The sequence below is a fragment of the Ligilactobacillus agilis genome, assembly GCF_025311475.1.
GTDB classification, from domain to species: domain Bacteria; phylum Bacillota; class Bacilli; order Lactobacillales; family Lactobacillaceae; genus Ligilactobacillus; species Ligilactobacillus agilis.
Window position 1 is genome coordinate 297,501 of sequence record NZ_CP104397.1, and the last position, 56,125, is coordinate 353,625.

Below are 56,125 nucleotides of genomic sequence, written 5' to 3' on the forward strand. Positions count from 1 at the left end.
AAGGAAGTAAGACCCCTGAGAGATGATCAGGTAGATAGGATGGAAGTGGAAGTGCGGTGACGTATGAAGCGGACCATTACTAATCGGTCGAGGACTTAACCAAGTAAAAAAACGTAAGTTTTTTCGGAAAGTTCAAAGGAAAAGAATAAAATCTAGTTTTGAGAGAACAAGTTCTCTTAAAAAAATAGTGCGGTGACGATGGCATGAAGGCTACACCTGTTCCCATTCCGAACACAGAAGTTAAGCTTCATAGCGCCGAGAGTAGTTGGAGGAACGCCTCCTGTGAGGGTAGGACGTTGCCGTGCGATTTGGAGGATTAGCTCAGTTGGGAGAGCGTCTGCCTTACAAGCAGAGGGTCACAGGTTCGAGCCCTGTATCCTCCATCTTGAGTCGTTAGCTCAGTTGGTAGAGCATCTGACTTTTAATCAGAGGGTCGACAGTTCGAGCCTGTCACGACTCATAGTCATAGCTCTTATGAGATTTATGATGACTCAATAATCACCATAATGGTATGCCGACTTAGCTCAGTTGGTAGAGCATCTGATTTGTAATCAGAGGGTCGGGCGTTCGAATCGTCTAGTCGGCATATGCGGAAGTAGTTCAGTGGTAGAACATCACCTTGCCAAGGTGGGGGTCGCGGGTTCGAATCCCGTCTTCCGCTCTTACATTATGCCGGGGTGGCGGAACTGGCAGACGCACAGGACTTAAAATCCTGCGGTGAGTGATCACCGTACCGGTTCGATTCCGGTCCTCGGCATTTTGTTTTTTATATATGCACCCATAGCGCAACTGGATAGAGTGTCTGACTACGAATCAGAAGGTTGTAGGTTCGACTCCTACTGGGTGCATTTTTTTATTTCGGGAAGTAGCTCAGCTTGGTAGAGCACCTGGTTTGGGACCAGGGGGTCGCAGGTTCGAATCCTGTCTTCCCGATTTTTTATTGCCTTAAAGGATTTTCATGAATTTACTTCGTGGAAGTCCTTTTTTGTTATATTGGTGTATAATAACTAATATAGACGGGAAATAGCTCAGCTTGGTAGAGCGCCACGTTCGGGACGTGGAAGTCGCAGGTTCAAATCCTGTTTTCCCGATAATCAGGGTCTTAAGAGTACCGGGATGTGACTCAATTTTTTGCATTTTATAGACGCTATTGTTTATAATAAAAGTCAACAATAGTCAAACAAAGGAAGGTCTTTTTATGCAGAGTCGCAATATTTCTGATATTATCGAACAGTATTTAAAGGATATTTTAGCGGATTCTCAGCAAATTGAAATTAAGCGTTCCGAAGTAGCAGAGTTATTCAACTGCGTACCTTCACAGATAAACTACGTAATTAAGACGCGTTTTACGATTCCTAATGGTTACTTAGTTCAAAGTAAGCGAGGGGGTGGTGGCTACATCAGAATCGCCAAAGTTAATTTGATAGATGATACAGATATTCTTGATGAATTAACCGCTTATATTGGTACTAGTATCAATGCCAGCCGGGGCTTACAGGTAGTCCAAAGCCTCTATGAAGAAAAACTAATCAGTAGACGCGAGGCTAATTTGATTTTAGCAACCATTGAACGGTCGACTTTAGCTTTTGCTGATAAAAAATTAGAAGATGCAGTTCGCGCTAGAATTTTGGTTGGAATTTTAGAACGATTAAGATGCGCTGATTAATCTAAAGAAAGAAGGGATTATGATGGACGAACTATATACTCCGAGTGCTAACCGCGTCCTGATACTCGCCCAAGAACAGGCGAACTACTTTAAGCATCAAGCAATTGGGACAGAGCACCTCTTATTAGCACTGTCCCTCGAAGAAAATGGTATCGCCAATAAGGTTTTACGGCAAAATGTTATCACAGCAACCGATATTCGAGAAGAAATTGAACGGCTTACGGGCTATGGTAACTTAAGAAGACAGGCGCCTGATAATTACTTGCCATATTCGCCTAAGGCTAAGGCTGTATTAGAAAAGGCCAAAAACGAAGCAAGTATTCTAAATGCCGCTAAGGTAGGGACAGAACACATCCTTTTAGCCTTATTAGACGATGAAACGATTGTTTCTTCACGGATTTTAGCTAGTTTAAATGTTGATGTAAAAAGGATTAAGCAGTCCATTTATCATCAATTAGGGGTTAGTCCTGTCCAAGTTCGGAAAGCTACCCGGGCTAACAACATGAAAAACCAAGAAAAAACTCCAACTTTAGATGAATTAGCTAGGGACTTAACGGCGATGGCTGCCAATCAAGAGGTAGATCCAGTTGTTGGTAGGGACCAAGAAATTAAACGAGTTATTCAAGTGTTGAGTAGGCGGACTAAAAATAATCCAGTTTTACTTGGTGAACCTGGGGTTGGTAAGACCGCCGTGGCTGAAGGCTTAGCTCAAAAGATTGTGTTAGAACAAGTTCCAGATAACCTTTTGACCAAGCGGATTATGATGTTAGATATGGGTTCGTTGGTAGCCGGGACAAAGTTTAGGGGTGAGTTTGAAGACCGCCTTAAGAAGATTCTAGACGAAATCTACCAAGATGGGAATGTGATTTTATTTATTGATGAACTGCATACCTTAATTGGGGCCGGTGGTGCCGAGGGCGCAATTGATGCTTCCAATATTTTGAAACCAGCGTTAGCTCGCGGCGAAGTTCAAGTGATTGGGGCAACAACTTTAGATGAATATCAAAAGTATGTCGAATCAGATGCGGCCTTAGAACGACGCTTTGCCCGCGTCAACGTCGAAGAACCAACTAAGAAAGTTACGTTGGAAATTTTAACGGGGCTTAGACCACGGTATGAAAAGTTTCATAAGGTAAAATTGACCGACGAAGCGTTAAAAGCGGCGGTCGATTATAGTAGCCGTTATATCACCAACCGTTTCTTGCCAGATAAGGCGATTGATTTAATGGACGAATCGGCTGCCCGGGTTAGAATTGCTCATTCTGAAAAGAAGAGCAAACTTTCAGAAAGCAAGTTAAAACTAGACGAACTTTCCCATGCTAAAGATGAAGCTTTGCTGCGTGAAGACTTCGAAGAAGCTGCTAAGCTGCGGAACCAAGAGCTAAAATTGCGGCAAAAATTGGCAGAGATGAAGCGGCGTGAGGAAGAAAAAGCTAAGAAGTTAGAATTTAATATTAAAGTTACTGCGCAAGACGTGGCCGGGGTAGTTGCTGATTGGACCGGAGTGCCAGTAACTCAGATGACCAAGACTGAAAGTGAGCGCCTGATTAACTTGGAAAAGGTTCTTCACGAACGAGTGGTGGGACAAGCAGAGGCTGTCAGCGCTGTAGCTAAGGCAATTAGGCGGGCACGCAGTGGTTTAAGTGACCCAGGTCGTCCAATTGGTTCCTTCATGTTCTTAGGCCCAACTGGTGTGGGGAAGACAGAGTTAGCCAAGGCCTTAGCACAAGCAATGTTTGGCGACGAAGATTCAATGATTAGGATTGATATGAGTGAATACATGGAGAAATACTCCACTAGTCGCCTAGTCGGTTCTCCTCCAGGTTACGTTGGTTATGATGAAGGTGGCCAGTTAACGGAAAAGGTTAGAAATAAACCTTATTCCGTAGTGCTTTTAGACGAGGTTGAAAAGGCACACCCAGATGTGTTTAACATTTTATTACAAGTCCTAGACGATGGTTACTTGACTGACTCGAAGGGAAGACGGGTAGATTTTAGAAACACCATCATTATTATGACCTCTAACTTAGGGGCAACTGCCTTAAGGGATGATAAGGCAGTTGGTTTTGGGGTAGCTAAACCGAGCGATGAGTACGCGGCAATGTCGGCTAAGATTCGCGAAGCTTTAAAGAAGAGTTTCAGACCGGAATTCCTAAACCGAATTGATGAGATTGTCATCTTCCATTCTCTAGTTAAAGAGGAATTACATGAAATCGTTAAGAAGATGGCTAAGCAAATCGTGGACCGGTTAGCACAAAAAGATGTGAAATTAAAAATTACGCCGGCTGCTATTGATGTTATCGCTAAGGCGGGCTTTGATCCCGAATATGGTGCTAGACCAATTAGACGAGCCTTACAAAATAAGGTTGAAGATAAATTGAGTGATGCACTCTTGATGGGCCAAATTGTTCAAGGTGCTACCGTAACCTTGGGAGCTTCGAAGGGTAAGATAACGTTAAATGTTAAGGAAGCTAGCCCGGTTTCAACTAAATAGGATTAGTTTGAAAAAGACTTTCATTTTTTGATGAAAGTCTTTTTTTGTATTGACAAAAATCTTATTAGTGGCTATAATTATTAGATGCAAAAACTGTGAATTTAGATACTTATTATGATCTATTGTCCATAATAAGTGAATGAAGAAGCAAAAATAGTGAAGGGAAGCTAAGGCTACTGACTCTGTTTTTGGTTTTTTTTTGCCAAAATTCACTGAAAATTTGCGTGAAATTGTATTTGTAACATAAATGTAATATTTTCAGTCGTAAATTCGCAGAAATATTTTGAGAGGTGAACAACTTGGCAGGACACTTAGTAAAATACGGTAAGCACCGTGTACGTAGAAGTTATTCTCGCATTAAAGAAGTGCTCGATTTACCTAACTTGATTGAAATTCAAACTGACTCCTACAAATGGTTCTTAGATGAAGGTTTACGGGAAATGTTTGATGATATCATGCCTATCGAGGATTTCCAAGGTAACTTATCACTTGAATTTGTTGATTATCAATTATTAGAACCTAAGTATACAGTTGATGAAGCACGGGAACACGATGCAAACTACTCAGCACCATTGCATGTGACTCTACGTTTAATCAACCATGAAACAGACGAAATTAAATCTCAAGACGTCTTCTTTGGTGATTTCCCATTAATGACTAAGCAAGGGACATTTATTATCAACGGGGCAGAACGTGTTATTGTTTCCCAATTAGTTCGTTCACCAGGGGTTTATTTCAACTCTGAATTAGATAAGAATGGTCGGGAAAACTTTGGCACGACTGTTATTCCTAACCGGGGTGCTTGGTTAGAATATGAAACAGATGCTAAAAACGTGGCTTACGTTCGAATTGACCGGACCCGGAAGATTCCTTTGACCGAATTAGTTCGGGCTTTAGGGTATGAAACAGATAGCGACATCGTTCAAATCTTAGGGACTGAAAGCGACAGCTTAAACCTAACTTTGGAAAAGGATGTTCATAAAAATACTGAGGATTCCCGGGTAGAAGAAGCATTAAAGGACATCTACGAACGCTTACGTCCGGGTGAACCTAAGACTGCTGATTCATCACGGAGTTTATTAACAGCTCGTTTCTTTGATCCAAAACGTTATGACTTAGCACCAGTTGGTCGTTATAAGATTAACAAGAAGTTGGATTTAAAGACCCGGTTATTGAACCAACGGTTAGCAGAAACCTTAGTTGATCCTGAAACAGGGGAAATTATCGTTGCTAAAGATGAAGTAATTGATAAGCGCGTAATGGAAAAATTAGCTCCATACTTGGCTCGTGATGACTTCAAGATGGTTACATTCACCCCATCATCTGAAGGGGTTGTCCAAGAAGATATGACTTTACAAATCATCAAGGTTTACTCACAAGTAGACCCTGAACGAGTTGTAAACATGATTGGCAATGGTAACATCTCCATTGACTTTAAACACATTACCCCAGCAGATATCTTGGCATCAATGAACTACTTCTTTAACTTACAAGAAGGTATTGGTTCAACTGATGATATTGACCACTTGGGTAACCGGCGGATTCGTTCAGTTGGTGAATTACTGCAAAACCAATTCAGAATCGGTTTATCTCGGATGGAACGTGTTGTTCGTGAAAGAATGTCAATTCAAGATACAGCTACGGTAACCCCACAACAGTTAATCAACATTCGGCCAGTGGTAGCATCAATCAAAGAATTCTTTGGTTCTTCCCAGTTATCACAGTTCATGGATCAAACTAACCCATTGGGTGAATTGACCCACAAACGTCGTCTGTCAGCCTTAGGGCCTGGTGGTTTGACTCGTGACCGGGCTGGTTACGAAGTGCGGGACGTGCACTATACTCACTATGGCCGGATGTGTCCAATTGAAACCCCTGAAGGTCCTAACATCGGGTTGATTAACTCCTTGTCATCTTATGCACGGGTTAACCGTTACGGTTTCGTTGAATCTCCTTATCGGCGTGTTTCTTGGGAAACTCACAAGGTTACAGATAAGATTGATTATCTAACTGCCGATGAAGAAGATAACTACATCGTAGCCCAAGCCAACTCACCATTAAACGATGATGGTTCATTCGTTGACGACGTGGTTATGGCTCGGCACAAGGATGAAAACATCGAAGTTTCAATTGACAAAGTTGACTACATGGACGTTTCTCCTAAGCAAGTAGTTGCTGTTGCGACAGCATGTATTCCATTCTTGGAAAACGATGACTCCAACCGGGCCTTGATGGGGGCCAACATGCAACGGCAAGCTGTTCCTTTGATTCAACCACATGCACCACTTGTTGGGACTGGGATTGAATATAAGGCTGCCCACGACTCTGGTGATGCTTTAATTTCAGAACATGCCGGGGTAGTTGAATACGTTGATGCTCGTGAGGTTCGGGTTCGCCGTGACGATGGTTCTTTAGACAAGTACAAATTGATGAAGTTCCGTCGTTCCAACGGTGGTAAGAACTACAACCAAACACCAATCGTTAGAGTAGGTGACCGAGTTGATGCTGACGAAGTATTAGCTGACGGTCCATCAATGGAACAAGGTGAATTAGCCTTAGGTCAAAACCCATTGATTGCCTTCATGACTTGGGATGGTTACAACTTCGAAGATGCGATTGCCATCAACGAACGCCTAGTTAAAGAAGATGTTTACACTTCAATTCACATTGAAGAACATGAATCAGAAGCGCGTGACACTAAGTTAGGGCCTGAAGAAATCACTCGTGAAATCCCTAACGTCGGTGAAGATGCTTTGAAGAACCTCGATGAATTTGGGATTATCCGTATTGGGGCAGAAGTAAAAGACGGCGATATCTTAGTTGGTAAGGTTACTCCTAAGGGAATGACTGAATTATCAGCTGAAGAACGGCTCTTGCACGCTATCTTCGGAGAAAAGGCACGTGAAGTACGTGATACTTCTCTACGGGTACCTCACGGTGGTGGCGGTATCGTCCAAGATGTTAAGATCTTTACCCGCGAAGCAGGCGACGAATTGTCACCAGGTGTTAACCAAATGGTGCGGGTATACATCGCCCAAAAGCGGAAGTTACAAGTTGGGGATAAGATGGCCGGTCGTCACGGTAACAAGGGGACTGTGTCCGTTGTTATTCCAGAAGAAGATATGCCATTTATGCCTGATGGTACTCCAATCGATATCATGCTTTCACCAATGGGTGTGCCTTCACGTATGAACATTGGGCAAGTATTAGACTTGCACTTAGGGATGGCTGCTCGTAAATTAGGCATCCACGTTGCTTCTCCTGTTTTTGATGGGGCTCGTGATGAAGATATTTGGGGTGCCTTAAAGGAAGCTGGGTTACCAAGCGATGGTAAGACTGTCCTATACGATGGTCGGACTGGTGAAGCCTTCGATAACCGGATTGCCGTTGGGGTTATGTACTACATGAAATTAGCCCACATGGTTGATGATAAGATTCACGCTCGTTCAATTGGACCTTACTCATTGGTTACTCAACAACCACTTGGTGGTAAGGCTCAATTTGGGGGCCAACGTTTCGGGGAAATGGAAGTTTGGGCCCTAGAAGCTTACGGGGCTGCTTACACCCTACAAGAAATCTTGACATACAAGTCTGATGACGTTGTCGGACGGGTTAAGACTTACGAAGCAATCGTTAAGGGTGAACAAATTCCACAACCTGGTGTGCCAGAATCATTCCGTGTGTTAGTTAAAGAATTACAAGCCTTAGGGTTAGATATGAAAGTACTTGACGCTGACAAGAATGAAATCGAACTTCGTGATAAAGAAGACGAAGATGAAGAAGACGGCAACAAGGAAAAGGTTCTTAACTTAAGTAAGATTGAAAAGGCTAAGGCTGAAGAAACAAAGACGGCTGAAGCACAAAACGAAAAGTAGTTAGTAACAGAGCAATTAATAATAAGGGAGGTCGGTCCTTTGATCGATGTCAATAAATTCGATAGTATGCAAATCGGCCTAGCTTCATCCGATAAGATTCGTTCATGGTCTTATGGGGAAGTTAGAAAACCAGAAACTATCAACTACCGTACATTGAAACCAGAAAAAGATGGGCTATTTGATGAAAGAATTTTCGGACCTACAAAAGATTGGGAATGTGCCTGTGGTAGGTATAAGCGGATTCGTTACAAGGGCTTAATCTGTGATAAATGTCATGTCGAAGTTACTCGCTCTAAAGTTCGGCGTGAACGGATGGGTCACATCGAATTGGCTGCACCTGTAACCCACATTTGGTATTTCAAAGGAATTCCTAGCCGCATGGGTCTTGTTTTAGATATGAGTCCTCGTGCGTTAGAAGAAGTAATCTACTTTGCTTCTTACGTGGTAACAGACCCAGGTGATACTCCATTAGAAAAGAAACAGCTAATGACTGAACGCGAATACCGTGAAAAGTCAGCTGAATATCCTGGTAAGTTCAAGGCTGCGATGGGGGCTGAAGCAATTCGGACTTTATTAAATGACGTTGACCTTGAAAAAGAATGTGCTGAATTAAAAGAAGAATTAAAGGAAGCTACTGGTCAAAAGCGGACTCGGGCAGTGCGGCGCTTAGACATCTTAGAAGCCTTCTTAAAATCAGGTAATGATCCTGCTTGGATGGTTATGGATGCAGTGCCAGTTATCCCACCTGATTTACGCCCAATGGTTCAATTAGAAGGGGGCCGCTTCGCTACTTCTGACTTGAACGACTTATACCGGCGGGTTATCAACAGAAACAATCGGTTACAACGTTTGTTAGACCTACACGCACCTGGAATTATCGTTCAAAACGAAAAGCGGATGTTGCAAGAAGCTGTCGATGCCTTAGTGGATAACGGTCGTCGTGGTCGTCCTGTTGTGGGACCAGGTAACCGCCCACTTAAGTCACTTTCTCACATGCTTAAAGGTAAGCAAGGTCGTTTCCGGCAAAACTTACTTGGGAAGCGGGTTGACTACTCTGGTCGTTCCGTTATCGACGTTGGTCCTAAGTTAAAACTTAGTCAAATGGGGATTCCTCACGAAATGGCGCTTGAATTGTTCAAACCATTCATGATGAAAGAATTAGTTCAACGTGAAATGGCCTCAAACATCAAGAACGCTAAGCGTAAGATTGACCGCCGTGACGATGATATCTGGGATGTTTTAGAAGAAGTTATCAAGGAACACCCAGTGCTTTTAAACCGGGCCCCTACGCTTCACCGTTTAGGGATCCAAGCCTTCGAACCAACTTTGGTTGATGGGAAAGCAATGCGGCTTCACCCACTTGCCTGCGAAGCTTATAACGCCGACTTTGATGGGGACCAAATGGCCATCCACGTTCCATTGTCAGCAGAAGCTCAAGCAGAAGCAAGGTTATTAATGTTAGCTGCCCACCACATCTTGGCTCCAAAAGATGGGAAGCCAATCATCTCACCATCTCAAGATATGACCATCGGTAACTACTACATTACAATTGAAGAAGCTAACCGTGAAGGCGAAGGGATGATCTTCAAGGATGTTAACGAAGTGCGGACTGCTTACCAAAACAACTACGTGCACTTGCACACTCGGATTGGTTTGCAAACTGATAGCTTAGTTAAGGCAGGTAAGCCATTTACTCAATGGCAAAAAGACCGGATTTTAGTAACTACCGCTGGTAAAGCCATCTTTAACGAAATCTTACCAGCTGATTTCCCTTACTTGAACGAACCAACAAGTGAAAACTTGACAGGTAAAGTTCCAGACAAGTATTTCTTAGAACCAGGTCAAGACATTCATGAATACTTGGCGCAAGCACCATTGGTAGGACCATTTAAGTCAGGCTTCTTATCCGATATCATTGCCCAAGTTTACAAGGACTACAAGGTGACAGCAACTGCTGAATTGCTTGACCGCATGAAAGACCTTGGTTACTATGAATCAACTAAGTCTGGGTTGACAGTGGGGATTGCCGACGTTACTGATCTTAAGGAAAAACCAGCTATCGTTGAACAAGCCCACAAAGAAGTTGCTAACGTTGCTAAGCAATTCCGGCGTGGTTTGATTACCGAAGACGAACGTTACAACAACGTTATTGCTATTTGGAACAAGGCTAAAGATGACATCCAAAACAAGCTGGTTGAAAACATGGACCCATCTAACCCAATCCAAATGATGAGTGATTCAGGTGCTCGTGGTAACATCTCCAACTTTACTCAGTTAGCCGGGATGCGTGGTTTGATGGCCGCTCCTAACGGTAAGACAATGGAACTTCCAGTTATCGCCAACTTCCGTGAAGGACTTTCTGTTTTGGAAATGTTTATTTCTACTCACGGGGCACGTAAAGGGATGACTGATACGGCCTTGAAGACTGCCGACTCTGGTTACTTGACTCGTCGTTTAGTTGATGTTGCTCAAGATGTTATCATTCGTGAAAAGGATTGTGGGACAGACCGTGGTTTGGATGTCACAGCTATCCGTGAAGGTAACGAAATGATTGAACCACTTTATGACCGGATTTTAGGTCGTTACACTATGAAGACCGTTAAGAATCCAGCTACTGGTGAAGTGATTGTTCCAGCTAACGTAATGATTGACGAAGAAATGGCACAAGCAGTTGTTGATGCTGGCGTTGAAATGGTAACTATTCGCTCAGCCTTCACTTGCAACACGCGTCACGGTGTCTGTGAACACTGCTATGGTCGGAACATGGCTACTGGTGACGAAGTTGAAGTTGGTGAAGCAGTCGGAACTGTAGCCGCCCAATCAATCGGTGAACCTGGTACTCAGTTAACTATGCGTACCTTCCACACTGGGGGGGTTGCCGGTGACGATATTACTCAAGGGCTTCCTCGTGTTCAAGAAATTTTTGAAGCACGTAACCCTAAAGGGCGGGCTCAAATCACCGAAGTTACAGGGATTGTTGAAACTATCGAAGAAAACCCAGCAGAACGGACTAAGGAAGTTACTGTTAAGGGTGAAACAGACACCCGGGTTTACAGCTTACCATTCACTTCTGTATTGAAGGTTAAGGAAGGCGACGCTGTTCACCGTGGGGATGCCTTGACTGTAGGTTCAATCGATCCTAAGGAATTGATTTTAGTTCGGGATGTCTTATCAACTGAAAACTACATCTTGCGCGAAGTTCAAAAAGTTTACCGGATGCAAGGGGTAGAAATCTCAGATAAGCACGTTGAAGTTATGGCCCGCCAAATGTTGCGGAAGGTTCGGATTATGGATCCAGGTGACACCGACATGCTTCCAGGAACATTGATGGATATCAGTGACTTTAAGGATCGCAACACCGATACTTTAATTAGCGGTGGTATCCCAGCAACTGCTCGGCCAGTGCTTCTTGGGATTACTAAGGCTTCCTTGGAAACAAACAGTTTCTTATCAGCTGCTTCCTTCCAAGAAACAACGCGGGTTCTTACTGACGCTGCAATTCGTGGCAAGAATGACCCATTAGTTGGTTTGAAGGAAAATGTTATCATCGGTAAGATTATTCCTGCCGGTACAGGGATGAAGAAGTACCGTGATATTCAACCTGAAGAAGTGGGAACTGTTTCTAAGAGTGTTTATTCCATTTCAGACGTGGAAAAATCCCTCAAGGAAAAAGCAGAGTCAACTAGCTCTGAAGACTAATAACTAGATAAAATGCGAAGTCAGAAGTGAAAGCTTTTGGCTTCGCATTTTTTATTTAGAAAACAGCTAGTGAATAAGTGAGTCTAATGTGATGGTACCCAGGGCTATAGTAGAGTGATATAATACAAAAAGTAAATCAGAGAGTGGGTGTGTATATGAGTCGACACGTCGTTGTAGTAGATTATAATCCAATTTGGAAGAAAAAATATGAACAAGAAGCATTGTTAATCAAAGAGATTTTTGCAGATAACTTGATTGCAATTTATCATATTGGAAGTACTTCTGTGGATGGGTTAGCAGCCAAACCTATTATTGACATTATGGTTGTCGTAAGAAGTCTTGCAAAGGTAGATAATATTGCAAAAGACCTTTTAAAAATAGGCTATGAGTATCTAGGTGAGTTTGGTATAGCGGGTAGACGTTACCTTTGCAAAGGTAAAGATGAACAAACACATCATATTCATATTTTTCAAGCAGACGATTGGGATAATATTAGTCGGCACCTTGCGTTTAGTAATTATTTGCGGACACACGCACAGGAACGAGCTGAGTATGCACAAATTAAAACTGAACTTGCACATCGATTTTCTGATGATATTGATAGTTATTTCGAGGGTAAAGAGAGTTTTGTACGTAATATAGAAACACGTGCTCTTTTCCAATTTGATGGGACCTGGGACAAGATGTATGTTGCCGCACGGAATGTACAATTTGATAGGAAAATTTCTTCGTTAGTTGAAGCGGGTGGGGTTTCCGCTGCAATTCTAACTTCGAAGGGGACTATCTATACCGGTGTTTGCATTGATACTGCTTGTTCTTTAGGAATGTGTGCAGAAAGAAATGCCATCGCAAACATGATTACTAGCGGTGAGAGTGCTATTCGGCGTGTTATGGCTATTGGCCGAAATGGTAAAGCTATTCCGCCTTGTGGTGCTTGCCGGGAATTGATGACACAATTAATGCCTGATAATTATCTCGGTATTGAAATTATGCTAGATTATGAGGAAAAACAGGTCGTTACATTAGGAGATATTACTCCCAACTGGTGGCTGTGAAGAAAACGCTAAATTATACCCTTGTCGTAGGCTACTAAGAGATAAAATGATTGCTGAGGTATACGTTCTTATGAATGTATGCCTTTTATTTTAAAATCTAAGTAAGGTATTGAGACTTTAGAGCGCCTTTTATACTAAAAAGTAGAGCAGTATAAAGCTAGCAGTAGTCAAAAAGGGGATAAAGGCAAGTGAAGTTGGGCGGTCTTTTTTTAGGCTAAAGTAACATAAAGCAAGACAGGAGGCTAAGCAAGTGGTAGCGAGTAGAAACTGTATGCCAAAACTAGCCCATAAAAAGCCAAGGTAAATTAAATCCCCACTGCCTAAAAGTTGCAGGTAGGTTGCACCTACTAAAATAACTAAGAAACACAAGCTACAGCCCGGTTCAAGTGGGGGCCAACTTAGTTTTTGAGTTAATAAGACTAGGCCACCGAGGTAAAGTTCAAACGCGGGGACGCTTTGCGTTAAGTAGTCGCTGAGGGCGAGCAGTAGACTCCAGGCACAAAAAATTGAAAGGCTAGCCCAAAGGTGTGGCGCTTTAGAAGCGAAAAGGCTGAGCATATATAGGCCAAAAGTAAGTTCAACCAATGTCGAGTGCAAGGAAATTTTGTGGTGGCAGTAGTAACAGCGTCCCCGTTGTAAGCAAAAACCTAAGATGGGAATTAGTTGCCAAAAGTTAAGGGGATGGTGGCAGTAATCACAGTAGGAACCAGGGTAAAAAATTGATTCGCTATGAGCATAGCGATAAGCATAGCAGCTAGAAAATGAAGCCCAAACGGTGGCGTAACAAAAAACAGCAAATAAATACATGAAAATCCCTCCCTATATATAGATATACGCAAAAAAAGTGAAATTAATCTTTTTTTGTCAAAAATAAAATTAAAGTAAAATCGGGCGTTGACTTTAACGGGCTGATTGTGGTAACCTATTAAAGGTGCTTTATGTGAACAGTTCTCTTGGATGATTCCAAGATCGTGCTGGCTGTGAGCTTGGCACACATTTCAACATGCGTCTCGGACGTAATTTTTTTAAACCTAAAAAAGAAACTCCTGGATGTGTGGACTTAAATAATTAGGAAATAAGGAAGGAGGAAGCTTTAGATGCCTACAATCAACCAATTAGTTCGTAAGGGTCGTAAATCTAAAGGTTCAAAATCTAATGCCCCAGCTTTAAACTTTGGGTATAACTCATTTAAGAAAGTGCAAACTAACAACTCTGCACCACAAAAACGTGGGGTTGCTACTCGTGTCGGTACAATGACACCTAAGAAGCCTAACTCTGCTTTACGTAAGTATGCTCGTGTTCGTTTATCAAACTTAATCGAAGTTACAGCTTACATCCCAGGGATTGGCCACAACTTACAAGAACACAGTGTTGTACTTATCCGTGGTGGTCGTGTAAAAGACTTACCTGGGGTTCGTTACCACATCGTTCGTGGTGCCTTGGATACAGCCGGTGTTGACGGTCGTATGCAAAGCCGTTCTAAGTATGGTACAAAGAAACCTAAGAAATAATTTTAAAATAAGTAATTAAAAACGAAAAGTAACTAGTATTTGAGGAGGTCATTTTAGATGCCAAGAAAAGGTGCCGTAGCAAAACGCGAAGTACTCCCAGATCCAATTTATAACTCAAAATTGGTTACTCGCTTAATCAACCGTTTAATGTTAGATGGTAAGCGTGGGACTGCATCAAAAATTTTATACCAAGCATTTGATATTATTAAGGAACAAACAGGTAATGATCCATTAGAAGTCTTCGAAGAAGCAATGAAGAACATCATGCCTGTTCTTGAAGTTAAGGCTCGCCGTGTTGGTGGTTCTAACTACCAAGTTCCTATCGAAGTTCGTCCAGACCGTCGGACTACTTTAGGTTTACGTTGGTTAGTAAACTACTCACGTTTACGTGGTGAACACACAATGCCAGAACGTTTGGCAAAAGAAATCATGGACGCAGCTAACAACACTGGTGCTTCTGTTAAGAAACGTGAAGACACACATAAGATGGCTGACGCTAACCGTGCTTTTGCACACTACCGTTGGTAAGATTTTTCCAAATGGCTATTATACGATTGCTACAATCTATAGTAGTCATTTTTTTGAAAAAAGCGCCTAAAGCTTTATAATATAAGTGTATTACTTTTAACTATTTGATTTTTGGAAGGAGAGAGACTCTCACATGGCAAACAAACGTGAATTCCCATTGGAAAAAACACGTAACATCGGTATTGTTGCCCACATCGATGCTGGTAAGACAACTACTACCGAACGTATCTTGTACTACACAGGTAAGATTCACAAGATTGGTGAAACACACGATGGTGCTTCCCAAATGGACTGGATGGAACAAGAACAAGAACGTGGGATTACTATCACATCTGCCGCTACTACAGCGCAATGGAAAGACCACCGCATCAACATCATCGATACCCCAGGGCACGTTGACTTCACTGTCGAAGTTGAACGTTCATTACGTGTTCTTGATGGTGCCGTTGTTGTTTTGGATGCTCAATCAGGGGTAGAACCACAAACAGAAAACGTATGGCGTCAAGCTACTACATACGGTGTTCCACGTATTGTTTTCATTAACAAGATGGATAAGATTGGGGCTAACTTTGACTACTCAGTAAGCACAATCAAGGACCGTTTGCAAGCTAACCCATTACCAGTTCAAATGCCTATCGGTGCAGAAGATCAATTTGAAGGTGTTATCGACTTGATCGAAATGAAGGCCGATTTATACGATGAAGATGAACTTGGTTCAAAATGGGATGTTGTTGATGTTCCTGACGAATACAAGGAAGAAGCTGAATCACGTCGTGATGAAATGATTGAAGCTTTAGCTGATGTTAACGAAGACATCATGGAAAAATATCTTGATGGTCAAGAAATTTCCAACGATGAAATCCGGGCAGCGATTCGTCAAGCTACTTTGAACTTGGATGTTTACCCAGTCTTTGCTGGTTCTGCCTTCAAGAACAAAGGTGTGCAAATGATGCTTGATGGGGTTAACGACTACTTACCATCACCAGTTGATGTTAAGCCATACAAGGCAACTAACCCTGACACTGACGAAGAGGTTGAATTGATTGCTGACGATAACAAGCCATTTGCTGGTTTGGCCTTCAAGATTGCAACTGATCCATTCGTTGGTCGTTTAACTTTCTTCCGTGTTTACACTGGGACTTTAGAAGCTGGTTCATACGTCTTGAACGCAACTAAGGGCAAGCGTGAACGTGTAGGTCGTTTACTTCAAATGCACTCAAACAACCGGACTGAAATCCCTGAAGTATTCTCAGGTGATATCGCCGCTGCTATCGGTTTGAAGAACACTACTACTGGGGACTCATTAACTGATCCTAAGACTCCATTATTACTTGAATCAATGGAATTCCCAGAACCAGTTATCCAAGTTTCTGTTGAACCTAAGTCAAAAGCTGACCAAGATAAGATGGATGTTGCTTTACAAAAACTTGCTGAAGAAGATCCTACTTTCAAGGCAGAAACTAACCCAGAAACTGGTGAAACTTTAATCGCCGGGATGGGTGAATTGCACTTAGATATCATCGTTGACCGTATGAAGCGTGAATTTAACGTTGAAGCAACTGTTGGTGCTCCACAAGTTGCTTACCGTGAAACATTTACTAAGCAAGTTTCCGCTCAAGGTAAATTTGTTCGCCAATCTGGTGGTAAAGGTCAATACGGGGATGTTTGGGTTGAATTTACTCCTAACGAAGAAGGTAAAGGCTTCGAATTCGAAGATGCTATCGTCGGTGGGGTTGTTCCTCGTGAATACATTCCTTCAGTTGAACAAGGTTTGAAAGAAGCTATGCAAAACGGGGTCTTAGCAGGTTACCCATTAATCGATGTTAAGGCTAAGTTATATGATGGTAGCTACCACGATGTCGACTCTAGTGAAGCTGCCTTCAAGGTTGCTGCTTCCCTTGCATTACGTAACGCCGCTCCTAAGGCTGGTGCCGTAATCCTTGAACCAGTGATGAAGGTTGAAATCATTGCTCCTGAAGATAACTTGGGTGATGTTATGGGCCACGTTACAGCTCGTCGTGGTCGGGTTGAAGGTATGGAAGCTCGTGGTAATGCACAAGTTGTTAATGCCTTTGTACCATTGGCTGAAATGTTTGGTTACGCAACTACTTTACGTTCAGCAACTCAAGGTCGTGGTACATTCACAATGACTATGGACCACTACGAACCAGTGCCTAAGTCAATTCAAGATGAAATCATCAAGAAAAACGGTGGCAACGCTGAATAATTAAGTTAATAAAAAGAGGTTGAGTTTTGGCTCAACCTCTTTTTATTTAGATTAATTTAGCCCCTAAGCAAGTCTTGAAGTGGTTTAAGGCCCAGTCATGACCGTTTGCATCAAAGCTGGCAACAGCCTTTTTAGGGATAGTTAACTGGTAGTTTAAGTTATAGGCGCTGACTGCTGTATGTAAGACGCAAATGTCGGTGCAAACCCCGCTTAAGGTTAGGTCGGTAATTTGCCGACTGCGCAAGTAATTATCTAAGTTGGTATTTTGAAAACTAGAGTAGCGGTTCTTAGCAAATGCATAGACGTTTTCAGAATCTTGGTGGGCTTGATACCAGTCGTTTAAGGGTCCGTAAAATTCTTGCCCCCAAGTTCCTTCTATATTATGTGGGGGAAAGAGTTTGTTTTCAGGGTGGTAAGGATCGTTTAGGTGGTGGCAGTCAGTCGGAAGAATTACATAGTCGCCGGCAGCTAGGAAAGAGTCAGCCAGGTCAATGATAGTTGGGGCTAAATCCTGGGCAACTTGGCCACAGGTTAGGGCACCATTGGTAGCAACAAAGTCGTTAGTATAATCGATAATTAAAAGTGCTTTAGGCATAGGAAAACCTCCTTAGAAAAGTTATCTTTAATATAGAAGAAATTAGCTAGAAAAGCAAAAAAATATTTTTCAAAAAACGCTGAAAAGTTCTTGCAAAATATTTTTACTTGTAATATTATAGAAAGGTACTTGTGCAAGGGACAAGTATTATATTAGTTGTTACACATTTTTGAATAAGCTATGATGTAGAAGGTTGCGACACACCCGGATGCTTTGCCACGAGCGTGGCGGTAATTTCTACGGAGCTAGTCTTATTTTTAAAATAGACGAAGGAGGGAACACAATGGCAAAACAAAAAATTCGTATTCGTTTAAAAGCTTACGAACACAGAATTTTAGATCAATCTGCTGACAAGATTGTTGAAACAGCAAAGAGAACAGGTGCACAAATTTCTGGTCCGATTCCACTACCAACGGAACGTACATTATATACGGTTATTCGTTCACCACACAAATACAAGGATTCTCGTGAACAATTCGAAATGCGCACACACAAGCGTTTAATCGATATTGTTAACCCAACACCAAAGACTGTTGACTCATTAATGAAGCTTGACTTACCATCTGGTGTTGACATTGAAATTAAATTATAATTTACTGAATAAATAAAAAATTAATTGGAGGTGTACTCATGGCCACTAAAGGAATCTTAGGGAAAAAAGTAGGGATGACACAAGTTTTCACTGAAAACGGCGAATTAGTACCTGTAACTGTTGTTGAAGTTGGTACTAACGTTGTTTTACAAGTTAAGACAGTGGAAAATGATGGTTACGAAGCTATTCAATTAGGTTTCGATGACTTACGTGAAGTGTTATCAAACAAACCTGCTAAAGGTCATGCAGCAAAAGCAAATACTGCTCCTAAGCGCTTCGTTCGTGAAATCCGCGATGTTGAGCTTGGAGAATACAAAGTCGGTGACGAAGTTAAGGCAGACTTATTCGAAGCTGGCGACATCGTTGATGTAACAGGTACGTCTAAAGGACATGGTTTCCAAGGGGCAATCAAGTTCCACGGACAATCACGTGGTCCTATGGCTCACGGTTCACGTTACCACCGTCGACCTGGTTCAATGGGGGTTATCATCAACCGTGTTATGAAGGGTAAATTATTACCTGGACGTATGGGTGGTAACCGAGTAACGATCCAAAACTTGGAAATCGTTAAAGCTGATGTTGAAAATGGCGTTCTTATGATTAAGGGTAATGTCCCAGGGGCAAACAAGTCCTTAGTTGTTGTGAAGAGCGCAGTTAAATAATAGAGGAAGGGAGGAAATTTTAACATGCCAACAGTTGCATTATTCAAACAAGATGGTACTCAAAACGGTGAAGTTTCATTAAACGACGCAGTTTTCGGTATCGAACCAAACAACAACGTTGTCTTTGATGCAGTGCTTATGCAACGTGCTTCATTACGTCAAGGTACACACGCTGTTAAGAATCGTAGTGCTGTTCGCGGTGGTGGTAAGAAGCCATGGCGTCAAAAGGGTACAGGTCGTGCTCGTCAAGGTTCTATCCGCTCACCACAATGGGTTGGTGGTGGTACCGTATTTGGTCCTACACCACGTTCATACGCATACAAGCTTCCACGCAAAGTTCGTCGCTTAGCTATCAAGTCCGTCCTTTCTCAAAAGGTCTTAGACGAAAGCTTAGTTGTAGTTGATGCATTGAACTTCGATGCACCAAAGACAAAGGCATTTGCGGAAGTTTTAAATAACTTAGATGTTAAATCCAAGGTTTTAGTAGTTCTTGAAGATGACAACAAGCAAGCTGCTTTAGCTGCTCGTAACTTAGCTAACGTTACAGTTATCCCAGCTAAGGGCTTAAATGTTTTAGATGTTGTTAACAACGACAAGTTAGTCATCACTCAAGGAGCTCTTTCTCAAGTAGAGGAGGTTCTTGCATAATGGAAACACGCGATGTAATTTTACGTCCGGTCATCACAGAAGCTTCTATGGCTGACATGGACAACAAACGTTACACATTTGATGTTGACACTCGCGCAACTAAGACACAAGTTAAGCTTGCTATCGAAGACATCTTCGATGTTAAGGTTGCTAAGGTAAACATCATGAATGTTAAGGGCAAAAAGAAGCGCATGGGTCGCTACGAAGGTTTCACTAAGAAACGTCGTAAGGCTATCGTTACTTTAACTGCCGACTCAAAAGAAATTAAATTCTTTGAAGACTAAGAGATAATTTTGTAACAGGAGGGAAACATAGTGGGAATCAAGAAATTCAAACCAACCTCTAACGGTCGTCGTAATATGACTGGTTCTGACTTTGCAGAAATCACAAAGACAAGCCCAGAAAAGTCCTTGCTTGTTTCATTAAATAAGACTGCAGGTCGTAACTCATACGGTCGTATCACTGTTCGTCACCGTGGTGGTGGTCACAAGCGTCAATACCGTTTGATCGATTTCAAGCGTGTTAAAGATGACGTTCCTGCAATCGTTAAGGCAATCGAATATGATCCAAACCGTTCAGCTAACATTGCTTTAATCGTTTATGCTGATGGTGTGAAATCATACATCCTTGCACCAAAGGGCCTTGAAGTTGGCCAACAAGTTCAATCTGGTAAAAATGCTGATATCAAAGTGGGTAACACTTTAGCATTAGCTGATATCCCAGTTGGTACTGTTATTCACAACATCGAATTAAAGCCAGGTAAGGGTGGACAATTAGTTCGTTCAGCTGGTACTTCAGCTCAATTACTTGGTAAGGAAGGCAAGTACGCAATCGTACGTTTAGCTTCTGGTGAAACTCGTATGATTCTTGTAACATGCCGTGCTACTATCGGTGCTGTTGGTAATGAACAACACGAATTAATTAAGGTTGGTAAAGCTGGTCGTTCACGTTGGGCCGGCAAGCGTCCACAATCTCGTGGTTCTGTAATGAACCCTAACGATCACCCACACGGTGGTGGGGAAGGTAAAGCCCCTGTTGGTCGTCCATCTCCTATGTCACCATGGGGTAAGAAGACTACAGGTCTTAAGACACGTTCTAAGAAGGCTAAATCAAACAAATTTATCATCCGTAAACGTAAGAAGTAATCACTTAGCACTAGTTGCATAGTGATTCATCCTGTAATCTGAGAGGAGGATACACAGTTGAGTCGTAGTTTGAAAAAAGGACCTTTCGTCGACGAACACTTGATGAAAAAGGTTGAAGCACAAGCTGATAAGGAAAAGAAGTCCGTTATCAAGACATGGTCACGTCGTTCTACAATTTTCCCTAGCTTTATTGGTTACACAATCGCTGTTTATGATGGGCGGAAGCATGTGCCAGTTTACATCCAAGAAGACATGGTTGGCCACAAGTTAGGTGAATTTGTACCTACTCGTACTTTCCACGGACACGTAGCCGACGATAAGAAGACAGGCGTAAGAAAATAATAGGGAGGAAATCACATGGCTGAACAAGTAACATCAGCAAAGGCAACTGCCAAAACAGTTCGAATCCCTGCACGTAAAGCACGTCTAGTGATCGACCTTATTCGTGGCAAGAGTGTTGCCGACGCATTGGGAATTTTAAAATTCACACCACGTTCTGGTGCCCAATTAATCGAAAAAGTTTTAAAATCTGCAATTGCTAACGCAGAAAACAATTTTGACTTAGATGTTGAAGATTTATATGTTAGCGAAGCTTTCGTGAACGAAGGACCAACATTGAAACGTTTCCGTCCTCGTGCTAAGGGTTCCGCTTCTCCAATCAACAAGCGTACAAGTCATATCACAGTAGTTGTATCTGTAAAATAAGGAGGGATAACGCGTGGGTCAAAAAGTAAATCCAACTGGATTACGTGTCGGAATCATTCGTGACTGGGATGCAAAATGGTATGCTGAAAAAGACTTTGCATCAAACTTGCACGAAGATTTACACATCCGTAACTACATTGAAACAAAATTAGCCGACGCATCCGTTTCTACCGTAGAAATCGAACGTGCTGCAAAGCGGGTTAACATTTCTATCCACACAGCTAAGCCTGGGATGGTTATCGGTAAAGGCGGTTCTGAAGTAGAAAAACTTCGCGAAGAATTAAACAACTTAACAGGCAAGCGAGTACACATCAACATTGTGGAAATCAAGAAGCCTGATTTAGAAGCTAAATTAGTTGGTGAAAGCATTGCTCAACAATTGGAAAACCGTGTTGCTTTCCGTCGTGCTATGAAGCAAGCTATCCAACGCACAATGCGTGCTGGCGCAAAGGGTATCAAGGTTCAAGTTGCTGGTCGTTTGAACGGGGCAGATATGTCACGGGTAGAACGTTTCTCAGAAGGAACTGTTCCTTTGCACACATTACGTGCTGATATTGATTATGCATGGGTTGAAGCTGCAACTACATACGGTAAATTAGGTGTTAAGGTCTGGATTTACCGTGGTGAAGTTTTACCTACAAAGAAAGAAAAATAAAGGAGGGAAATTAACCTATGTTAGTACCAAAACGTACAAAGCATCGTCGCGAATTCCGTGGTAAGATGCGTGGTGAAGCTAAAGGTGGCAAGGAAGTTACTTTTGGTAAATACGGTTTACAAGCTGTTGGTTCACACTGGATCACAAACCGTCAAATCGAAGCTGCTCGTATCGCGATGACTCGTTACATGAAGCGTGGTGGGAAAGTTTGGATCAAGATTTTCCCTCACAAGTCATACACAGCTAAAGCTATTGGTGTTCGTATGGGTTCTGGGAAAGGTGCTCCTGAAGGTTGGGTAGCTCCTGTAAAGCGTGGCAAAGTTATGTTTGAAATCGATGGTGTTTCAGAAGAAGTTGCACGTGAAGCTTTACGTTTAGCTTCCCACAAGCTCCCAGTTAAGACTAAGTTCGTTAAACGTGAGGAAGTAGGTGGCGAATCAAATGAAGGCTAATGAAATTCTTGAAAAGAAAGACAAGCAAGTCAGAGATGAAATCAAGACATTAAGTTCAACTGAATTAGTTGATCTTGAAAAGCAATTCAAAGAAGAATTATTCAACTTACGCTTCCAACTAGCTACCGGTCAATTAGAAAATACCGCACGCTTAAATAAAGTACGGAAGAATATCGCTCGCATTAAAACTGCGTTGCGTCAAGCAGAATTAAACAAATAGAATACGAAAAGGAGGCTAACCACGAATGAGTGAAGGTCGTAACCAACGCAAAGTCTACCAAGGACGTGTCGTTTCTGACAAGATGGATAAAACTATCACTGTTGTTGTTGAAACTTACAAGAACCACAAAGTTTACGGCAAACGTGTTAAGTATTCCAAGAAATTTAAAGCACATGACGAAAACAACCAAGCTAAAGTTGGCGATATCGTCAAGATTATGGAAACTCGCCCATTGTCAGCTACAAAACGTTTCCGTTTATTAGAAATCGTTGAAAAAGCAGTTATTATCTAGTTTGTATTTAAGATAAATTGCAGTTGATTCGTATTCTTATCTAATAACGAAAGGAGGACACATACCGTGATCCAACAAGAAAGTCGTTTGAAAGTCGCTGATAACTCCGGTGCCCGTGAAATCTTAGTTATCAAGATTTTAGGTGGTTCTCGTGTGAAGACTGCTAATATCGGTGACATCATTGTTGCTACTGTTAAACAAGCAACACCAGGTGGCGTTGTCAAAAAGGGTGACGTTGTAAAAGCTGTTGTTGTTCGTACAAAATCTGGTGCACACCGTGCAGATGGTTCATACATCAAGTTTGATGAAAATGCTGCTGTTATCATTGGTGAAGACAAATCACCAAAAGGTACACGTATCTTCGGACCAGTTGCTCGTGAATTGCGTGACGGAAACTTCATGAAGATTGTTTCCTTAGCACCTGAAGTATTATAATAACCATCTATCTGGCAAGGAGGTGCACAAAGAAAAATGTTCGTTAAAAAGAATGATAAAGTTAAGGTAATTGCCGGTAAAGATAAGGGTAAGGAAGGCGTTATTGAAAAAGTTTTCCCTGCTAAGGACCGTGTAATTGTTAAAGGTGTCAACATCGTTAAGAAACACCAAAAGCCAACTAACGCAAATCCTAACGGTGGGATTGTTGAAGTTGAAGCACCAATTCATGTTTCTAACGTGATGCTCATCGATCCTTCTAACAACGAAGCAACACGTGTTGGCTTTAAGGTAGAAGATGGTAAGAAAGTCCGTGTTTCTAAGAAGACAGGTAAAACACTTTAATTAGTTAAGGAAAGGAGGATACTTTCTTCATGGTTAACCGTTTAAAAGAAAAATATGACAAGGAAATTGTCCCATCATTGATGGAAAAATTTAACTACTCATCAATCATGCAAGCACCTAAGGTTGAAAAGATTGTTCTTAACATGGGTGTTGGTGATGCTGTAAGCAACGCTAAGAATTTAGATGAAGCTGTTGACGAATTAACATTGATTGCTGGTCAAAAGCCAGTTATCACTCGTGCTAAGAAGTCAATCGCCGGCTTCCGTTTACGTGAAGGGATGGCTATCGGTGCCAAGGTTACATTACGTGGCCAACGTATGTACGAATTCTTAGATAAGTTAGTTTCAGTATCCTTACCACGTGTTCGTGACTTCCACGGTGTAAGCAAGCGCGCTTTCGATGGTCGTGGTAACTATACATTAGGTGTGAAGGAACAATTAATCTTCCCTGAAATTGATTTTGATAATGTTAACAAAGTTCGTGGTTTAGATATCGTTATCGTTACAACTGCTAACACTGACGAAGAATCACGTGAATTATTAACTCAACTTGGTATGCCATTCGCTAAATAAGGGGGCTTATAACATTGGCTAAAAAATCACAAATTGCAAAGAATAAACGCCCAGCTAAGTTCTCAACTCAAGAATATTCACGTTGCGAACGCTGTGGTCGTCCACATTCTGTTTATCGTAAATTTAAGTTATGCCGTGTTTGCCTGCGCGATCTTGCTCACAAGGGTCAAATCCCTGGTATGAAGAAAGCTAGCTGGTAAACCATAAAGACAAGGTAAAGGAGGCAAACAAAACATGGTCATGACTGATCCAATTGCAGACTTCTTGACACGTATTCGTAACGCCAACATGGCAAAGCACGAATCTGTAGAAGCACCTGCTTCAAAAATCAAGCGTGATATCGCTGAAATCCTTAAGAACGAAGGATTTATCCGCGATGTTGAATACATCGATGACGACAAGCAAGGCGTTATCCGCGTATTCTTGAAATATGGTAAGAACAATGAACGTGTAATCTCTGGTATCCGTCGGATTTCCAAGCCAGGTTTACGTTCATACGTAAAAGCAGATGCAGTTCCTAAGGTTTTAAATGGTTTAGGTATTGCAATCATCTCAACATCTGAAGGTGTTGTAACAGACAAAGTGGCTCGCGCTAAGAAAATTGGTGGCGAAGTTATTGCTTACGTTTGGTAATATATAAAAACCATAAGGAGGTGTCCATCCAGTGAGTCGTATTGGTTACAAGGAAGTTGATTTACCAGCAGGCGTTGAAGTTAAGCAAGACGGTAACGTGGTTACTGTTAAGGGGCCTAAGGGTGAATTAACTCGTGAATTTTCTGATAAGATCAAAATGAACATCAACGGTAACGTTGTTACTTTTGAACGTTCAGCAGAAGATAACAAGACTAAAGCATTACACGGTACTACACGTGCTAACTTCCACAACATGGTTGTTGGTGTTACTGAAGGTTTCACTAAGGAACTTGAATTACGTGGGGTTGGTTACCGTGCGCAAATGAAGGGTACAACGTTAGTTCTTAACGTTGGTTACTCACACCCAGTAGAATTTGAAAAAGAAGATGGCATTGAATTTGCAACTCCATCTGCTACTCAAGTTACTGTTTCTGGGATTAACAAGGAAATCGTAGGGGACGTGGCTGCCCGCGTTCGTGCTACACGTGCACCAGAACCTTACAAAGGCAAAGGTATTCGCTATGTTGGTGAATTCGTTCGTCGTAAGGAAGGTAAGACTGGTAAATAATAATGCAGCATAGGCTGTTCAAATAAATCTAAGAGGTGAAAAAAGTGATTTCAAAACCAGACAAGAATAAGACACGTCAAAAACGTCATGCACGTGTCCGTGGTAAGATCTCTGGTACTGCTGAGTGCCCACGCTTAAATGTTTATCGTTCAAACAAAAACATCTACGCTCAAGTTATTGATGACGTAGCGGGTGTGACGCTAGTTAGTGCCTCTACATTAGACAGTGAAGTTAGTGGCAACACCAAGACTGAACAAGCTGCTTCAGTTGGGGCTGTTGTTGCAAAGCGTGCTGTAGAAAAGGGTATCACTGAAGTTGTATTTGATCGTGGCGGATACCTATACCATGGTCGTGTTCAAGCTTTAGCTGAAGCTGCGCGCGAAAATGGCTTAGACTTTTAGGAAAAGGAGGAAATAACGATAATGGCTTTTATTGATCCAGCTCAATTAGAATTAGAAGATCGCGTTGTAGCGATTAACCGCATCACTAAAGTTGTTAAAGGTGGACGTCGTCTTCGTTTTGCCGCTTTAGTAATTGTCGGTGACCACAACGGCCACGTAGGTTTTGGTACTGGTAAGGCTCAAGAAGTTCCAGAAGCTATCCGTAAGGCTGTTGAAGCTGCTCGTAAGAACTTAATCGAAGTTCCTATGGTCGGAACAACACTTCCTCACGAAGTTGTCGGTCAATACAGTGGTAGTCGTATCATGTTGAAACCAGCTATTGCCGGTTCTGGAGTTGCTGCTGGTGGCGCGGTTCGTGCCGTTATGGAACTTGCAGGTGTTAGTGATGTTACAAGTAAATCATTAGGTTCCAACACACCAATCAACGTTGTACGTGCTACAATGGATGGTTTAGCAAACATGAAGAGTGCTGAAGCAGTTGCTGCTTTACGTGGCGTTTCTGTTCAACACTTAGCAGAGTAAGGAGGACATATTCATGGCTAACTTAAAAGTTACATTAGTTCGTTCTGTCATTGGACGTCCTCAAAACCAACGTGAAATTGTTAAAGGTTTAGGCCTTGGCAAGGTAAATAGCTCAGTTGTTGTTCCTGACAACGCAGCTATGCGTGGTGTGATCAGAAAAATCAATCATTTAGTGGACGTTGAATTGGCTAAATAGTCAATATTTAGTTTAATAAGGAGGTGCCAACCCTAATGAAATTACATGAATTACATGCAGCGGAAGGCTCACGTCACGTACGCAATCGTGTCGGTCGTGGTACTTCATCCGGTAACGGTAAAACTGCAGGTCGTGGTCAAAAAGGTCAAAAGGCTCGTAGCAAAGTGCGTGTAGGTTTTGAAGGGGGACAAATGCCTTTGTTCCGTCGGATGCCTAAGCGCGGTTTCAAGAACATTAACCGTAAAGACTACGCAATCGTAAACTTAGAAACTTTAAACAAATTTGAAGACGGTGCAGAAGTAACACCAGCATTGTTGGTTGAATCTGGCCTAATCAAAGATGAAAAAGATGGTATCAAAGTTTTAGGTAACGGTGAATTGAAGAAGAAGTTAACTGTTAAGGCTAACAAATTCTCTGCATCTGCTAAAGCAGCCATCGAAGCAGCAGGCGGTCAAGCTGAGGTGATTTAAGCATGCTTAAAACAATGAAGAACGCCTTGGCTGTAAAAGAGATTAGAAATAAAATCCTATTTACCCTTGGTGTCTTGATTGTATTTCGTTTAGGCACTTATATCACTGTCCCTGGGATCAACGCACAGGCTCTGTCTAGCGTTGCGTCTTCAGGGTTAATTAGTATCTTGAACACTTTTAGTGGTGGTGGTTTAACTAACTATTCCATCCTCGCAATGGGGGTTTCTCCTTATATTACCGCCCAAATCGTGGTCCAATTATTACAAATGGATATTGTTCCGCGCTTTGTGGAATGGAGTAAGCAAGGGGAAGTCGGACGCCGGAAGTTAAACCAAGTGACTAGGTACTTAACAATTGTGCTAGCGTTTGTACAATCAATTGGGATTACTGCTGGGTTTAATGCTTTGAGTAGCTTGAACCTGGTGACTAATCCAGGAATTAAAACATATATCAGTATTGGCATTATCCTTACTGGTGGAACCATGTTTACCACTTGGTTAGGTGATATGATTACTGAACGGGGCTTAGGTAACGGAATTTCCATGATTATCATGGCCGGGATTTTAGCCCGCATCCCAACGGGTATTTACCAAATTTACACTGAGCAATTTGGTAGTGCTTCACAGATTTGGCAACCAATCTTGTATGTTGTGATCCTTATCTTGGTAATCTTGATTATTGTGACCTTTGTAACTTATGTACAACAAGCAAATTATAAGATTCCTATTCAATATACAAGACGCCTGGCTGGGGCATCAGAAAATTCATACTTACCACTAAAGGTTAATGTTGCGGGGGTTATTCCAGTCATCTTTGCCAGCTCCTTTATTGCCACGCCGCAAACAATCTTGTTGGCATTCACGGCAAACCACTCTGAGGACACCTGGTACCAAGTGATGACTAATATTTTCTCAACTTCAACGGTTGCGGGAATGACCCTTTACACAGTGCTGATTGTCTTATTTACTTTCTTCTATGCTTTCGTGCAAGTTAACCCTGAAAAATTATCAGAAAACTTGCAAAAGCAGGGAAGCTACATTCCTTCTGTTTGGCCAGGACTAGAAACGCAAAAGTATGTGTCACGCTTACTGATCCGGTTGAGTTCTGTCGGCTCACTTTTCTTGGGCTTAGTTTCACTAATTCCGTTAGTTGCTTCCGCCGTTTGGGGCTTGGACGAATCTATCGGACTTGGAGGAACCAGTCTGTTGATTGTGGTCGGGGTTACATTGGAAACAATGCGCCAATTAGAAGGTATGATGATGAAACGCGAATACGTTGGTTTCATCCGCGAATAATAATTTAAGCAAAAAAGATTAGTCTAAATTAAGGCTAATCTTTTTTTGATTTAATAAATGAACATGTTGCGGGCAAAATAGGCTAAAATAGAAAAGTTGAGTTAATTATTAGGAAAGGGTGAGGATGTGAATAATAAGCACATTATGAAAGGAATCACGATTGCTGCGATTGCCTCAGCAATTTGGGGGATTTCCGGGACAACGATTCAATTTATTTCTCAAAATCAAAACCTACCAGTAGCATGGTATCTATCGGTTAGGACTTTAGGGGCAGGTACAATTCTTTTGCTCATCAGCTTGCTGTTATATCGCAAGCAAACCTTTGCGATTTTCAAAGATAAAACGGCGCTAGCCTGGTTGCTGGCCTATGCGACTTTAGGGTTGATGGCTAACCTGTTAACCTTTTATTTAGCTATTCAAACAGGAAATGCGTCCACTGCGACCGTTTTACAGTACTTGAGTCCACTCTTTATCGTTATCGGGGCCTTAGTCTTTAAACGGCAGACCCCCATGAAAACGGACTTAATTGCTTTCATAATCTCCCTCTTAGGGGTAGTGTTAGTGATTACTAAGGGTGATTTTACCCAGTTAGCCATTTCAGTGGAATCTTTGCTGTGGGGAATTGGTTCCGGGATAACCGCGGCCTTTTACATTGTTTTACCCCGGCCATTAGCTAAGGACTACTCTCCGATTATTACCTTGGGGTGGGGAACTTTTATTGCCGGGATTTTATTTAACCTCTATAACCCTGTCTGGGTTGGGGGACCGAAATTGACCTTGCCAATCATTTTGTCGGTATCAACGGTCATCATTTTTGGGACGATTATTCCCTTTGCCCTCTTACTTTACAGTGCGCGCTTTGCACCGTCAGATGTCATCGGGATTATGGATGCCTTGCAACCCGTAACGACCACGATTTTAAGTGTAATTTTCCTGAAATTAAGCATTAACGTTATGGAAGTTATCGGCATCTGCTTGGTAATCATAGCGATTTATGTCTTGCAGCGGGGGAGAAGAAACCTTGAAGCGGTAAATTACCGGGAGGCAGATTTTTAATGGGGAATGTTAGAAAAGATTAGCCAATCTTAGGGCTAGTCTTTTTTATTTGCTGTAAAACAGGTATAATATGAAGTGTAATTATATTTTTGGAGGCAAGACCTTATGGCAATGAACTTAATGTTAATGGGACTTCCTGGTGCAGGGAAAGGGACCCAAGCAGAACGAATCGTAGATACATACAAGATTCCTCATATCTCAACCGGGGATATTTTCCGGGCAGCAATGAAAAATGAAACCCCAATGGGCTTAGAAGCTAAGAAGTACATCGACAAAGGTGAACTTGTACCAGACGAAGTAACTAACGGCATCGTTAAGGAACGCTTGGCACAAGCTGATACTAAAGATGGTTTCTTACTTGATGGCTTCCCACGGAACATGGCCCAAGCAAAGGCTTTAGAAGAAATTGGGAAGGAATTAGATCGCCCACTGACAGGGGTAATCAACATCCACGTTGACCCAGAATCATTGATGGAACGTTTAACTGGTCGTTACATCTGCCGGGCTTGTGGTGCTACTTACCACAAGGTCTTCAACCCAACCAAGGTTGAAGGAACCTGTGATCGCTGCGGGGGCCATGAATTCTTCCAACGTGAAGACGATAAGCCAGAAACAGTTAAGAACCGCTTGGAAGTTAACATTAAGATGAACACACCGTTACTTGACTTCTACAAGGAACAAAACCTCTTACACGAAGTTAACGGTAACCAAGAAATCGACAAGGTCTTTGCAGATGTTAAGTCTGTTTTAGATAACCTTTAAGATATTAGGCATTCAGGCATTGCTTGAATGCTTTTTTATTAGCCAAAATGATTTTCAGAAAAAAACTAATTTACTCTGAAAAATAACTTGCAATGAGATAGGCCTTGTGATAAGATAATTTAGGTTTATCTTTTCAATAGGCTTAGTTTGCCCTTGAAAAGGGGTAAGCTAACTTGCGGAAAAAGGTGGGACTCCAAAAAAAGCTTCTCACAATTTTCGTGTAAAGTTTTAAAACCATTTTTTAAGGAGGTACTTTTGCGTGGCGAAAGATGATGTGATTGAAATTGAGGGTACGATCAAAGAAACGTTGCCAAATGCGATGTTTAAAGTTGAACTCGAAAACGGACATGAGATCTTAGCACATGTTTCCGGTAAAATTCGGATGCACTATATTCGTATCTTGCCAGGTGATAAAGTAACGGTTGAAATGTCCCCTTACGATTTGACTAAGGGTCGCATTACCTATCGCTTTAAATAGATTGTACTTCAACACTATATAGGAGGTATAATTCATGAAAGTAAGACCATCAGTTAAACCAATGTGCGAACACTGCAAAGTAATCAAGCGTAAAGGTCGCGTTATGGTTATTTGCGATAACCCAAAGCACAAACAACGTCAAGGATAATAATTAAACAGGAGGTGTAATTGTAATGGCTCGTATCGCAGGTGTCGATTTACCACGTAACAAGCGTATCGTAATCGGCTTAACTTATATTTACGGAATCGGTAATACAACAGCTAAGAAGATTTTAGCTGCAGCAGAAGTTTCTGAAGATGTTCGCGTTCGCGACTTAACAGCAGATCAAGAAGATAAGATCCGTGCTGAAGTAGACAAGGTTAAGGTTGAAGGTGACTTACGTCGTGAAGTTTCCTTAAACATTAAGCGTCTTTCAGAAATCGGCTCATACCGAGGCATGCGTCACCGTCGTCATTTACCAGTTCGTGGTCAAAATACCAAGAACAATGCGCGGACACGCAAAGGCCCAGCAATTTCAATTGCCGGTAAGAAGAAATAATTTAACAAAAGGAGGTTAGCTATTTCATGGCAGTTAAGAAATCACGTAAGCGTCGTGTAAAGAAGAATATTGAAAGCGGCGTGGCTCACATTCACTCAACATTTAACAACACACTTGTTATGATCACAGATGTTCATGGTAACGCCGTAGCTTGGTCATCAGCTGGTTCATTGGGCTTCAAGGGTTCACGTAAGTCAACTCCATTTGCTGCTCAAATGGCTGCAGAAGCTGCTGCTAAAGGTGCCATGGACCACGGTATGAAGACTGTTGAAGTTGCAGTTAAAGGCCCAGGTTCTGGTCGTGAAGCTGCAATTCGTGCACTTCAAACTACTGGTCTTGAAGTTACATCTATCAAGGATGTTACACCAGTACCTCACAATGGATGCCGTCCTCCAAAACGCCGTCGTGTTTAATGTGGATTAGTTTTCATTTTGAGGGAAACTTCATAATGTTTTCGCCAGATTGCACGTTACGTTTTGAAAGGGGTAAAGATAAGAATGATTGAATTTGAAAAACCAAAAATTCATAAAATTGAAGAAACAAAAGATTACGGTAAGTTTATCATTGAACCACTAGAACGTGGTTACGGTACAACTTTGGGTAACTCCCTACGCCGAATCTTACTTTCTTCATTGCCAGGTGCTGCTATTACTGATGTTCAAATTGATGGTGTGTTACACGAATTCTCTACAGTTGAAGGGGTTCTTGAAGATGTAACTGCAATCATTTTGAACTTGAAGAAAGTTGCTTTGAAAATTGATTCTGAAGATGCACAGGCACTAGAAATCAATGTGGTTGGTCCAATGGACGTAACTGCAGGTGACATTAATGGTAGCAGTGATGTTGAAATCCTTAATCCGGATTTGCATATTGCCACTGTGGCTGAAGGTGCTTCTTTCCATGTTCGGATGAATGCTGACAAGGGTCGTGGTTATGTTTCCGCTAGTGATAACAAGGCCAAAAATGATGAAATGCCAATTGGTGTTTTAGCAATCGACTCTATTTATACCCCGATCGAACGTGTCAACTACCAAGTAGAAAAAACACGTGTTGGTCAAAAGAATGATTATGACAAATTAACGCTTGACGTATGGACTAATGGTTCAATCACTCCAAGTGAAGCTATTAGTTTGTCAGCAAAGATTTTAACTGAACATCTTACTTTATTTGTTGATCTTACTGATGAAGCCAAGAATGCTGAAATCATGATTGAAAAAGAAGAAACACATAAAGAAAAGATGCTCGAAATGACAATCGAAGAACTCGATTTATCTGTTCGTTCATACAACTGCTTGAAGCGGGCTGGTATCAACACCGTTCAAGAATTAACGAACAAGTCCGAAGCTGATATGATGAAGGTCCGTAACTTAGGCCGGAAATCACTTGAAGAAGTTAAGGCTAAATTAGCTGATTTAGGTTTATCATTACGTCATGATGACTAATAATTAATTAAGGGAGGGAATCTGTTCATGGCTTACCGTAAATTAGGTCGTACAAGTGCACACCGTAAATCAATGTTACGTAACTTAACAACTGACTTGCTTGTTAACGGTAAAATCGTAACAACTGAAACTCGTGCTAAGGAAGTACGTAAATTCGCTGATAAGATGATCACTTTAGGTAAGAAGGGTGATTTAGCTGCTCGTCGTCGCGCTGCTGCATTCATGATGGATGTTGTTGCTGACGTTAAGGAAGACGGCGACAAGGTTGTTGTTCAAACAGCTTTACAAAAATTATTTGACGATGTAGCACCTCGTTATGCAGAACGTAACGGTGGTTACACACGGATCTTAAAGATGGAACAACGTCGTGGCGATGCTGCTAAGATGGTTGTCCTTGAATTAGTTTAATTCAACTATAATTTAAGATAAATTGTCACTTTTATAGCGATAAGTGGGCGTTACGATGTTGGGTTATTCCGAGTCTAGTCCTAAGTAGCAAGAATGGTCTTGTGAAAGTTTCGTTATAAAAAGTGATTTTTTATTTGCTTAAAATTAGTCATAATCACTGGTATAAGTTAACCTCGGTTAGGAAGAAGCCCTTTTTCCTAGTCGGGGTTTTTAATTTTCTAGGGAAAATATGGTATTATTTACCTATGACTAAGTTTAGGATACGAGGAACAGGCAATGACAACGATGATTAAAGTAAAGGATTTGACCTATCGTTATAACCCAACGGACGAACAACCTGCCTTGAATAAGGTCAGCCTGGAAATTGAGGCCGGCCAGTGGGTTGCTATCATTGGCCATAACGGTAGTGGAAAGTCGACCTTAGCCAAGGCCTTGGATGGCTTAATTGAGCCAGAGGCTGGGACAATTGAAGTAGCTGGCCTAAAGTTAACAGCAAAGACGGTGTGGGAGGTTAGAAACCACATTGGGATGGTTTTCCAAAATCCTGATAACCAATTTGTTGGTGCGGATGTCGAAGGCGATGTCGCCTTTGGAATGGAAAATCGGGGACTGGCTAGAAGCGAGATGGTAAGGCGGGTAAAACAGGCGTTAGCAGCCGTTAATATGACCGCCTATGCCAAGCACGAACCAGTCCGCCTGTCGGGGGGCCAAAAGCAACGGGTGGCGATTGCCGGGGTGTTGGCACTCCAACCGGATGTAATCATTTTTGATGAGTCGACGAGTATGCTTGATCCCGAAGGGCGGCAAGATATCATTGACTTAATGAGTAAGTTAAACCAAGAAGGGTTTACAATTATTTCAATTACCCATGATATCGATGAGGCCAGTCTAGCTCAACGGGTAATCGTGTTAGACGATGGCCAAATTATCGCAGATCAAAAGCCAGCTGACCTGTTTGCTAAGGGCCAGGCCTTAATCGAGTTAGGCCTAGATGTCCCTTACCCTGAAAAGTTAAAGCATGAGCTAAGTAAGTTAGGGCTGAGAGTGCCAACGAAGTATTTAGATGAAGAAGGGATGGTGGCTTGGTTATGGCAATTACTTTCACAGGCTTAAATTATATTTACCAAGCCAATACCCCCTTTGAATACCACGCCTTAAAGGACATTAACTTGACGATTCCGGATGACTCCTACACAGCTATTATTGGTCACACCGGAAGTGGGAAGTCAACCTTGTTGCAGCACCTCAATGGTCTGTTAAAGCCCACTAGTGGCAGTTTAGAGGTTAATGGTCAATTAATTACGCCCCAGACTAAAAATAAGCAACTAGGTGCGTTACGCAAGCAAGTCGGTTTTGTCTTTCAATTTCCAGAGGCTCAGCTGTTTGAAGAGACGGTGTTAAAAGACATTGCGTTTGGGCCCCAAAATTTTGGTAAAAGCCAAGCGGAGGCCTTAGAAATTGCTAAGCAAATGGCTCAGCTAGTTAATTTACCTGCCAGCCTGTGGGAGAAGTCTCCCTTTGAGTTATCTGGTGGGCAAATGCGCCGGGTGGCAATTGCTGGAATTTTGGCCATGACTCCTAAGACCTTAATCTTGGATGAACCGACGGCTGGGTTAGATCCTAAGGGCCGGCTGGAGATGATGGAGATGTTTTACCGCCTTCACCAAGAAGAAAAGCTAAATATCATCCTGGTTACACACAATATGGATGACGTAGCTAATTATGCCGATAATGTGGTCGTACTTGAAGGGGGGCAGGTTCTAAAGACGGGCAGCCCCCAAGAAGTTTTTGCTGAGCCTGCCTGGTTGAAAAAACACCACCTAGGTCTCCCCAAAACGACGGCCTTTGCGCAGAAGTTAGTCGAAAGAGGCTTTAAGTTAGATAAATTACCGTTAAAAGAAAAGCAGTTGGCGGAAAAATTGGTGGCACTGATAGGGGGGACTGATCATGAGTAAGTTTTTATTAGGACGGTATATCAATGGTGACTCCCTCGTCCATCAAATGGATGCTCGGGCTAAGTTGGCGCTTAGTATCTACTTTATTGCGATTATCTTTTTAGCCAATAACTGGGCCACTTACGGGCTCTTGTTAATCTTGGTCTTGGCCTGTGTGTTACTGTCTAAGATTAAGCTCGGCTTCTTCTTACGGGGGGTGGCGGCCATGATTTGGTTGATTATCTTTACCGTTTTGCTGCAAGTGTTTTTCACTACCGGGGGGCACGTTTACTGGCACTGGGGCATTTTGAACCTAACGCAGGTAGGACTCGTTCGGGGCGCCTATGTTTTTTGCCGCTTTGTCTTGATTATTTTTATGTCGACCTTGCTAACCTTGACCACCTCGCCGTTAGAAATCTCCGACGGCTTGGAGTCGTTGATGAAGCCGCTAAAGTATTTAAAGGTCCCGGTCTATGAGATTGCCCTCATGCTTTCAATCGCTCTAAGGTTTGTTCCCACTTTGTTAGACGAGACCCAAAAGATTATGAACGCCCAACGGTCACGGGGGGTCAACTTTGGGGAGGGTAAGCTTCTCGACCAAATTAAGGCCGTGATTCCCTTGCTGATTCCACTCTTTGTGAGTGCGATTAACCGGGCGGAGGATTTAGCTACGGCAATGGAGGCCCGGGGTTATCGGGGCGGTGAAGGGCGGACTAAGTATCGCCAACAGGTTTGGCAGTTAAAGGATAGCTTGGCCTTAGTGGTATTTGGCCTAGTTACAGTTGGGTTAGTATTTTTGAGAACATGGTAGGATGAGATGACGAAGAGATATAAGATTACAATGGCTTACGACGGCACGAATTTTGCGGGGTTTCAGATTCAACCTAACCAGCGTACGGTTCAAGGGGTGCTCGAAAAGGCCATCAACAAAATGAGTAAGCTAGATGAATATATTACGGTCCATGGCTCTGGGCGGACGGATGCCGGCGTGCACGCGTTAGCCCAGGTTGCCCACTTTGATTTTCCCCACGAAATTTCTGCAGAAGGGATGTTGCGGGGCCTAAATAGCATGTTACCTTTAGACTGCGAGATTACGGGCTGTGAGATTGTCCCTGACAGTTTCCACTCCCGCTTTACCACCCACGGCAAGCGCTACATGTACCGTGTGAGTCGGGGCCGATATACGAACCCCTTTAAACGCTTCTACACCGGTCATTATAAGTACCCACTGGATATAGACCGGATTAAGGAAGCAATGCCGGATGTCGAAGGGACCCATGACTTTTCTAGTTTTGTGGCTTCGGGTAGCCAGGTTAAAGATCATGTTCGGACCATTTACGAAGCCACGGTTAGAGAGGATAAGGCTAACGACGAAATTATCTTTGAATTTTATGGTAACGGCTTTTTATATAACCAGGTACGGATTATGGTCGCCACCCTGTTAGAAATTGGTAACGGCCGCCGGGATGTCCATGATTTTCTAAGACTTTATGAGGTCAAAGACCGGTCGCAGGCCCGTGAGACGGCGCCGGCCAGTGGCTTGTATTTAAAAGAAGTTTATTACGATTAAAAACTAAGCTAAAAAGCTAGTTATTCCCTTGGGAGTAGCTGGCTTTTTTTGTGGACTAAATTTTAAATTTGGCAAAAGATTGTGGGCAACCACTTAAAAAAAGCAACAGTTGTCCGATATATAAAGTGTATAGCTATAACAAATTACTTTATAAGGAGTTATTTATGAAAGCGAAATTAGGTAGTAGTCACCAGCAAGAGCTTACAGCGGCCTTAGCAGAAGCGCTGGCGGATGTAAGGCAAGCAACTTTTATCTTAGTCCAAACAACGTTAGGCGATTTGAAGCAGGTGGCCACCTACTTACAGACTAATTTTCCCGGGGCCGCCAGCCTGGCTACCAGCGGCCAGTCTTACCTAGCCACTGGAGCAGGGCAAACCCTAGTGGCGGTGGCATTTGAAGCGGGAGTCGCAGTTGAGACCGGGGTTTTAACCAAGCTAGCCACGGCCCCACTTAGGGATTTGTACACCTTAGAACAGAAATTACAAGCAATTAAGCCTAACCAGCAAAATACCATCTGCCTAGAGTATTGTACTAACGATGAGGAAGTAACGGTCAGCAGCATGAACGTCGCCCTAGAAAAATATGGGGTGACCCTACTGGGTGGTTCTGTTTTTGATGAGCAAAAGTGTACCGGTGAAGTTTTAGTTGATGGGCAAGTTTACCAGGATGCCTGTGGTTTTGCCCTTATCAAAAACCTTGACGGAAAAATCAATACCTACTCAGAAAATATCTATGAGCCGGTAAGTAATGCTAGCCGGCATATTGCAACCAAGGTTGACCTCAAAACTAAGACATTGGTCGAATTGGATAATCAGCCCGCCGCTGAGGTTTACAGTCAAGAAACAGGCTTGCCGGCCCAACAGATTATTGAAAATGTCTTAAATCAACCCTTAGGCAGGCTAGTTGGTGATAATTACTACATCTTTTCGATGCACGAGCTAGCAGCTAATGGGGCTTTGGTTAACTATAAGCGGGTTAATAAAAACGATACGGTGGCTATCTTACAGTTAGCGGATTACCAAACGATTAACCGCCAGACCTTAGAAAGAATTAAGCGTGACAATCCGCGGCCAGAACTGATTTTGAGTTTTAATTGTATTTTTCGCCACCAACTCTTTCAAAAAGAAGGGTATCTACCAACCTACTTACGGCAGATGGGGACCCTTGGCCCTTACCTCGGTTATGTTTGTGGGGGCGAGCAGTACGGCAAGCAGCATGTAAATCAGACCATGATTTGTGCAGTTTTTGAATAATTAGTGAGGAATAGAAAATGTTATTTTTTAAGAAAAAACCGGCAGTAACAGCAATCGAGTCAAGTGAGCAAGCGGTAGTCCCAAGAAAAATTGCAGCTAAGCTGCTACCCTTAAAGGAAATCGGCCGCTTTGCCTTAGAACAAAAAAGCAAGTTACAGCAAGAAGAAAGTATCACAATTAACGGCATCCAAGAGATTCAAGATTCCTTTGAAATCGTTGAGGAAAAGTATAGTGGGATTTCGCAGTCCGTTGCCGGCTTTAAAAGCGAATTTAAAGGGATTAACGAGGTCAGCAATCGGTTAGAAACCATCACGGAGCAGCTAAAGCAAACTGCCTTAGATTCGCAGGCGGGCATCAAATCAGTTGATAGCAGCTCTCAATCGGTGTTAACTACCATCGACGACATGCAAGTTAACTTTGAGGCCTTTCAAAAAAGTCTAGCCGAAATCAAAAAGCAAGTCGAACAGATTAACTATGTCGCCACGCAGACCAACTTGTTAGCCCTCAACGCTTCGATTGAAGCCGCTCGTTCCGGTGAAGCCGGTAGGGGTTTTGCGGTCGTAGCTAATCAGGTTAATGAGTTATCCCAAGAAATTAAGGAAATGGTTACTAGCATCGATAGTAGCATGGGTGAGTTAGAGCAAAAAAACGCTGAGTTAAATCAATCCTTAGTAGACACTAGAAATGCGGTTGATTTATCACATGAAACGGTTAACGACACCCAAGCAACGATTGCTACCATCACCACCGTTGCCGACGACGTTACCAAGGAAAGTGAGCAGTTAATCCAAACCTTCGAGACCTGCGATACTGAAATTGGCCTAATTACCCAAAATATCGATGACTCTAGTCACTACTTTACTAACGTAGCCGAAAAAATTAGCGATATCAAGACAAAGGTCAGCCAAAAGGGATTTATGAAGACATGACCAACGTCTTAGAACAGATTCAACCGCTAATTAGTGAAATTGAAAGTGAAGAAGAATAATTTTTGTCGCTAATTTTATTGACTAAGTGACAGAAAAATTATAATATAGTATTTGGTATTGTTTGCCCCACAGTAGGCCCCGTTAAACTTATTGTTTGTCAAACATGCATATAATAAATGGAGGAAATTAGACGTGCGTACAACATATATTGCAAAACCAGGCGAAGTAGAACGTAAATGGTATGTCGTAGATGCTACAGATATTCCTTTGGGACGTCTTTCAGCAGTAGTGGCATCCGTATTACGTGGTAAGAATAAACCAACATTTACACCTAACGTTGATACAGGTGATTACGTTATCGTTGTTAATGCAGAAAAAGTTGCTTTAACAGGTAAGAAAGAAACAGACAAGATTTACTACCACCACTCAAACCATCCAGGTGGATTAAAGGCTCGTACAGCTGGTGACTACCGTGCTAACGACCCAGAAAAGCTTATTGCTTTATCAGTAAAGGGTATGCTTCCAAAGGGTTCTCTTGGCCGTAAGCAAGCTAAGAAGTTACACGTATACCGTGGTGCAGAACACAACCACGCAGCACAACAACCAGAAGTATTAGACATTACAAACTTAATCTAGGAGGATACTGAATTGGCTCAAGTACAATATAGCGGTACAGGTCGCCGTAAGAACTCTGTTGCTCGTGTACGCTTAGTACCAGGGACAGGTAAGATCGTTATGAACGGCAAGCCTGCAGAAGAATACATTCCATTTGCAAACTTACGTGAAGTTATGGTACAACCATTCGCTGTTACTGAAACAAAAGGTGCATACGATGTTTTAGTTAACGTTAATGGTGGTGGTTTCTCAGGTCAAGCTGGTGCAACTCGTCACGGTATTGCTCGTGCTTTACTTGAAGTTGACCCAGACTTCCGTGGCGTTTTGAAGCGTGCAGGTCTCTTAACTCGTGACGCACGTATGAAAGAACGTAAGAAGCCAGGTCTTAAGAAAGCTCGTAAGGCTTCACAATTTAGTAAACGTTAATCTTCGGATTACAAGGTTTCAAACACTCTATCTTTGGATGGGGTGTTTTTTTATACAAAAAACTTTGGGTACATAGTTTTTAAAGCCAGTCTTACCACGGCTTTATTTTACCTTCTCCTATTGTGATTGCTTAACTTCACCAGTGCAAAACGGGCCATTGCTCGCTAGGACGTAAGCAAAGACGGTGAATGCCTAAGTGTTGAAACGCATGCACGGATTTCAAATGCCGATGGTGATTGTGCTGATATAGTGATGAATTTAAATGTTGCTTTTATTTACTTTTATTGAGGCGATTGATTAGTTGTTTCGAATTTATTTAACTATTATTTATTGTTTGCTGCAACTTAGTTGAGTATTATATAAGTAAATTTAACTAATTATTAGGAGGTTTTATGGATGATAGAACCTAGAATGCAGGAAACGTCAGCTTGGCTAAAATTAACTTTCGCTTTAGTAGCATATGTTATTTATGTGGTAGTAGCAGAAGTAACTGCTAATCTCGGTTGTTGGAAAATTCTTATCCATGCTAGCTTAGTTTTACTGATAGTAATGGCTAGTGCTTGGGCTTTGAAAACGGGATATTTACTGGTTCCACGGAGCCATACTAAAGCACAAATGAAAACTGGTAGATATTTTTTGATTTTCATTATTCTTTACTTTGGTTACTTTTTCCAAATTCTTAGCGGTGTTTACAGCGCATTAGGATTAGAGGTAGGCAAGTTAGTTAGGGTAACAGTTGTGGCGTTAGGAGCTGGCTTTTTCGAAGAATTTTTAGTAAGGGGATTAATTTTAGGTGCCTTTGCTCAACTATTAGAAGGAAAAAGGGGGCAAATTAGTATCTCGGTATTTTCTTCAGCGTTAATCTTTGGTTTACTGCATTTTTGCAATTTGACTTACCAAACTTTTCCTGCAACCCTGCAACAGGTGATATACGCAGCTGTTATAGGAGTTGCTTTGGGAGTAGTGAGAGTAGTTACTAATGGGTTAGTGTTTCCGGTTATTTTGCATAGCTTGATAGACTTTAAGCCTGATGTTTTAGAGGCTAGCGAACTAATGAATTGGAGTATGCTAACTATTGTCCTTGTTCCTTTGCTTGTGGTTGCAAGCATTACTTTAATTAACTGGGAATTCAAACGTAACTACCTACTAAAATAAGGAGTTTCCATAAAATTCTAGATGTAATTTGTTTAACACCTAGAATTTTTTATGAGGGAATTCTTAAGAACCAGGTCATATTAGCAAGTTTCTGCGCCAAATTCTAGCGAGAAATGATACCCCCGAGTTTAAGTTCGTGTCGCTTTGCGGAGTGTACCTGAAACGGTGAATGCGGTCACTATTTTTTCTTACATAAAATTAGCATTGAGTTAGCGATAGTGGCTAATTCAATGCTAAAGTAGCTCAGTGCAATTTTTTATTTAGGATTTGTAGCTGGTGTTTAGTGTGATGGTAGATGCTAACCCAAATAAGCAGGTAGATTAAAACGAAAATTAGGTTAAATGCAAAAAAACTAGTTGAACTCAGCCAGTGTTCGTGCCAAGCAACGGCTACTAGTGGAAAGTAGAGTGTAACTGCATGGAGGATGGTAGCTGCCAGTAAGGAATTGACGTAGTCAAAGATTAACTGGGCTACATTCATCCAAGCACCCAGTAAGGCCCAAAGTAAGGTCGAAGTTACCATCATTTTCCAGGTGAAGTTGCTAGTTGGCAGACTGGCATAAAAGCTGCCGGCGGTAGCTAGTCCGGAGAAGAAGATGGAGAGCCAGAGCCCGACAAAAGTTCCGACTAACACACCGATAATGCTTAATCTTAATACTTTACGCATGATTGATTGCCTCCTTTATTTTACCCAAGTAGCGCCGGGATGCGCTGGTTTTACGGCCGTCTTTGAAAAGAATCTCGATAATGCCGGTTTTAGTGAAGTTGAAGGCCTGGACGTATTTTAGTTGGATTAACTCGGAACGTGAAATTTGCACGAAACTATTAGGCAGGGTGGATGCAAGCTGATAAAGACGTTGGTTAAGCAGGTACTCTTGGTGATTGGCGTAGCAATAAACTTTTTTGTTAGCGGCATAAATTTGTTGGATGGTTACTAGATCCACGAGCACTTTGCGATTGTTGACCTGGGCAGGTAATTGAAAAATTTCTTTTTGAGCAAAGTCAACAATACGGTCAATGGTGGGGCTCGGTGCTTGGGTGGCAAGTTGTAGTTCATCTTTAGGAAGTTGGTGGTTATAGGTTAAGCTTACTTTCATGATAGTTCCTCCCTTCTTCACCTTTAGTATAACAAACGTATCCTTTAAAGAAAGGAAAATAAGACGAGTGGTCTAAAATAGGGACTTAGTGGTAAAAGTTACAACTAAAAACGCTTCTAACGTTATTTTGGTAACATTAGAAGCGTTGTAAGCTTAGCCACCCAAGTAAGCCTGCTTAACAGCTTGGTCAGTTAAAAGCTCGGTGTCTGTGCCGCTTAGTTTAATTGTGCCGGTGGCTAGAACGTAGGCGCGGTCAGCAATTTTAAGGGCTTGGGTGGCGTTTTGTTCAATTAATAAAATAGTGGTTCCCTGTTTTTTGATGTTCCTAAGTCTATATCATCATTTTTTAATTGTCAACGGAAAATTTTAATTTTTCAAAACTAACTGACTGAAGAAGAAGCTAGAAATTAGGATTGGAGTGAATGGAATGAAAATTTTTCTAGCGGGTAGTACCGGCCGGGTGGCGACTGAGGTTTTAAAATTATTGTCGGCCCAAGGAAAGGAAGTAATCGCAGGGGCTAGGCGACCAGCGGCTGTGGAAAAGCTTCCACATGTGACGGCCGTTAAGTTGGATTTACATGCACCTGTGGATAAGTTAGCCGAGCTCGTGGCGGGGGTGGATGCCATTATCTTTACCGCTGGCTCACGGGGTAAGGATTTGCTACAAACTGATGCCTATGGGGCGGTTAAGTTAATGCAGGCTGCCCAATTAGCAGGGGTTAGGCGTTTTGTGATGTTGAGTGCCTTATATTCGTTGACGCCTACCAAGTGGCCGGCTAGTCTGACTGACTATTACATTGCTAAGTTTTTTGCAGATAATTACCTGGTTAACCAAACGGACTTAGATTATACGATTGTTCAACCTGGTAGTTTAGTGGAAGACCAACCTACGGGTTTGGTGGCTAAAAAAGAAGCGCTGGGAGCAATTCCGATTGGGGATGTAGCTGCGGTGCTGGTAGCCGTTGTGAATAAGGTGCAGACTTATGGGCAGGCTATTCCGGTGATTGCGGGGGACCAACCAATCGCAGAAATTTTTTAAACTCAGATTCTTAGTTTTTGTTAATAAATATTCAGATTATCCTAGTAAAAGTTAATAAAAATTTAGGCTAAGTGCTGACTTCTCCCACGAGATTTTAAGGTTGCTATGGTAAAATGGCTACTGTTATTTTCTCAAAGGAGATTTTTTATATGGATAAAAATAAAAAGATTGGCTTAGTTAGCTTAATTATGATGATCTTTTCCAGTATCTTCGGTTTTGCTAACATGCCGGTAGCCTTTTTGCAAATGGGCTATGCAAGTATTATTTGGTATATTTTTGCAGCCATCTTCTTCTTCTTACCAGTTGCTATGATGCTAGCTGAGTATGGGGCAACCTTTAAGGAAGAAGAGGGCGGGATTTATAGTTGGTTAACCCACACTTTGGGTGAAAAGTGGGCCTTCATTGGGACTTTTATCTGGTTATCCAGTTGGATTATCTGGTTGCTCAGTATTTCTTCTAAGGTCTACATTCCCTTTTCGGCCATGCTCTTTGGTAAAGACTTAACCCAAACCTGGGCGTTTGGTCCCTTTAACGCTACCCAAGTTATTGGTTTGTTGGGGATTTTTTGGATGCTCTTAGTTACTTTTTGTGCTAGTCGGGGTGTGAGTGTGATTTCGAAGGTTTCCAGTATCGGGGGGACCTTTGTCAGTGCCATGGTAGTTGTCTTTTTAGTGGCAACCGGCATCGCCTTTGTTGCTAGTCACGGGCAGATGCAAGAAGCATTGACAGTCCACTCTTTAGTTAAGGCACCTAACCCAGCCTTCCAAAGTCCGGTGGCAACAATGTCGTTTGTGGTCTATGCCATCTTTGCTTATGCCGGCTTAGAATCACTTGGGGGAATGATTGATAGCATCGACCAACCAGAAAAGACCTTCCCTAAGGGCTTATTAATTTCCTCCCTCTTGATTGCAGCCGCTTATTCCTTGATGATCTTACTTTGGGGGGTAAGTACTAACTGGCAACGTGACTTATCAGGCGATAGCGTCAACCTCGGTAATATCACCTACGTAATGATGCAACACTTAGGTGTTTACCTGGGACAAACTTTAGGCTTGAAGGCAAGCACCTCGGCTTTGATTGGAAATATCTTCATTCGGTTCGTCGGGCTCGGGATGTTCTTAGCTTACGTTGGCTCCTTCTTTATTTTGATTTACTCACCAATTAAGTCATTTATCTTAGGATCCAAGCATTTGTGGCCAGAAAAGATGACTAAGCTAAACAAGCACGGGATTCCGGAATTTGCCATGTGGATGCAAGCCTTACTGGTATGTATTTTAATTTTCCTCATCTCCTTTGGGGGTGGGCAAGCCAAGACTTTCTATACCATCCTAACTGACATGTCCAACGTTTCAACTTCATTCCCTTACCTGTTTTTAGTAGGTGCCTTTCCAATCTTTAAGAAGAAGGCCTTCGACCAACCGTTTGAAGTTTATAAAAAGCATGGTTGGACCCAAGTGATTACGTTGATTTCCTTCTTAATCATTTTATTTGGAATCATCTTTACTTGCGTGCAACCATTCCTTGATGGGGATTACGTCACTGGTTTTTGGACCATTATCGGCCCTATCTTCTTTGGTGGGTTAGCTTGGTTAATCTACCGGCAAGCAGAAAAGAAAACTAAATAAAAACTAAGCCCCGCCTGGCTTTTAGTAGTTAGGCGGGGCTTTAGTCTAGAGTTTTAACTGCTTTAGGGCTCGCTTAATGTAGTAGCCTTGGCGCATCTTATTAGCAACGGCGGCTACGTTTTGGCGAATTAAAGCATAGTCAGCGGGGGTTAAGCGGTCCAACAGGTCGTCTAAGTCATTGAGGTCAGCAATTGTTAAACCAACATGGTGTTTTTCAACAAAATCTGCTAGGGCCGCCTCCTTCCAAATAATAACAGGCAGTCCAGAGCTAAGATAAAGCGAGACTTTGTGGGGGTTATTGTACTTCATGTATTCTCCAAAAGTGCCGGTACATGAACTTAGAGAATCGCCATCCCAAACCAAGCCAAATGACTGCTGCAAAAACTTAGGTAGTTCCTCGGGCGTTTTTTGTCCTTGGTAGGCGATGTTTTGCGGGTAGTTGTTACTTGGATTGGGTCCAAATAAAATCAGCTGGTGCTTGGTTAAGTTTAATTTGGTAAGAAAGTCGGCCTTAGCCAGATTACCCGCAAAGCAAACGCTGGCATCATAGTAATCAGTAGTCAGTAAGGGGTGCGGATTATCATAGTCAAAAATCTCAAGGTTAATTAGTTTGCTCGTACAGCCGTTAGCTTGCAGCCAGGCAATCATCTTGTGGTTATGGACGATTAGGCCGTCAGCCTGGTTAAGGAAGTTAATTTCGCTTTGGACATAGTTAGGCTTATCTTTGAACAGCCTAAGCGACTCTAGGTCATGAATCACCAGGTAAAGTTTAGCCTGGGTGTATTTTTTTAAGTTAGTTAATATGACGTCTAACAAGTAGGTGGAGTACAAGGGGTATTGTAAAACCAGGTTGTCAATGTCGGAATGGTTTTTAAAGAAAGCCGGCACCTTAACGTGGGCTAAATAGAGCTTCTGTAAGCGCGACTTCCAGCCCATTTTTAAATCATATTTTAGGGTAACAGAGTGAAATTTACCGGCGAGAAAATGTTCGATATCCCGCTTGGCTTTTGGACCGGCATCATTTTTATTTTTATCAGTAATGGAAATTAAGTAATTATTCATTAAAAAAACCTCTCGTAAAAGTTAATTACATTATAGCATTTTTGAAGCAAGGGAAAATATTTGTCATTAATTGTAATTAAGTTTACAATTAGTAAGTAAAATTATTAATGCGAGGTGAAGTTAATGTCAGAACTATTGAAACCGGCTAAAGTGGCGGGCTTAGACCTTAAAAATCGAGTGGTAATGTCGCCAATGTGTATGTACGAAGTGGCTAAAGAAGATGGAATTGCCACCGACTTTCATTTTGCCCATTATGGGGCGCGTGCGCTTGGCGGGGTCAGTTTAATTATTACTGAGTCGACGGCGGTTTTGCCAGATGGACGAATTACTAAAAATGACTTAGGTTTGTGGAACGATCAGCAAGCAGAAAAATTCAGTCAGTTAGTCAGCTACTTGCACGGATTAGGAACTAAGGTGGGGGTCCAATTAAACCACGCCGGCCGCAAAGCAGAGGACGCTAAGCTTAAGTGGGCCCCTAGTGCCATAGCTTACAATGATACCTACGGACAGCCTAAGGAGATGAGCTTAGCAGAAATCGCTGAGGTCAAGGAAGCCTTTGTCGCTGCTGCTAAGCGGGCCCAGGCAGCCGGGGTTGATGTGCTTGAAATTCACGGGGCCCATGGCTACTTATTAAATCAGTTCCTCTCACCTAAAACAAACCAGAGAAACGATGAATACGGTGGGACTTTGGCCAAGCGTTATCGCCTGGTCGATGAAATTGTCCGGGCTGTCCGGGCGGAATTTACCGGCTCATTATGGTTAAGAATTTCGGCAACTGATTATGCGCCGGGAGGAACTTAACTGTTAACGAAAATATATTAAAACATACTCAAAAACCATCTAAGATAGTCAATCAGAAAGTAAAAATGTGAGATTGATAACTTTTTAGAACTTATGTTTTGAATTTTACTTGAGAAAGTGCTATCATCTCTGTAACAGGAGGTGAGTTTAATGCTACGTGTACAAAAAGTTAGACTGTATCCTAACGAAATCATGAAACAAGTCCTTGATGATTTATGCGATTATCGCAGATATTGTTGGAATCAAGGCTTAGCTTTATGGAATGATATGTATGATGCTTCCTTAGTTTTAGGCGATAAAAAATTACGTCCAAGTGCCCGCAAGGTTCGGGACGAATTAGTCGCTAACAAGGAAGATTGGCAGTACCAACTGTCGGCCCGTTGTTTACAGCTAGCTATTTCTGACTTAGGTAAAGCCTGGCAAAACTTCTTTAAGAAGTCGTTGCCTGATTGGGGCAAACCAAAGTTTAAGTCTAAAAAGACGGCCCGCCAGGGTTTTAAGACGGACCGGGCTCAGATTGTTAATGGTAAGTTACGGCTGGATAAACCGCACGGGGTTAAAGCCTGGGCTGATATTAGTTTTAAGGGCGCTAATGATTTAAAGGGTGAATTAAAAGTCGTCTCGATTTATCGTGAAAACGGTAAGTACTGGGCGAGCTTACCCTTTGAAGTTAAGGTGACGAAGCAAGCTAAGACCGGACAAAAGACAGCCGTTGACGTTAACGTTGGTCACTTTGACTATACCGAAGGTCAAGTCAAGACTTTGCCTAACAATTTAAAGGCTTTGTACAAACGCATTAAGCATTACCAACGCCTCTTAGCTAGAAAACGAATGGTAAATGGAAAGAAAGCGACCCAAGCAAATAACTACGTTAAGACGAGAGCCAAGTTACAACGTGATTATCGAAAAGTTGCTAGTATTCAACATGATATTGTTCAAAAGTTTACCACCATGCTAGTCAATAATTATGACCGCATTGCCATTGAAGATTTAGCAGTTAAGCAGATGCAGATGAGTCACGTCGCGTCTAAAGGCTTACACCGGTCAATGTTTGGCTATTTCAAGCAAGTTTTAAAATATAAGTGTGAATGGTATGGCAAGGAGTTAATCTTAGCGGACCGTTACTATCCAAGTACCCAGCGCTGTTCTGCTTGTGGTCATGTTAAGATTGGTAAAGATAAAGTCGGACTTGACGGCAACAAGAAACACAAAACAAAACATAACGAGTATATTTGTTATGAGTGCGGGGCAGTTATGGAGCGAGACGAAAATGCCGTGAGAAATTTACTTGCCTTACTGTAAAAATCAATGGGGGTGGGCTACACCCTTGAGCTACAAGAGTCAGTCACTGTCATTACCCCCAAGTTGGGATATGGGAATACTGGTGTTGACGGTAGTAAATAAAATCAAGAAAGGAAAAGCTATATTCTTTCTCAAATGTAATCATTTGTTATATTTGATTACGTTTGTTCACATTATATGTAGCAGCAGAGAATACCATGGCCGATTGGAAACAAGTGGCGGGCTGGTTGCAAGCGGCCGGGCTTGACTGTTTGGATGTCTCAACTGGGGGCCTGTTGGATGTTAAGCCTAACATTCCGCTCTATGACGGCTACCAAGTACAGTTTGCCAGTGCTTTGAAGGCTGTTAGTGATTTATACGTGGCAGCGGTAGGTTTGTTGGATAACCCCGGCTTATGTGAATACCTGGTTCAGACTAAACAAGTCGACCTCATTTTACAGGCGCGGGCCTTGTTACGAAATCCTAACTGGGTGATGAAAGCGGCAACGGCTTTACATGATCATGACTACCAAGCCTATAACGCTTCTTATGAACGGGCACGACTTTAAATTAAAAAAATAAAGGGCTTATGTTAACCAAACTGGTTAGCATAAGCCTTTTATTTTAGAGTAAAATCCCTAAACTATAGTGGATAATCATGGTAATAATTCCCACCAGTAGGTTTCTAATGATAGCAATTTTGACGAGGCCGTCACCTAGCTTGGCGCTAAGAAACCCGGTTAAAGAAACGGAAATGCAGACGGCTAAAATAGTAGCGGGCCACATATAAGCCGCGGGGCTAAGACTCATAGCGGCTAAAGGCAAAATCCCTCCGAGGCTGGCAGAAATCAGAGAAGAAAAGGCGGCGGACCAAGGTGACTGATAATCATCTAATTTTAAGTCGTATTTCACTTCTAAAACGGTAGCAAGTGGTTTTTTGGCCAGTAAGTCCTGGGCGATCTCTTGGGCGGTTTGAACGCTAACCCCTTGGGAAATATAGTAGTCTTGAACTACCTTTAACTCAGAAGCAAAATCATTTTTTAGCAAGGCTTGCTCTGCCTTGACGGTTTCAACCTCCGTATCTTTCTGGGTGCTAACAGAGGCGTATTCACCAGAGGCCATGGAAAAAGCACAGGCAACTAGGTCGGCTAAACCGGCGATAAAAATCGTGAAGCGGTTAGGGGTAGCGACGGCGACACTAAAGAGGACGCCGACTACCGTCAAAATTCCGTCATTAGAGCCCAAAACACCAGCCCGGAGAACGTTTAATTTTTCATTGACCGAAGCTTTGGACTTCTTCTTAGTAAAGTTAGGTAAGCTGAGACTTTTCATCATTTAAACCAGGTCCTTTCTAGTAATTTCCAATCAAGTAACCAATCCCGAAGGTGACCAGCATAGTGATGCAACCGGAGATAACATTTCGTAAAACCCCGTGGAACCGGTCGGCCTTGCTTAAGAGGGCGGCTAGATAACCCGTGCAGGCCAAGGCGATAATCACCGCTAAGAAGGTAGCAGGGACCTTAATTTGTTCTGGAAATAGGGTAATGGCGGCTAAAGGCAAAATTGACCCGGTTGGGAAAGAAATCATCGAAGCCAAGGCTGCCTCATAGGGTGAGGTAAACTCTTGCGGGTTAAAACCAAAGCGTTCACGGACGGTAGTTGTTAAAGGGTCTTTAGACATCATTTCTTCAGTAGCCCTTTTGGCTAACCGCGGTGCAATTCCATGTGCTAGGTATTTTTGCAAAACAAAGTCATACTCGTGGTCATAATTAGTTGCTAAGGCAGCTTGTTGTTGAATAATTGCTTTTTTTTGAAAATCTTTTTGACTGTTAACGGAAACATATTCCCCCATCGCCATGGAAACCGTCCCGGCTAGCATCCCGGCAATCCCGGAAATGAAAATTGCAAAGTTGCTGGTGGAAGCCCCGGCGACACCGATAACGATTCCGGCGACGGATAAGATGCCGTCGTTGGCCCCCATAACGGCGGCCCGCATGACGTTAACTTTTTGTGCTAAACTCATCTTTTTCAATCTCTTCACCCTCAGTTTATAATTTTTCTAATCAAATAAATATTATAGCTTATTTAGAGTGATGTCAAGGATAAATCTTGTTAAATCAGAGTTATTCGTTGATGTTTATAATCTTTCTAAGTTATAACCGCCTATCTCTAGTATAGCACTAAATTTAAGAAAAGTTATTTCAATTCAAAAAGTTAATATTCACATTATAAGTGAATATATCCGTTAAAAATGAATAAAAATTGTTTATTTGTAACATTATTGAATAAAAATTTAAAAAAGACTTGAATTTTTAGTTGCGGGGGTATATAGTTATGAACATAATTTAATTTTTATTCAATTATAGTGAATGGAGTGACTGGAATGAATGCGGCTATTTTAGGCGTTAGCGGTTATAGCGGTAGTGTTTTATACAAATTGTTGAAAGAACATCCAAAGGTTGACAAGGTGAATCTTTATAGCCGCAAGCCGCGACGTTTTTTAGCTGAAGCGGTCACGGCCTTTAAAAATCAAACTGAATCTTTGCAAGAATATGACTCGCAAGCAATTATGGCGGAAAATGATGTTTTATTTTTAGCCACGCCGGCGGGAGTTAGTAGCCAGTTGGCGTCAGTCTTTATGGAAGCTAAGTTTCCCGTGATTGATTTATCCGGGGATTTACGTTTAAAAAAAGCGGCTAGTTATGAAAAGTGGTATCAAAAACCGGCGGCCGCTACCAAGCTCTTAGCGCAGGCCACCTATGGCTTAGCCGAGTTTGAGCCAGCGGGAACTTACATTGCTAACCCGGGTTGTTATGCGACGGCAACCCTCTTAGCCTTAGCTCCCTTGGTGAAAGAAGATTTGCTTCAGCTGGATTCAATCATCGTGGACGCTAAGTCGGGTTTAGCTGGTGCGGGGAAGAAATTAACTGAAACTAGCCACTATGCTTACATCAACGAAAATGCTCAGGCTTACAAGGTTAACTGTCACCAACATATTCCTGAAATAGTGCAAGAGTTACAAACATGGAATGACAAGTTAGAAGCAATCCAATTTACGACGACCTTAATCCCCATCACACGCGGAATTATGGTTAGTGCCTACGCTAAGGTGAAACCAGGCTTTGCGCAAGCTGACTTGGAGGCGGTGTTTACCAAGTATTATCACGACAAGAAGTGGGTACGTTTTAGTGGGAGCGACTTACCAGCGATTAAGGATGTAATTCAGTCTAACTACTGTGACATTGGTTTAAGTTATAATCCGGTGACTAACACGGTGTTAGTGGTAAGCGTGATTGATAATTTATTGAAAGGTGCCAGCGGACAGGCGGTACAAAACTTTAACAAGTTATTTGGTTTTGAAGAGACGTTAGGGTTACCAGCTATTCCTGCTTGGCCATAGGGAGGATTTTGAAGATGAAAGAGATTGAATTTACTTGGCCTAAGGGTTTTTATGCAGACGGACTTCACAGTGGACTCAGAAAGAAAAAGTTAGATTTGGGTTGGCTTTACTCACAAGTGCCAGCCAGTGCGGCCGGGGTGTATACAACCAATCAATTCTGTGCTGCACCAACGACTTTAACTAAGCAAACGATTGAACAAGGCCACCAGCTTCAAGCACTAGTTGTCAATAGTGCTGTGGCTAACTCCTTTACGGGGGCCCAGGGTGAACTGGATGCCCAAACGGAACAAGAGTTAGTTGCCGCTAAACTGGGGATAAATCCTAAGTTAGTGGGGGTTGCTTCGACTGGAGTAATCGGCGAATTTTTACCGATGGCTAAGTTAAAAGCGGGGATTAACGCCTTAAAATTGACAGCTAACCACAAGATTACGGAAGCAATCCTAACCACCGATACCCATCCCAAAACAATTAGTTTTGAATTCGAGCAAGCCGGTCAAAAGTGTGTTATGACTGGTTTTTGTAAGGGGTCGGGGATGATTCACCCTAAGATGGCCACTATGCTGGGCTTTGTGGTGACTGACGCTAAGGTAGACGGCAAGTTGTTGCAAGAATTACTCAGCGACCAGGTAGCAACTAGCTTTAATCAAATTACGGTTGACGGCGATACTTCCACGAACGATATGGTGGTAACGATGGCTAATGGATTAGCAGTTGCTGACTCCGAGACCTTAACTAAGGATAGTCAGGATTACCAAGAATTTAAGCAAGTTTTCCAGGCCGTGTTAGAATACCTAGCCAAGGAAATTGCCCGTGACGGTGAGGGGGCAAGTAAGTTAGTGGAAGTGTTGGTTAAAGGGGCGGCGAGTAAAAGGGATGCCAATGTGGCTGCCAAAGCCGTTGTTGGATCTAACCTAGTTAAGGCGGCCTTATTTGGCCAAGATGCCAACTGGGGCCGGATCATTAGTGCCCTTGGTCAGACTGACGTTAGCATCGCCGTAACTAAGCTGGATTTAGCCATCAACCAGGTGGCAATTTTAAAGGCGAGCCAAAAACAGGCTTACGATGAAGAAGGTCTTCAAGCCAGTTTAGGCCAGGATCAGATTTTAATTGAAGTCGATTTACATACAGGGCAAGCTTGTGGGCGCGCCTGGGGCTGTGACTTAACCTATAAGTACGTGCAAATTAACGCATCCTATCGGAGTTAGGGGGGAGTTAAATGCAAGATTTAATTGTAATCAAAGTCGGGGGCAACGCCTTGGACCAGTTGACTAGCGAATTTTTTGAGCAGTTAGCAGCTTGGCGCCAAGCGGGGAAACAGATTTTGTTGGTTCATGGGGGTGGGCCGATGATTTCCAAGTTGTGCCAAAAGTTAAACGTTCCGGTTACAAAGACGGACGGAGTTAGGGTAACCGATGAACAAACGCTAGCGCTCACTAAGTTGGTCTTATTGGGACAAACCCAGCCGCTATTATTGCAGAAATTAAGTGACCACCACCTTAACGTGCAGGGCCTAAACGCAGCTAGTAATTACCTGTTAAAGGGGCGTTACCTAGATAAGGCCAAATACGGGCAGGTGGGAGCCATCACTTACGTTAACCAGGCCGCATTAATGGCGGAATTAAAGACTAAAATTGGCGTGCTAGCCCCCTTAGCTTTAACGGAGAGCGGGGAGTGGTTAAATGTTAACGCTGATCAGGCTGCGTTAGCAGTGGCAAGCAAGCTAAAGGCAGAGAAATTATATTTGCTAACGGATGTAGCGGGGGTACTAGCAAATGGCAAGTTAGTAGCCAAGCTAAGTGAAAGTACGGCGGCTAAGTTAGTCCAAAAAGGAATTATTACCAGTGGGATGTTTCCAAAGGTCAAGGCTGCGTTGACGGCCCAGCGCAGTGGCATTAGTCAAGTTTTTATTACCAATAGTTTAGCAAAACAAGGCACCCAAATTGAAAGCGAGGAATAATAATGGACTATGTATTTCCAACCTATAAGAGATTTCCCTTTGAAATCGTAGCAGGAAGCGATTGGGAACTAACGGACGATCAAGGCAAACAGTATCTAGATTTAACCAGTGGCATTGGGGTTTGCAACCTAGGTTATAACCAATCTAAGTTGAATCAAGCTGTCACAGAGCAGTTGACTAAGGTTTGGCATACGTCGAACCTGTATGAGAGTAGTCTGCAAGACCAAGTCGCCCAGGGAATTGTTAACGGGGAAGATTACCTGGTAAGTTTTTGTAATTCGGGGACGGAGGCTAACGAAGCAGCCTTGAAGTTAGCTAGAAAGGCAACCGGCAGAGAAAAGATTTTAGCCTTCAACCATTCCTTTCACGGCCGGACTTACGGTTCGTTGTCAGTAACGGGTAATGACCAAATCAAAGTTGGCTTTAGTCCAATGTTAGCGGGGGTGAGTTTTGCTGAGTATAACGATGACCAAGCTTTAGAGCAGGTTAGTTCCGACTTAGCGGCGGTTATTGTAGAGGTCGTCCAAGGTGAAGGGGGCGTTTATGCGGCTGACGCTAGTTGGTTAAAGGCGCTAGCAGCTAAGTGTCAGCAAGTTGGCGCCTTACTAATCATAGACGAGGTTCAAACTGGGATGGGGCGGACGGGCAAGCTGTATGCCTTTGAAAACTATGGTTTAAAGCCAGACATCTTTACTTTAGCTAAGGGGTTAGCCAACGGAATTCCAGTGGGGGCAATGGTTGGTAAAAAGTCCTTAGGCAAGTATTTTGGCCCTGGTAGTCACGGGTCGACCTTTGCCGGCAACCCACTAGCGATGGCAGCTGCCAAGGAAGTTTTAGCAACGATGGATTCAGAGTTTTTGGAAGCAGTGGCAGCTAAGGCAGAGTTTGCTTGGCATTACTTGGAAGACTTAACAGCTTTAGAGTGTGTTACCAGTGTAACTGGGTTGGGATTAATGATAGGAATTCACTTAAGTTCAGAAGTTAAGGTGGCAGCAGTGATTGAAAAACTACAGGCAGCCGGGGTTTTGACCTTAGCAGCCCGGGACAATACTTTACGCCTGTTGCCTCCGTTGACAATGCCAGCCTCAGAGTTACTGGCAGGAATTGAAGAAATCAAGGCGGTCTTAGCAGAAGCTATCTTAGTGGGGGTGTAGTTGATGGAAAATCATTTTTACGGTAAATCCTGGTTAAAAGAGCTTGATTACAGCGCCAAGGAGTTGAATTTTTTAATTGACTTTAGCTTGCATTTAAAGGACTTGAAGAAAAAGCATATTCCGCATCAATATTTGGCGGGTAAAAATATTGCCTTACTCTTTGAAAAAACCTCGACGAGAACGCGGTCTGCTTTTACCGTGGCGGCTAATGACCTGGGAGCTCATCCCGAATTTTTAGGTCAAAACGACATTCAGTTAGGTAATAAGGAATCACTGGCTGATACGGCTAAAATCTTAGGCTCGATGTTTGATGGAATTGAATTTCGGGGCTTTAAGCAAGACAGCGTTGAACAGCTAGCCAAGTACAGCGGCGTGCCAGTTTGGAATGGGTTAACCGATGAATGGCACCCTACCCAGATGATTGCTGACTTTATGACCCTGAAAGAAGAGTTTGGAAGTTTAGCTAACTTAACCCTCTGCTACGTTGGGGATGGACGCAACAATATGGCCCATAGTCTGTTAGTGACGGCCGCCATTTTAGGGGTTAATTTTCATTTAGCGGCTCCTAAAGACCTGCAACCCCAAGCCCAGGTGGTGGCAATAGCGCAAAAACTAGCTGCTAAGTCCCAGGCTGAGTTGTTAATAACTACCGACCCTACGCAGGCTGTTAACGGGGCAGATGCCATCTACACCGATATTTGGATTTCAATGGGGGAAAAGGTGGACGTTCATAAACGGATTGAGGCCTTATTACCTTACCAGGTAAACCAAGCCTTGCTAGCGCAAACGGGTAAGCAAGAAACGATTATCATGCACTGCCTGCCGGCCTTTCACGACCAAGAAACAACCTTAGGCAAGAAGCTTGCAGCAGAATATGGACTCAGTGAGTTAGAAATAACCGATGAGGTTTTTTTAGGGCCAAATTCACGGGTCTTTGTTGAAGGTGAAAATAGACTCCATTCTATTAAAGCCATTATGGCTGCCACCTTGGGTGAACTCTTCATTCCTGAACAATATTTTAACTAATAAATGCCACTTGCGAAGGCTTAGTTCGTAAGTGGCATTTGTTTAGTTGGTTTTTAGGGGGCGAATAACTTTGGCAGGGTTGCCGGCTACAATTACGTTGGCGGGGATGTCTTGGGTCACCACGCTCCCAGCGCCGATAATCGCATTTTGCCCGATGGTAACGCCTCCGACGATGTTAACGCCGGCGCCAATCCAGACCCCATCTTCAATCACAACGGGGCGGGCATAGATTTGGTGGTGGGCCCTAGCGACTGGATCTTCGACGTGGTTAACCGTGTAGATGCCGACCTTAGGGGCGATGTTGACGTCGTTACCGATGGTAATCGGGGCACAGTCCATCAAGACCACGTCGTGGTTAGAGAAGAAATTATCGCCGATACTTAAGTTAAAGCCAAATTCGCAGTAAAAGTTAGGTTCGATATAAGGAAAAGCACCTAAGTGTTTAAACAGGGGCCTAAGCAGTTGGTAATCGTACTCGTTTTGGTGATAGACCTTATTATTGTAAGCCCGTGTGGTTTTTAAGGCGTGATTTCTAGCGGCGACCACCTTAGGGTCAAGGTCATTGTAAACCTGCCCAGCCTTGGTCAAATTTTGAACGTAGTTAATGTCAACAGTCATAAAAAAACCTCCTGAGCCTAGTTTACTACCACAAGTAACTTTTG

64 protein-coding genes, 8 tRNA genes, 2 rRNA genes and 2 pseudogenes (1 of these 76 running past the window's edge) are annotated in these 56,125 nt (G+C 42.5%); 67 read left to right on the forward strand and 9 right to left on the reverse strand.

Annotation, left to right across the window (positions count from 1 at the left end; translation table 11 throughout):
* From N4597_RS01275 to N4597_RS01345, 15 genes are all read left to right on the forward strand, one after another.
* A 23S ribosomal RNA gene (locus tag N4597_RS01275) occupies nt 1-103 on the forward strand; it begins 2,815 nt to the left of the window's first position.
* 85 nt (nt 104-188) lie between these two features.
* Nucleotides 189-305: ribosomal RNA gene (gene rrf / locus N4597_RS01280) — 5S ribosomal RNA — on the forward strand.
* A 5-nt stretch (nt 306-310) separates the two neighbouring features.
* Nucleotides 311-383: transfer RNA gene (locus tag N4597_RS01285), tRNA-Val, on the forward strand.
* Between the two features lie 4 nt (nt 384-387).
* A tRNA-Lys gene (locus tag N4597_RS01290) sits at nt 388-460 on the forward strand.
* A 53-nt stretch (nt 461-513) separates the two neighbouring features.
* Nucleotides 514-586, forward strand: a tRNA-Thr gene (locus N4597_RS01295).
* A 3-nt stretch (nt 587-589) separates the two neighbouring features.
* Nucleotides 590-661 (forward strand) — tRNA-Gly (locus N4597_RS01300).
* 10 nt (nt 662-671) lie between these two features.
* Nucleotides 672-757 (forward strand) — tRNA-Leu (locus N4597_RS01305).
* A 17-nt stretch (nt 758-774) separates the two neighbouring features.
* Nucleotides 775-848, forward strand: a tRNA-Arg gene (locus N4597_RS01310).
* An 11-nt stretch (nt 849-859) separates the two neighbouring features.
* Nucleotides 860-933, forward strand: a tRNA-Pro gene (locus N4597_RS01315).
* Between the two features lie 84 nt (nt 934-1,017).
* Nucleotides 1,018-1,091 (forward strand) — tRNA-Pro (locus N4597_RS01320).
* A gap of 107 nt (nt 1,092-1,198) precedes the next feature.
* Complete coding sequence (locus N4597_RS01325; protein WP_170091252.1) at nt 1,199-1,666, forward strand: CtsR family transcriptional regulator; 468 nt, start codon at nt 1,199-1,201, stop codon at nt 1,664-1,666.
* Nucleotides 1,667-1,688: 22 nt separating this feature from the next.
* Nucleotides 1,689-4,160: an ATP-dependent Clp protease ATP-binding subunit gene (locus N4597_RS01330; protein ID WP_172577597.1), complete on the forward strand. Its 2,472-nt coding sequence runs from the start codon at nt 1,689-1,691 to the stop codon at nt 4,158-4,160.
* A gap of 290 nt (nt 4,161-4,450) precedes the next feature.
* Nucleotides 4,451-8,035 (forward strand): DNA-directed RNA polymerase subunit beta, encoded by a 3,585-nt coding sequence (gene rpoB / locus N4597_RS01335; RefSeq protein ID WP_260904243.1) that lies wholly within the window; start codon nt 4,451-4,453, stop codon nt 8,033-8,035.
* A gap of 39 nt (nt 8,036-8,074) precedes the next feature.
* Nucleotides 8,075-11,734 (forward strand): DNA-directed RNA polymerase subunit beta', encoded by a 3,660-nt coding sequence (gene rpoC, locus N4597_RS01340; protein ID WP_089144513.1) that lies wholly within the window; start codon nt 8,075-8,077, stop codon nt 11,732-11,734.
* Between the two features lie 155 nt (nt 11,735-11,889).
* Nucleotides 11,890-12,789: a GrpB family protein gene (locus tag N4597_RS01345; protein WP_260904247.1), complete on the forward strand. Its 900-nt coding sequence runs from the start codon at nt 11,890-11,892 to the stop codon at nt 12,787-12,789.
* Between the two features lie 129 nt (nt 12,790-12,918).
* On the opposite strand, the gene N4597_RS01350 is transcribed toward N4597_RS01345, so the two are convergent.
* Complete coding sequence (locus N4597_RS01350) at nt 12,919-13,596, reverse strand: prepilin peptidase (protein ID WP_260904248.1); 678 nt, start codon at nt 13,594-13,596, stop codon at nt 12,919-12,921.
* Nucleotides 13,597-13,886: 290 nt separating this feature from the next.
* On the opposite strand from N4597_RS01350, the gene rpsL reads away from it, so the two are divergent.
* The 3 genes from rpsL (at nt 13,887) to fusA (ending at nt 17,055) form a co-directional block, all read left to right on the forward strand.
* Nucleotides 13,887-14,300, forward strand: coding sequence for a 30S ribosomal protein S12 (gene rpsL, locus N4597_RS01355; RefSeq protein ID WP_050610967.1), 414 nt, complete (start codon nt 13,887-13,889; stop codon nt 14,298-14,300).
* A gap of 57 nt (nt 14,301-14,357) precedes the next feature.
* Nucleotides 14,358-14,828, forward strand: a complete 471-nt coding sequence (gene rpsG, locus N4597_RS01360) for a 30S ribosomal protein S7 (RefSeq protein WP_050610968.1) — start codon at nt 14,358-14,360, stop codon at nt 14,826-14,828.
* Nucleotides 14,829-14,961: 133 nt separating this feature from the next.
* The gene (fusA, locus tag N4597_RS01365; RefSeq protein ID WP_050610969.1) at nt 14,962-17,055 is read left to right on the forward strand and encodes an elongation factor G; all 2,094 of its coding nucleotides are present in this window, start codon (nt 14,962-14,964) and stop codon (nt 17,053-17,055) included.
* A gap of 46 nt (nt 17,056-17,101) precedes the next feature.
* Here the strand turns inward: fusA and N4597_RS01370 are convergent, their stop codons facing one another.
* Nucleotides 17,102-17,650, reverse strand: a complete 549-nt coding sequence (locus N4597_RS01370; protein WP_056976955.1) for a cysteine hydrolase family protein — start codon at nt 17,648-17,650, stop codon at nt 17,102-17,104.
* Between the two features lie 283 nt (nt 17,651-17,933).
* Here N4597_RS01370 and rpsJ point away from each other — a divergent pair, with 283 nt between their 5' ends.
* The 39 genes and pseudogenes from rpsJ to N4597_RS01565 all read left to right on the forward strand — a co-directional run bounded on the left by rpsJ (nt 17,934) and on the right by N4597_RS01565 (nt 41,022).
* A complete protein-coding gene (gene rpsJ, locus N4597_RS01375) occupies nt 17,934-18,242 on the forward strand; it encodes a 30S ribosomal protein S10 (RefSeq protein ID WP_023859562.1) in 309 nt (102 codons plus the stop codon).
* 38 nt (nt 18,243-18,280) lie between these two features.
* A complete protein-coding gene (rplC, locus tag N4597_RS01380) occupies nt 18,281-18,904 on the forward strand; it encodes a 50S ribosomal protein L3 (RefSeq protein WP_056976956.1) in 624 nt (207 codons plus the stop codon).
* 24 nt (nt 18,905-18,928) lie between these two features.
* On the forward strand, nt 18,929-19,552 hold the full coding sequence (rplD, locus tag N4597_RS01385) for a 50S ribosomal protein L4 (protein WP_050610972.1): 624 nt from the start codon (nt 18,929-18,931) through the stop codon (nt 19,550-19,552).
* Nucleotides 19,552-19,836: a 50S ribosomal protein L23 gene (gene rplW, locus N4597_RS01390; RefSeq protein ID WP_260904249.1), complete on the forward strand. Its 285-nt coding sequence runs from the start codon at nt 19,552-19,554 to the stop codon at nt 19,834-19,836. The genes rplD and rplW overlap by 1 nt, the downstream gene beginning before the upstream one ends.
* A 30-nt stretch (nt 19,837-19,866) precedes the next feature.
* Entirely contained in the window at nt 19,867-20,697 is an 831-nt protein-coding gene (rplB, locus tag N4597_RS01395) for a 50S ribosomal protein L2 (RefSeq protein WP_056976958.1), read from the forward strand.
* A 57-nt stretch (nt 20,698-20,754) separates the two neighbouring features.
* Complete coding sequence (gene rpsS, locus N4597_RS01400) at nt 20,755-21,039, forward strand: 30S ribosomal protein S19 (RefSeq protein ID WP_050610975.1); 285 nt, start codon at nt 20,755-20,757, stop codon at nt 21,037-21,039.
* 15 nt (nt 21,040-21,054) lie between these two features.
* Nucleotides 21,055-21,402: a 50S ribosomal protein L22 gene (gene rplV, locus N4597_RS01405; protein WP_050610976.1), complete on the forward strand. Its 348-nt coding sequence runs from the start codon at nt 21,055-21,057 to the stop codon at nt 21,400-21,402.
* A 13-nt stretch (nt 21,403-21,415) separates the two neighbouring features.
* Nucleotides 21,416-22,121, forward strand: a pseudogene (gene rpsC, locus N4597_RS01410) (30S ribosomal protein S3).
* Entirely contained in the window at nt 22,075-22,509 is a 435-nt protein-coding gene (gene rplP / locus N4597_RS01415; RefSeq protein ID WP_050610978.1) for a 50S ribosomal protein L16, read from the forward strand. Before rpsC ends, rplP begins: the two are co-directional and overlap by 47 nt.
* A complete protein-coding gene (rpmC, locus tag N4597_RS01420; RefSeq protein WP_050610979.1) occupies nt 22,499-22,729 on the forward strand; it encodes a 50S ribosomal protein L29 in 231 nt (76 codons plus the stop codon). The genes rplP and rpmC overlap by 11 nt, the downstream gene beginning before the upstream one ends.
* Before the next feature lie 25 nt (nt 22,730-22,754).
* Complete coding sequence (gene rpsQ / locus N4597_RS01425) at nt 22,755-23,021, forward strand: 30S ribosomal protein S17 (RefSeq protein ID WP_050610980.1); 267 nt, start codon at nt 22,755-22,757, stop codon at nt 23,019-23,021.
* A gap of 66 nt (nt 23,022-23,087) precedes the next feature.
* Nucleotides 23,088-23,456 carry a 50S ribosomal protein L14 gene (gene rplN / locus N4597_RS01430; protein ID WP_003692955.1) on the forward strand — a complete coding sequence of 123 codons (369 nt, stop codon included), beginning with the start codon at nt 23,088-23,090 and terminating at the stop codon, nt 23,454-23,456.
* Nucleotides 23,457-23,492: 36 nt separating this feature from the next.
* Nucleotides 23,493-23,798 (forward strand): 50S ribosomal protein L24, encoded by a 306-nt coding sequence (gene rplX, locus N4597_RS01435; RefSeq protein WP_050610981.1) that lies wholly within the window; start codon nt 23,493-23,495, stop codon nt 23,796-23,798.
* Between the two features lie 29 nt (nt 23,799-23,827).
* Nucleotides 23,828-24,370, forward strand: a complete 543-nt coding sequence (rplE, locus tag N4597_RS01440; RefSeq protein WP_050610982.1) for a 50S ribosomal protein L5 — start codon at nt 23,828-23,830, stop codon at nt 24,368-24,370.
* Between the two features lie 14 nt (nt 24,371-24,384).
* Nucleotides 24,385-24,570 carry a type Z 30S ribosomal protein S14 gene (locus tag N4597_RS01445; RefSeq protein WP_082174170.1) on the forward strand — a complete coding sequence of 62 codons (186 nt, stop codon included), beginning with the start codon at nt 24,385-24,387 and terminating at the stop codon, nt 24,568-24,570.
* A gap of 34 nt (nt 24,571-24,604) precedes the next feature.
* Nucleotides 24,605-25,003, forward strand: coding sequence for a 30S ribosomal protein S8 (rpsH, locus tag N4597_RS01450; RefSeq protein ID WP_050610983.1), 399 nt, complete (start codon nt 24,605-24,607; stop codon nt 25,001-25,003).
* A gap of 31 nt (nt 25,004-25,034) precedes the next feature.
* Nucleotides 25,035-25,571 (forward strand): 50S ribosomal protein L6, encoded by a 537-nt coding sequence (gene rplF / locus N4597_RS01455; protein ID WP_056976960.1) that lies wholly within the window; start codon nt 25,035-25,037, stop codon nt 25,569-25,571.
* A gap of 44 nt (nt 25,572-25,615) precedes the next feature.
* Complete coding sequence (gene rplR / locus N4597_RS01460) at nt 25,616-25,972, forward strand: 50S ribosomal protein L18 (RefSeq protein WP_082174171.1); 357 nt, start codon at nt 25,616-25,618, stop codon at nt 25,970-25,972.
* 21 nt (nt 25,973-25,993) lie between these two features.
* Nucleotides 25,994-26,494, forward strand: coding sequence for a 30S ribosomal protein S5 (rpsE, locus tag N4597_RS01465; protein ID WP_050610986.1), 501 nt, complete (start codon nt 25,994-25,996; stop codon nt 26,492-26,494).
* Between the two features lie 13 nt (nt 26,495-26,507).
* Nucleotides 26,508-26,690: a 50S ribosomal protein L30 gene (rpmD, locus tag N4597_RS01470; RefSeq protein ID WP_050610987.1), complete on the forward strand. Its 183-nt coding sequence runs from the start codon at nt 26,508-26,510 to the stop codon at nt 26,688-26,690.
* 35 nt (nt 26,691-26,725) lie between these two features.
* Nucleotides 26,726-27,160 carry a 50S ribosomal protein L15 gene (gene rplO, locus N4597_RS01475; RefSeq protein WP_050610988.1) on the forward strand — a complete coding sequence of 145 codons (435 nt, stop codon included), beginning with the start codon at nt 26,726-26,728 and terminating at the stop codon, nt 27,158-27,160.
* A 2-nt stretch (nt 27,161-27,162) separates the two neighbouring features.
* Nucleotides 27,163-28,455: a preprotein translocase subunit SecY gene (secY, locus tag N4597_RS01480; protein ID WP_056976961.1), complete on the forward strand. Its 1,293-nt coding sequence runs from the start codon at nt 27,163-27,165 to the stop codon at nt 28,453-28,455.
* A gap of 144 nt (nt 28,456-28,599) precedes the next feature.
* Nucleotides 28,600-29,511 (forward strand): DMT family transporter, encoded by a 912-nt coding sequence (locus tag N4597_RS01485; protein WP_056976970.1) that lies wholly within the window; start codon nt 28,600-28,602, stop codon nt 29,509-29,511.
* Between the two features lie 105 nt (nt 29,512-29,616).
* Nucleotides 29,617-30,273, forward strand: coding sequence for an adenylate kinase (locus N4597_RS01490; RefSeq protein ID WP_050610990.1), 657 nt, complete (start codon nt 29,617-29,619; stop codon nt 30,271-30,273).
* Nucleotides 30,274-30,532: 259 nt separating this feature from the next.
* A complete protein-coding gene (infA, locus tag N4597_RS01495) occupies nt 30,533-30,751 on the forward strand; it encodes a translation initiation factor IF-1 (protein ID WP_003689399.1) in 219 nt (72 codons plus the stop codon).
* A 34-nt stretch (nt 30,752-30,785) separates the two neighbouring features.
* Nucleotides 30,786-30,899 (forward strand): 50S ribosomal protein L36, encoded by a 114-nt coding sequence (rpmJ, locus tag N4597_RS01500; RefSeq protein ID WP_003696792.1) that lies wholly within the window; start codon nt 30,786-30,788, stop codon nt 30,897-30,899.
* A gap of 25 nt (nt 30,900-30,924) precedes the next feature.
* Nucleotides 30,925-31,290, forward strand: a complete 366-nt coding sequence (rpsM, locus tag N4597_RS01505) for a 30S ribosomal protein S13 (RefSeq protein WP_050610991.1) — start codon at nt 30,925-30,927, stop codon at nt 31,288-31,290.
* Nucleotides 31,291-31,316: 26 nt separating this feature from the next.
* Complete coding sequence (gene rpsK / locus N4597_RS01510) at nt 31,317-31,703, forward strand: 30S ribosomal protein S11 (protein WP_004050265.1); 387 nt, start codon at nt 31,317-31,319, stop codon at nt 31,701-31,703.
* A gap of 84 nt (nt 31,704-31,787) precedes the next feature.
* Nucleotides 31,788-32,732, forward strand: coding sequence for a DNA-directed RNA polymerase subunit alpha (locus tag N4597_RS01515; RefSeq protein WP_056976962.1), 945 nt, complete (start codon nt 31,788-31,790; stop codon nt 32,730-32,732).
* A 27-nt stretch (nt 32,733-32,759) separates the two neighbouring features.
* On the forward strand, nt 32,760-33,140 hold the full coding sequence (gene rplQ / locus N4597_RS01520; protein WP_050610993.1) for a 50S ribosomal protein L17: 381 nt from the start codon (nt 32,760-32,762) through the stop codon (nt 33,138-33,140).
* Nucleotides 33,141-33,416: 276 nt separating this feature from the next.
* The gene (locus N4597_RS01525; RefSeq protein ID WP_089144507.1) at nt 33,417-34,253 is read left to right on the forward strand and encodes an energy-coupling factor ABC transporter ATP-binding protein; all 837 of its coding nucleotides are present in this window, start codon (nt 33,417-33,419) and stop codon (nt 34,251-34,253) included.
* Complete coding sequence (locus N4597_RS01530; RefSeq protein WP_172585850.1) at nt 34,229-35,095, forward strand: energy-coupling factor ABC transporter ATP-binding protein; 867 nt, start codon at nt 34,229-34,231, stop codon at nt 35,093-35,095. Before N4597_RS01525 ends, N4597_RS01530 begins: the two co-directional genes overlap by 25 nt.
* Complete coding sequence (locus N4597_RS01535; RefSeq protein WP_089144506.1) at nt 35,088-35,885, forward strand: energy-coupling factor transporter transmembrane component T family protein; 798 nt, start codon at nt 35,088-35,090, stop codon at nt 35,883-35,885. Before N4597_RS01530 ends, N4597_RS01535 begins: the two co-directional genes overlap by 8 nt.
* Nucleotides 35,886-35,891: 6 nt before the next feature.
* Complete coding sequence (gene truA, locus N4597_RS01540) at nt 35,892-36,644, forward strand: tRNA pseudouridine(38-40) synthase TruA (protein ID WP_260904270.1); 753 nt, start codon at nt 35,892-35,894, stop codon at nt 36,642-36,644.
* 164 nt (nt 36,645-36,808) lie between these two features.
* A complete protein-coding gene (locus N4597_RS01545; RefSeq protein ID WP_172585849.1) occupies nt 36,809-37,897 on the forward strand; it encodes an FIST C-terminal domain-containing protein in 1,089 nt (362 codons plus the stop codon).
* Nucleotides 37,898-37,914: 17 nt separating this feature from the next.
* Nucleotides 37,915-38,826 (forward strand): methyl-accepting chemotaxis protein, encoded by a 912-nt coding sequence (locus N4597_RS01550; protein WP_260904273.1) that lies wholly within the window; start codon nt 37,915-37,917, stop codon nt 38,824-38,826.
* Nucleotides 38,827-39,018: 192 nt separating this feature from the next.
* Nucleotides 39,019-39,462 carry a 50S ribosomal protein L13 gene (gene rplM / locus N4597_RS01555; RefSeq protein ID WP_050610997.1) on the forward strand — a complete coding sequence of 148 codons (444 nt, stop codon included), beginning with the start codon at nt 39,019-39,021 and terminating at the stop codon, nt 39,460-39,462.
* 12 nt (nt 39,463-39,474) lie between these two features.
* Entirely contained in the window at nt 39,475-39,867 is a 393-nt protein-coding gene (gene rpsI / locus N4597_RS01560; protein ID WP_050610998.1) for a 30S ribosomal protein S9, read from the forward strand.
* 396 nt (nt 39,868-40,263) lie between these two features.
* Complete coding sequence (locus tag N4597_RS01565) at nt 40,264-41,022, forward strand: CPBP family intramembrane glutamic endopeptidase (RefSeq protein WP_260904276.1); 759 nt, start codon at nt 40,264-40,266, stop codon at nt 41,020-41,022.
* A gap of 243 nt (nt 41,023-41,265) precedes the next feature.
* Here the strand turns inward: N4597_RS01565 and N4597_RS01570 are convergent, their stop codons facing one another.
* The 3 genes and pseudogenes from N4597_RS01570 to N4597_RS01580 form a co-directional block, all read right to left on the reverse strand.
* Nucleotides 41,266-41,688, reverse strand: coding sequence for a DUF3021 domain-containing protein (locus N4597_RS01570; protein WP_260904278.1), 423 nt, complete (start codon nt 41,686-41,688; stop codon nt 41,266-41,268).
* Nucleotides 41,681-42,118, reverse strand: coding sequence for a LytTR family DNA-binding domain-containing protein (locus N4597_RS01575; protein WP_089144502.1), 438 nt, complete (start codon nt 42,116-42,118; stop codon nt 41,681-41,683). Before N4597_RS01575 ends, N4597_RS01570 begins: the two co-directional genes overlap by 8 nt.
* Before the next feature lie 153 nt (nt 42,119-42,271).
* Nucleotides 42,272-42,448 (reverse strand): annotated as a pseudogene (locus tag N4597_RS01580) (ABC transporter ATP-binding protein); the annotation flags it as partial.
* A 97-nt stretch (nt 42,449-42,545) separates the two neighbouring features.
* Here N4597_RS01580 and N4597_RS01585 point away from each other — a divergent pair.
* Together N4597_RS01585 and yjeM are read left to right on the forward strand one after the other, a co-directional pair.
* Nucleotides 42,546-43,157 carry an NAD(P)H-binding protein gene (locus N4597_RS01585; protein ID WP_089144501.1) on the forward strand — a complete coding sequence of 204 codons (612 nt, stop codon included), beginning with the start codon at nt 42,546-42,548 and terminating at the stop codon, nt 43,155-43,157.
* A gap of 149 nt (nt 43,158-43,306) precedes the next feature.
* Nucleotides 43,307-44,782: a glutamate/gamma-aminobutyrate family transporter YjeM gene (yjeM, locus tag N4597_RS01590; RefSeq protein WP_167589615.1), complete on the forward strand. Its 1,476-nt coding sequence runs from the start codon at nt 43,307-43,309 to the stop codon at nt 44,780-44,782.
* A 45-nt stretch (nt 44,783-44,827) separates the two neighbouring features.
* On the opposite strand, the gene N4597_RS01595 is transcribed toward yjeM, so the two are convergent.
* A complete protein-coding gene (locus N4597_RS01595; RefSeq protein ID WP_260904280.1) occupies nt 44,828-45,844 on the reverse strand; it encodes a beta-1,6-galactofuranosyltransferase in 1,017 nt (338 codons plus the stop codon).
* A gap of 123 nt (nt 45,845-45,967) precedes the next feature.
* Here N4597_RS01595 and N4597_RS01600 point away from each other — a divergent pair, with 123 nt between their 5' ends.
* The 3 genes from N4597_RS01600 to N4597_RS01610 all read left to right on the forward strand — a co-directional run bounded on the left by N4597_RS01600 (nt 45,968) and on the right by N4597_RS01610 (nt 48,495).
* Nucleotides 45,968-46,645, forward strand: a complete 678-nt coding sequence (locus N4597_RS01600) for an oxidoreductase (protein WP_260904282.1) — start codon at nt 45,968-45,970, stop codon at nt 46,643-46,645.
* A gap of 150 nt (nt 46,646-46,795) precedes the next feature.
* Nucleotides 46,796-47,947: an RNA-guided endonuclease InsQ/TnpB family protein gene (locus tag N4597_RS01605; RefSeq protein ID WP_089143809.1), complete on the forward strand. Its 1,152-nt coding sequence runs from the start codon at nt 46,796-46,798 to the stop codon at nt 47,945-47,947.
* A 164-nt stretch (nt 47,948-48,111) separates the two neighbouring features.
* On the forward strand, nt 48,112-48,495 hold the full coding sequence (locus tag N4597_RS01610; RefSeq protein ID WP_260904285.1) for an oxidoreductase: 384 nt from the start codon (nt 48,112-48,114) through the stop codon (nt 48,493-48,495).
* 55 nt (nt 48,496-48,550) lie between these two features.
* On the opposite strand, the gene N4597_RS01615 is transcribed toward N4597_RS01610, so the two are convergent.
* Both N4597_RS01615 and N4597_RS01620 read right to left on the reverse strand, forming a co-directional pair.
* On the reverse strand, nt 48,551-49,258 hold the full coding sequence (locus N4597_RS01615) for a VIT1/CCC1 transporter family protein (RefSeq protein ID WP_089143812.1): 708 nt from the start codon (nt 49,256-49,258) through the stop codon (nt 48,551-48,553).
* A gap of 19 nt (nt 49,259-49,277) precedes the next feature.
* Nucleotides 49,278-49,949: a VIT1/CCC1 transporter family protein gene (locus N4597_RS01620; RefSeq protein WP_050611057.1), complete on the reverse strand. Its 672-nt coding sequence runs from the start codon at nt 49,947-49,949 to the stop codon at nt 49,278-49,280.
* A gap of 360 nt (nt 49,950-50,309) precedes the next feature.
* On the opposite strand from N4597_RS01620, the gene argC reads away from it, so the two are divergent.
* The 5 genes from argC to argF are packed head-to-tail and all read left to right on the forward strand — an operon-like array spanning nt 50,310 to nt 55,463.
* Nucleotides 50,310-51,326: an N-acetyl-gamma-glutamyl-phosphate reductase gene (gene argC / locus N4597_RS01625; protein WP_260904288.1), complete on the forward strand. Its 1,017-nt coding sequence runs from the start codon at nt 50,310-50,312 to the stop codon at nt 51,324-51,326.
* A 14-nt stretch (nt 51,327-51,340) separates the two neighbouring features.
* A complete protein-coding gene (gene argJ, locus N4597_RS01630; RefSeq protein WP_260904290.1) occupies nt 51,341-52,531 on the forward strand; it encodes a bifunctional glutamate N-acetyltransferase/amino-acid acetyltransferase ArgJ in 1,191 nt (396 codons plus the stop codon).
* A gap of 11 nt (nt 52,532-52,542) precedes the next feature.
* Entirely contained in the window at nt 52,543-53,283 is a 741-nt protein-coding gene (argB, locus tag N4597_RS01635) for an acetylglutamate kinase (RefSeq protein ID WP_172579172.1), read from the forward strand.
* Nucleotides 53,280-54,437 carry an acetylornithine transaminase gene (locus N4597_RS01640; protein WP_260905183.1) on the forward strand — a complete coding sequence of 386 codons (1,158 nt, stop codon included), beginning with the start codon at nt 53,280-53,282 and terminating at the stop codon, nt 54,435-54,437. Before argB ends, N4597_RS01640 begins: the two co-directional genes overlap by 4 nt.
* 3 nt (nt 54,438-54,440) lie before the next feature.
* A complete protein-coding gene (gene argF, locus N4597_RS01645) occupies nt 54,441-55,463 on the forward strand; it encodes an ornithine carbamoyltransferase (protein WP_260904291.1) in 1,023 nt (340 codons plus the stop codon).
* 42 nt (nt 55,464-55,505) lie between these two features.
* Here argF and N4597_RS01650 read toward each other — a convergent pair whose 3' ends face one another.
* Nucleotides 55,506-56,081 carry a sugar O-acetyltransferase gene (locus N4597_RS01650; RefSeq protein WP_260904292.1) on the reverse strand — a complete coding sequence of 192 codons (576 nt, stop codon included), beginning with the start codon at nt 56,079-56,081 and terminating at the stop codon, nt 55,506-55,508.
* Nucleotides 56,082-56,125: the final 44 nt, after the last annotated feature.

Coding starts and splice junctions, on each gene's coding strand:
- N4597_RS01325 (WP_170091252.1), top strand. CDS start 1,199: ATGCAGAGTCGCAATATTTCTGATATTATCGAACAGTATTTAAAGGAT.
- N4597_RS01330 (WP_172577597.1), top strand. CDS start 1,689: ATGGACGAACTATATACTCCGAGTGCTAACCGCGTCCTGATACTCGCC.
- N4597_RS01345 (WP_260904247.1), top strand. CDS start 11,890: ATGAGTCGACACGTCGTTGTAGTAGATTATAATCCAATTTGGAAGAAA.
- N4597_RS01350 (WP_260904248.1), bottom strand. CDS start 13,596: ATGTATTTATTTGCTGTTTTTTGTTACGCCACCGTTTGGGCTTCATTT.
- rpsL (WP_050610967.1), top strand. CDS start 13,887: ATGCCTACAATCAACCAATTAGTTCGTAAGGGTCGTAAATCTAAAGGT.
- rpsG (WP_050610968.1), top strand. CDS start 14,358: ATGCCAAGAAAAGGTGCCGTAGCAAAACGCGAAGTACTCCCAGATCCA.
- fusA (WP_050610969.1), top strand. CDS start 14,962: ATGGCAAACAAACGTGAATTCCCATTGGAAAAAACACGTAACATCGGT.
- N4597_RS01370 (WP_056976955.1), bottom strand. CDS start 17,650: ATGCCTAAAGCACTTTTAATTATCGATTATACTAACGACTTTGTTGCT.
- rpsJ (WP_023859562.1), top strand. CDS start 17,934: ATGGCAAAACAAAAAATTCGTATTCGTTTAAAAGCTTACGAACACAGA.
- rplC (WP_056976956.1), top strand. CDS start 18,281: ATGGCCACTAAAGGAATCTTAGGGAAAAAAGTAGGGATGACACAAGTT.
- rplD (WP_050610972.1), top strand. CDS start 18,929: ATGCCAACAGTTGCATTATTCAAACAAGATGGTACTCAAAACGGTGAA.
- rplW (WP_260904249.1), top strand. CDS start 19,552: ATGGAAACACGCGATGTAATTTTACGTCCGGTCATCACAGAAGCTTCT.
- rplV (WP_050610976.1), top strand. CDS start 21,055: ATGGCTGAACAAGTAACATCAGCAAAGGCAACTGCCAAAACAGTTCGA.
- rplP (WP_050610978.1), top strand. CDS start 22,075: ATGTTAGTACCAAAACGTACAAAGCATCGTCGCGAATTCCGTGGTAAG.
- rpmC (WP_050610979.1), top strand. CDS start 22,499: ATGAAGGCTAATGAAATTCTTGAAAAGAAAGACAAGCAAGTCAGAGAT.
- rpsQ (WP_050610980.1), top strand. CDS start 22,755: ATGAGTGAAGGTCGTAACCAACGCAAAGTCTACCAAGGACGTGTCGTT.
- rplX (WP_050610981.1), top strand. CDS start 23,493: ATGTTCGTTAAAAAGAATGATAAAGTTAAGGTAATTGCCGGTAAAGAT.
- rplE (WP_050610982.1), top strand. CDS start 23,828: ATGGTTAACCGTTTAAAAGAAAAATATGACAAGGAAATTGTCCCATCA.
- rpsH (WP_050610983.1), top strand. CDS start 24,605: ATGGTCATGACTGATCCAATTGCAGACTTCTTGACACGTATTCGTAAC.
- rpsE (WP_050610986.1), top strand. CDS start 25,994: ATGGCTTTTATTGATCCAGCTCAATTAGAATTAGAAGATCGCGTTGTA.
- rpmD (WP_050610987.1), top strand. CDS start 26,508: ATGGCTAACTTAAAAGTTACATTAGTTCGTTCTGTCATTGGACGTCCT.
- rplO (WP_050610988.1), top strand. CDS start 26,726: ATGAAATTACATGAATTACATGCAGCGGAAGGCTCACGTCACGTACGC.
- secY (WP_056976961.1), top strand. CDS start 27,163: ATGCTTAAAACAATGAAGAACGCCTTGGCTGTAAAAGAGATTAGAAAT.
- N4597_RS01485 (WP_056976970.1), top strand. CDS start 28,600: ATGAAAGGAATCACGATTGCTGCGATTGCCTCAGCAATTTGGGGGATT.
- N4597_RS01490 (WP_050610990.1), top strand. CDS start 29,617: ATGGCAATGAACTTAATGTTAATGGGACTTCCTGGTGCAGGGAAAGGG.
- rpmJ (WP_003696792.1), top strand. CDS start 30,786: ATGAAAGTAAGACCATCAGTTAAACCAATGTGCGAACACTGCAAAGTA.
- rpsM (WP_050610991.1), top strand. CDS start 30,925: ATGGCTCGTATCGCAGGTGTCGATTTACCACGTAACAAGCGTATCGTA.
- rpsK (WP_004050265.1), top strand. CDS start 31,317: ATGGCAGTTAAGAAATCACGTAAGCGTCGTGTAAAGAAGAATATTGAA.
- N4597_RS01515 (WP_056976962.1), top strand. CDS start 31,788: ATGATTGAATTTGAAAAACCAAAAATTCATAAAATTGAAGAAACAAAA.
- rplQ (WP_050610993.1), top strand. CDS start 32,760: ATGGCTTACCGTAAATTAGGTCGTACAAGTGCACACCGTAAATCAATG.
- N4597_RS01525 (WP_089144507.1), top strand. CDS start 33,417: ATGACAACGATGATTAAAGTAAAGGATTTGACCTATCGTTATAACCCA.
- N4597_RS01530 (WP_172585850.1), top strand. CDS start 34,229: ATGGCAATTACTTTCACAGGCTTAAATTATATTTACCAAGCCAATACC.
- N4597_RS01535 (WP_089144506.1), top strand. CDS start 35,088: ATGAGTAAGTTTTTATTAGGACGGTATATCAATGGTGACTCCCTCGTC.
- truA (WP_260904270.1), top strand. CDS start 35,892: ATGACGAAGAGATATAAGATTACAATGGCTTACGACGGCACGAATTTT.
- N4597_RS01545 (WP_172585849.1), top strand. CDS start 36,809: ATGAAAGCGAAATTAGGTAGTAGTCACCAGCAAGAGCTTACAGCGGCC.
- N4597_RS01550 (WP_260904273.1), top strand. CDS start 37,915: ATGTTATTTTTTAAGAAAAAACCGGCAGTAACAGCAATCGAGTCAAGT.
- N4597_RS01565 (WP_260904276.1), top strand. CDS start 40,264: ATGATAGAACCTAGAATGCAGGAAACGTCAGCTTGGCTAAAATTAACT.
- N4597_RS01570 (WP_260904278.1), bottom strand. CDS start 41,688: ATGCGTAAAGTATTAAGATTAAGCATTATCGGTGTGTTAGTCGGAACT.
- N4597_RS01575 (WP_089144502.1), bottom strand. CDS start 42,118: ATGAAAGTAAGCTTAACCTATAACCACCAACTTCCTAAAGATGAACTA.
- N4597_RS01585 (WP_089144501.1), top strand. CDS start 42,546: ATGAAAATTTTTCTAGCGGGTAGTACCGGCCGGGTGGCGACTGAGGTT.
- yjeM (WP_167589615.1), top strand. CDS start 43,307: ATGGATAAAAATAAAAAGATTGGCTTAGTTAGCTTAATTATGATGATC.
- N4597_RS01595 (WP_260904280.1), bottom strand. CDS start 45,844: ATGAATAATTACTTAATTTCCATTACTGATAAAAATAAAAATGATGCC.
- N4597_RS01600 (WP_260904282.1), top strand. CDS start 45,968: ATGTCAGAACTATTGAAACCGGCTAAAGTGGCGGGCTTAGACCTTAAA.
- N4597_RS01605 (WP_089143809.1), top strand. CDS start 46,796: ATGCTACGTGTACAAAAAGTTAGACTGTATCCTAACGAAATCATGAAA.
- N4597_RS01615 (WP_089143812.1), bottom strand. CDS start 49,258: ATGAAAAGTCTCAGCTTACCTAACTTTACTAAGAAGAAGTCCAAAGCT.
- N4597_RS01620 (WP_050611057.1), bottom strand. CDS start 49,949: ATGAGTTTAGCACAAAAAGTTAACGTCATGCGGGCCGCCGTTATGGGG.
- argC (WP_260904288.1), top strand. CDS start 50,310: ATGAATGCGGCTATTTTAGGCGTTAGCGGTTATAGCGGTAGTGTTTTA.
- argJ (WP_260904290.1), top strand. CDS start 51,341: ATGAAAGAGATTGAATTTACTTGGCCTAAGGGTTTTTATGCAGACGGA.
- argB (WP_172579172.1), top strand. CDS start 52,543: ATGCAAGATTTAATTGTAATCAAAGTCGGGGGCAACGCCTTGGACCAG.
- argF (WP_260904291.1), top strand. CDS start 54,441: ATGGAAAATCATTTTTACGGTAAATCCTGGTTAAAAGAGCTTGATTAC.
- N4597_RS01650 (WP_260904292.1), bottom strand. CDS start 56,081: ATGACTGTTGACATTAACTACGTTCAAAATTTGACCAAGGCTGGGCAG.